Raw genomic sequence first — 57,671 nt, 5'->3', positions numbered from 1 at the left:
ATTATTGGGGTTCCTGTAATAGAACCAAAACTACCAACATTTGTTACAGTATAAGTTCCGTCTTGAATTTCATCTGGTTTTAACTGATTTGCTCTGGCTCTTACCGCTAAATCATTTACAGATTTTGTGATACCAACTAAATTTAATTGATCTGCATTTTTTATAACTGGTACAATTAAATTTCCATCAGGTAAAGCTGCAGCCATCCCTAAATTAATATTTTTCTTTTTAATGATAGAATCTCCATTAACTGCTATATTAATTAGAGGGTACTTTTTTATGGTAGTTGCAATTGCTTGCATAAATATTGGTGTAAAAGTTAATTTTTCTCCTTCTCTTTTAAAGAAAGCATCTTTAACTTTATTTCTCCAGTTTACAATATTAGTAACATCAATCTCTATAAAAGACTGAACATGAGCAGATGTCTGTAAAGAATCTACCATATGTTTGGCAACCAATTTACCCATTCTACTCATTTCTATAACCTCATCTTCTCCATTTACAGAAACAGGAACTGCTTTTACAACAGGTTTTTCTACTTTTTTAGGTGCTTCAGTTTTTGTAGAAGTAACAACTTTTATAGAATTCTTTCTTTTTTCTATATAAGATAGAATATCTTCTTTTGTAACTCTTGCGTCTTTACCAGAACCTGTTATAGAATCTAATTCTTCTTGAGTAACTCCTTCTGTTTGCGCAATATTTCTAACTAGTGGTGAGTAAAACTTTCTCGAATCAGTTTTTTTTGCTATTGGAGCTGAAACTGTATCTACAACTTGCTCTATAGTTTTTTCTAACTCTTTTACTACTTTAGGAATTTCTAAATTGGTTATGGTTTCTGTTTCAATTTCTTCGCCTTCAATTTCTATAACAGCAATTGTTTCTCCAACAGCAACAACATCATCTTTTTCGAATAATATTTCAATTAAGGTACCTTCTACTTCAGATGGTACTTCAGAATCTACTTTATCTGTTGCTATTTCTACAACAGCATCATCTAATTCAATGGTATCTCCAACCTCTTTTAACCAAGAAGTTATGGTTGCTTCTGCAACACTTTCTCCCATTTTTGGTAACTTCAATTCAAATCTTGCCATTTTTATCTGATTTTACAGATTGTAAAAGTACAAAAATTCGTTTATTTTTCACTAATTTTAATTTGTTAAAAAAAATAAAAGGATAAATTTATTTTACATTATTCACAAAAAAACAACCATTAAATACATTTTTAATATATTAAATTTAAAAATTATTAAAAATTAATGATGTTTTATAACTTTAACTATAATAGTCTGTTCTTTTAAATATTAAAATAACATCCATTTATAAAGTATATTTTTATGCTTGTTTTTAAACAAAGCAAACTCTTACAAAAATACTCTCATTTTAAAACTCATTTTACTTTAATAATTGAAAAGCTTTTAGTAGAACTTCATCTTTATTTTCATTTCTTTTTTGATGTACATAATACCAAGGAACAAATTTTTCTCTTGCAACACCATCTACATGAAATAATTTATCTGTAGTAATTCTATAACCATAATTTCTATTTTTAAAATAGTATTGCCTCATAGAACCTGCCAACCTTTCCATTTCAGTACCAATTACTTTTGCTCTTTTCATTCCATCTAAACCAATAGCCAAACCTTCTCCCATGCTTCCTGTCCACCTACTAACTAGTAACAATACGGGTTTATTATATATTTTACCTCTAGGAGAAACAAACTCTACCCAACTTTTTTTAACTATTGGATTATTGCCATATTTTTCTTTAGAAACATGCTTTTGATAAGGCATTTCTGTATTTATTAACCTTCCCATAATACCTCTTGCCACATAAGTATTACCTCCGTCAACTGTATTTCTTAAATCTATAATTAAAGCCTTAGTATTAAATAACATATTTAATTCTTTATCAAATAATTCAATTAAATTATTATTTCCTAATGAATTATTAATTTTAACTACTCCAATATTATTTTTAATATAACTAGAGATAAGTTTACTGTTTTTTTTAAGCTTTATTTCATCTAAATTTAAGGTTATAACTTTATTATTAATAAGCTTTAAAGTTAAAATTCTTGGTTCACTATAACGTCCAGAAATAATTTTATTAGCAATCCATTCTCTTACCACTAAAGAGTTTTTACTACTACAATGTGTTGGAAATTTATTAATTTCTTTCTTAAAATTATTACCATTTATTTGCAAAACTTCTGCACCAATAATATTTGTTTTTGGATTTATAATATTAGAAACCCATATATTTTTTATAATTATTTTGTTATTTTGAATAGAAAGGTAAAGAGGAGAATGTAGTCTAAAAGAATTACTAGTTTTAGTATTTAAGATTAAGTGACTGTCATAAAATTCATCTAATAAATATTCGAAAAAAAGTGTTACTTCTTGTGTTGTATTTAATTGGTCTATTTTTTTTGAATATTTTTTTTTGATACAATCTAAATCTACCTCTTTATCATTAAAATAAATGTAATTAGTAGATAAATCTTTTAAGATTTGATTGTAATCTTCTCTTATTTTATAATTGTTAAATCCATCGTTTTGAGTGTAACAATAATTACTAAAAAAAAATAAGAGTAAATAAATTATGTTTTTCATGGTTTTTCTTATTATTCAAAAATAAAGAAATGTAGATATTATTTATCAATAACATTAATTTTTAATACTCGAAATCAACAAATATTATAATAAAAACAATAAACAAATAAAAAAACAAACAATGAATCAAATTAATAACAAAAAAATATATGATTATTATCATATTGATAAAACAAAAAAACAATGTATATTTGTAGTGTAAAATAAATAAAGTATGAGAAACAACTAGAAATATATATTTGAATTAATTTATAAAAAGCAGAAATAATATTTCTGCTTTTTTATATTTAAACCCAATTTTTAGGTTTCATTAAAATTTGTAAAAGTCTAGCTTCTTCTGAATTTTCTTCTGGATGATGATTATAAACCCATTGTACTGTTGGTGGTAAACTCATGAGAATACTCTCTATTCTACCGTTTGTTTTTAAACCGAATAAAGTACCTCTATCATGTACTAAATTAAACTCTACATAACGACCACGTCTTATTTCTTGCCAATCTTTGTTTTCTTTTGTAAATTTTATGTCTTTTCTTTTTTCAACAATAGGAACATAACTTTCTAAAAAGCTATTTCCTACTTCTGTCACAAAATTAAATCTATCTTCAATCGAGTATTCTTCAGTTTCCTTTTGATAATCAAAAAACAAACCTCCTATTCCACGAGCTTCATTTCTGTGTGCATTCCAAAAATACTCATCACATACTTTTTTAAACCTCGGATAAAACTCCGGATTATGTTTATCACAAGCGGATTTACAAACTGTATGAAAATGAGCAGCATCTTCATCAAATAAATAATAAGGCGTTAAATCTTGTCCGCCACCAAACCATTGAGTTACAATTTCTCCAACTTCATTATACATTTCAAAATAACGCCAATTTGCGTGTACAGTTGGCACAAACGGATTTATTGGATGTAAGACTAAACTCAATCCACAAGCAAAAAAATTGCCTTCTTTCACTTTAAATTGCTTTCTTAACGCTTCTGGTAACTCACCAAATACTTTAGAAATATTTACACCTCCTTTTTCAAAAACAGCTCCATTTTCTATAACACGAGTTCTACCTCCACCACCTTCTTCTCTTTGCCAAAGATCTTCTTGAAATTTTGCACTTCCATCAACTTCTTCTAATTTAGAAGTAATGGCATCTTGTAAATTTTCTATGTATTTATAAAACTGATCTTTCATTTTCTTTGTTTAATAATTCTACTGTTTTTACGGATGCAGCTGTAACTGACAATGGTAAAACAATGATAATCCCTAAAAAAGGTACTAACAAACACAACATAAAAACAATTCCGTTTCCAATAGAATAACCTTTGTTTTTAACTACAAAATTGATACTGTCTTTATAATTTAAATGACGTTCTAACGTATAATCCATATTACCAAAACCTGCATAATAAGATTGCACTAAAAACAATAATATTGTAGAAAATATATTTACAACAGGAATAAACTTTAAAAGTAAAATTGGAATTGTGATTAATAATTCTTTTCCTAAATTTCTAAGACTAATTTTTATTCCTCTTATTAATTGTTCTTGAAAAGATGTTTTTCTATGATTGTGTTGTAAATTTTTATTGATATGAGCTTCTATTTTTTCTGAAACAGGACTCATAAATGGCGCAGATAAAGCGAGTATTATGTGTTTGTATACAATTAAACCAATAACTAAAACAAAAATTCCGCCAATAAAAGATGTTATTGTAGTAAAGGTTTCTTTGCCTGTTTCCCAAACCCAGATTTTGGCTAAAAATTGTCCAATATTATCTGACCAACCATAAGCTGAAAACCCAATTATAGTTGCCGTTAAAACACTAATAATAATTGGAATTGCAAAATATTTCCAGAGTTTTAATTGTGATATTAAACCCAAAGCACCTACATATGCTTTTAATCCTGAAAGTATATTTTTAATCATTAGCGTTGGTTTGCGTTAGCGATTGAAATCGTTCGAATATCTGCTGAGATTCTTAACCTTTTTGTTTTTTCAACAAAAAGATATAATGAAAAGCGCGACTTTATGCTGATTTTTATTCAGCATAAAGTAACGCCCAAATTTATATTTTAAGAAACTTTATATTCTTTTACAGCATCGATAAATGCTTTTGCATTTTCTAACGGAATGTTTGGTAAAATACCATGCCCAAGGTTTACAACTAACTTGTCTTTACCAAATTCATTAATCATTTGATGCACCATTGTTTTGATAACTGCTGGTGGAGAAAACAATCTTGTTGGATCGAAATTACCTTGTAAAGTAATATTTCCGCCAGATAAATAACGTGCATTTCTTGCAGAACATGTCCAATCTACACCTAAAGCTGAAGCGCCAGATTTAGACATTTCGTTTAAGGCAAACCAACATCCTTTACCAAAAGCAATTACAGGTGTAATATCTTTTAAAGCATCTATAATTTGCTGAATATATTGCCATGAGAATTCTTGGTAATCTACAGGAGATAACATTCCGCCCCAAGAATCAAAAACTTGAACAGCATTTACACCAGCCGCTACTTTTGCTTTTAAATAAGCAATGGTTGTATCTGTAATTTTTTGCAATAATGAATGTGCTACAACAGGATTTGTAAAACATAATTCTTTGGCTTTATCAAAGTTTTTAGAACCTTGACCTTGCACACAATAACATAAAATTGTCCAAGGAGAACCTGCAAAACCAATTAATGGCACTTCATCATTTAATTTTTCTTTGGTCGCTTTAATCGCTTCCATTACATAACCTAAAGATTCATGTACATTAGGAACGATTACGCTATCTAAATCTTTTTGAGTACGAATTGGGTTTGGCAAATAAGGTCCGAAATCTGGTTTCATTTGTACCTCAATATTCATTGCTTGAGGAATTACCAAAATATCTGAAAACAAAATTGCAGCATCCATACCATATCTTCTGATTGGTTGCACTGTAATTTCTGATGCTAATTCAGGAGTTTGACAACGTGTAAAGAAATCGTATTTCTTTTTGATTTCTTGAAACTCTGGTAAATAACGTCCTGCTTGACGCATCATCCAAACTGGTGGTCTATCAACAGTTTCACCCTTTAATGCTCTTAAAAATAAATCGTTTTTTATCATAATATTTATAACTCAATAAATTTTATTTTCTTCTTTGTCTTCTTAATTTTTACAATGTGATAAGGCTGTATTATTGCTGTAGTTACCATATCTGTAGGTTTTGGTCCTTTTGATTTTACTTTAATTAAAAAGTTATTTCCTTCTTTTACAACTTCAATAATTTCAACAGAAAATCCTCCTGTATTTCTAACTTTATCAACAGTTACAACAATCATTTCTTTTGAAAAATTAATCGCATTTTCAAACGTTTCAGAAACTTTGTTAGTCCTATCAATTTTTGATAAAAAGGATTTCCATTCTTCTTTAGAAGAAATAACAATATTCTCTTTCTTAAAGCCTTCTGATCCGGCTCCAAATAAATTTCCTTTAGAAAGAGATGTAAAACCTCCTTCTTCATTTTTAGGGCAACCAACTAATAATAGACTAAAAATAATTGTTATAATTGTTTTCATAATTTACATTTTAGAAACAGCAAACATACCTTTATCAATTGCATTTGCAATTTTTTTGATGTCTTTATCATTTAAAGCAGATGATAAAAACCATGCTTCGAACTGACTTGGAGGTAAGAAAACTCCATTTTTAATCATTTCCCAAAAGAAAACTGCAAACTTATCTGTGTCAGATAATTGAGCTTCTACAAAGTTAGTAACGTCTCCTTTTACAAAGAAAGGATTTAACATAGAACCAAATCTATTTACTACTAAATTTACGTTGTATTTTTTAGCAGTTTCTAATAAAATCACTTCTAAAATACTTCCTATTTCTTCGAACTTTTTATACGGATTTTGTTTTTTCAATTCTGTTAAAGTAGCGATTCCTCCTGCCATAGCAATTGGATTTCCACTTAACGTTCCTGCTTGATACATTCCTCCTAAAGGAGCAACTTCTTGCATAATTTCTTTTCTTGCTCCATAAGCTCCTACAGGAAAACCTCCTCCAATTACTTTACCTAAACAGGTAATATCTGCTTCTACACCTAATAATTCTTGCGCTCCACCAAATTTAGAACGGAAACCAGTCATTACTTCATCAGCAATTAATAACGCTCCTTTTGTTTCTAAATATGCTTTTAACTCTACTAAGAAATTATTTTCAGGAATTACAACTCCCATATTACCAGCAATTGGTTCAATAATTACACCAGCAATATCATCATGCTCTTCAAAGTGTTTTTTTACACTCTCTAAATCATTATAATTAGCAATCAATGTATTTTTTACTGCTCCTTCTGGCACCCCTTTAGAACCTGGTAAACTTAATGTAGCCAAACCAGAACCTGCTGCTACTAACAAAGCATCTTGATGCCCATGATAACAGCCAGAAAATTTGATGATTTTATCTTTTCCTGTAAATGCTCTTGCCAAACGAATTCCGCTTAAAACAGCTTCAGTTCCTGAATTTACAAAACGAACTTTATCCATTACTGGAAAAGCATCACAAACTATTTTTGCTAATTTTATTTCATTTTCTGTTGATGCGCCAAAAGAATATCCATTTTGCAAGGCTTTTTCAACTGCTTTTTGCACTTTTTTATGTCTGTGACCTAAAATCATAGGGCCATAAGAAAGCACTAAATCTATATACTTATTACCATCTACATCAGTAATTTTAGTTCCTTTTGCTTTTTTGATAAACAACGGATTTCCACCAACTGAACTAAATGCTCTTACTGGAGAATTTACAGCTCCAACAAGATGTTTTAAACCTTTTTTATATAGTTTTTCTGATTTTTTGAATTTCATTTCTTTGGCTTTTGGCTTTTGGCTTTTGGCTATTCGCAAAATGCTAACAGCTAAAAGCTAAAGGCTATTTTTTTAATAATACTCTTGCTGCTTCCTTAGCAAAATACGTAATAATAATATCTGCTCCTGCTCTTTTCATAGACAGTAAACTTTCCATCATTACTCTTTCTCCATCAATCCAACCTTTTTCTGCAGCAGCTTTTACCATTGCATATTCTCCACTTACATTATAGCAAGCAATGGGTCTATCAAAATTATTTTTTAAATCTCTAATAATATCTAAATAAGACAATGCTGGTTTTACCATTAAAATATCTGCTCCTTCTTGATCATCAAAAGTTGCTTCACGCATTCCTTCATCTCTGTTTGATGGATCCATTTGATACGTTCTTCTGTCTCCAAAAGTTGGTGCAGAATCTGCAGCATCTCTAAAAGGACCGTAAAATGCAGATGCGTATTTTACAGAATATCCCATAATTGGCAAGTTTACAAAACCAGAATTATCTAATGCTTGTCGCATCATATCAATAGTTCCATCCATCATTCCTGAAGGCGCAACCATATCTACCCCCGCTTTTGCGTGAGAAATAGTTTGTTTTGCTAAGTTTACCAAAGTAGCATCATTATCTACATCGTTATTACAAAGTACACCACAATGACCATGAGAAGTGTACTCGCAAAAACAAACATCTGTAATTACATATAAACTTGGATACTTCTTCTTTATAAAACGAATGGCTTGTTGCATAATTCCATTATCATTCCAAGTTTCTGTTCCTTCATCATCTTTTTCTGATGGAATTCCGAATAATAAAACAGCAGGAATTTTTAACTCTACAACTTCATCTAATTCTTTCGAAATTCTATCCAAAGAAAAACGTTTGATTCCTGGCATTGAAACAATTTCTGTTTCGATATTTTCTCCTTCTTCTATAAATAAAGGATATACAAAATCATCTACAGAAAGTCTGGTTTCTTTAACCAATCTTCTAATTCCCTCGTGTTTTCTTAACCTTCTTGTTCTAAACATTTTTTTAGTTTGAAGCGTAATGAATATTAACCTTTTCTAACACGCTATCTACACTAGGTAAATTAGCTACTAGTACATTTTTAAAATGTTTTCTTGCTTCTTTGGCAGTAGTTTCTCCAATACAAAAAGCAACTTTTTCTGTTGAGTTATCTTGCAAATAACTTTCAATTCCTGAAGGACTGTAAAATAAAACCCCAGAAACATCATTAGAAACTTTTACTGAACTTAACATTGTTTTGTAAGCTTCTACTTCATTTACCACAACTTCATGAGCTTTTAAAAATACTGGTAAAACATCTAATCTAACATTACTACAAAAATAGGTTACTTCTTTTACTTTTAAATCTTTTGCTAAATAATCTGCTAGTTTTTTTGCACTTTTTGTAACGTAAGCAACCTTACCTATTCTATTTTCTATTAATTTTTTGGTTCTTCTACCAACACAAAAAATATTTTTGAAATTCATTTCTTCTTTTGTAAAAGAATTTAAAAGTGCTTCTACTCCATTTTGGCTTGTAATTACAACGTTTTCAATTTGATTTTTTACCACCTTTATTGGAATTCTATTAAAACGAATTTTAATAAAATCACTGTCTTCAACACCAATAGTTTTCGATAAATTTTCTTTTTGAACTTTTGAAAGTTTTTTGGTTGAATATATCTTTTGTTTTGGCACATCAATAACTTCATCTTCTGCCATTAATTCTTTGCCACCTCTATTAATTATATAATCTGCACAATCTTTAGCAAGGTATCTATGACGTCCCATAGGTGCAGTTTTTTTAACTGTAATTTTTTTAGAACCATCTTTTTTTAATAAAACTCCTTGAAAATTAATCTCTTCCGTTTTATCATCAACATAAGCTAAAGCACCAATTGGCGCTGTACAACCACCTTCTAAAAGGTTTAAAAACTCTCTTTCTATACCAACACAAACTTTAGTTTCATGATGATTTAATTGCTCGCAAGCATCTTTTACATAATCGTCTTTTTCTAAAGCGGTAACCATTATTGCGCCTTGTGCTGGTGCAGGAAGCATCCAAGTTAAAGGAATTGCACCTTTATCTCTTATTCCTAATCGCTCTAAACCTGCTGCTGCGAAAATAGCTCCATCCCAAGTCTCACTTTCTTCTAATTTTTGTAAACGTGTATTTACATTTCCTCTTAAATCTTCAACTTTATGAGTAGGATATCTATTTAACCACATTGCTTTTCTTCTTAGACTACCAGTAGCAATAACTCCTGCTGGTTGACCAAAAAATTCTTCATTTCCTTTTAAAACTAACAAATCTGTATAATTTGCACGTTTTAAAACTGCTGCTTGAATAATTCCTTCTGGTAAAACTGTAGGTACATCTTTTAGAGAATGTACTGCAATATCTATATCGCCATTTAGCATAGCAATATCTAAATTTTTAGTAAAAACACCAGTTACTCCAAGCTCATACAAAGGCTTATCTAAAACAATGTCTCCCAAAGATTTAATTGGAACTAATTCTGACTCGTAACCTAATTCTGTTAATTCTTTACGCACTTTATTAGCTTGCCAAAGCGCTAATTGGCTATCGCGAGTTCCTATTCTAATTATTTTCTGCATTGGTTGGTGTTTAAGATTGAAAAACCTTATTTATTACTTGTAAGCTTTGGGAAACAGATGTATCTTCATCTTTTAAATGTTTCACAAACTGTGTAGTTATCTTTTGTATAAAACGTGAAGTTAAGATTTCTGCTTGACTTTCATCAAAATCTGTAATTTTTTTCTTCTGAAAATTAATTTCGTCGTTTTTAATATTTTCTAATGATTGCTTTAAAGCAGCAATTGCTGGTGTAAATCTTCTATGGTTTAACCATTCATTAAATTCTGCTTTGTGTGTTTCTATTATAGTTTCTGCAAATGGAACTTCTTGTTGACGAACAGCTAAAGTTTCATCTGTAATTTTAGAAAGTTCATCTACATTCACTAAAGAGATACCTTTAAGATAAGAAACATCTTTTGCCACATTTTCTGGCATAGATAAGTCTAAAATTAATAATTCTTTATTTTTAGAAATTTGCTGTTTTGTAATGGTTGGTTTATCTGAACCTGTAGAAACAATTAAAACATCTGCTTTATTAATTTCTTCAGATAAATTTTCGATTAGAGCTTTTCTTATTGAAGAATGATCTTTTACAAATTCTGTTGTTTTTTCTTCTGTTCTATTAATTAAACAAACCGATTTATTTTGAGTATATTCTGCTAAATTTTTACAAGTATGTTTCCCCATTTTACCTAAACCAAAAACTAAAATATTTTTAGAATTATAATCTGGTAAATTCTTAACTATATATTGCACAGCTGCATAAGAAACAGAGGTGGTACCAGAACTTAATTTGGTGTCATTCTTTACACGTTTACTTGCTTTTAAAACACTATTTAATAATCTTTCTAAATAAGCATTTGTTGTTCTTTGTTCTTTAGCTAATTTAAAAGACTGTCTTAATTGTCCAACAATTTCATAATCTCCTAAAATCTGACTTTCTAAACCTGTACCTATTCTAAATAACTGCTGTATAGCTTCTTGGTTTTTGTAAACATTAGAAACTTTAGCAAATTCTTGAATTGTTCCTTCAGAAAACTCACACAACAACTCTATTAACTGGCAAGGACGCTCTGCAAAACCACTAATTTCTGTTCTATTACAAGTAGATAAAACAAACACACCTTCAAAACCTTTTTGTTTTGCAAGTTGTAACAACGAAGTTTGATTTTCTTTAGATAAAGAAAATTTTCCACGCGTGTTAGCATCCGCTTTTTTGTAACTAACTCCAATATTATAAAAGTGCTCTTGCCTGATTTCTTGCATTTTATTCTATAAAGTTCCACAAAAATAGAAACTTCAATCAAAAAAAAATGTCGCTAGAGGTATTTTTTTTATCGTTAAATGATTTTAAAAAAAAAAATAACCTATAAAACCATGAAAAGCTTTACTTTTGCTAAGGAATATAGGTTTTACAAAACAACAATATAGAATGATTCTAAATAACAAAAGTATTCTAAAAAACAAAAATTATGTTTAAAAATGTCGGAGAAAGTACTTTTGAAGAAATTACATTAGATAAGGGCTTTTATCTATTTCATTTTCAGAACGAAAGCAAAAAAATTCAAGATTTTGAAAGAGAAATTAGCAGCACTTTTATTCAAATTCATTTTTGTTTAAGAGGTAAATCTAAATTTCTTTTTAATAATAGCACTTACTCTTTTGATGTTTTAGATAATAGATCTATTTTACTGTACAACCCTCAAAGAGTTTTACCTATTCATTTAGAAATTCAGCCTAAAACAACCTTAATTTCTTTATTAATATCTATAGAAAAATTTCATTCATTATTTTCTAAAGAATCTGGTTACATACCCTTTTTAAGTGATGAAAATAGTAATAAAAAATACTATGATGACACAGAAATAAAACCTACAGTTTCTATTGTTTTACAACAAATCATCAACTCTAATATAAATAGTTCTATTAGAGATTTATATGTAAAAGGAAAAGTGTATGAGTTATTAAGTTTACATTTTCAAAAAGAAGAAAGCTCAGAAGGAGAATATTGCCCATTTTTAGTTGATGAAGAAAATGTTTTAAAGATAAGAAAAGCCAAAGAAATTATTATTTATAGAATGGCAGAACCACCAACTTTACAAGAATTATCTAATGAAATTGGATTAAATTTAAAGAAACTAAAAGATGGTTTTAAACAAATTTACGGAGATACAGTATATAGTTTTTTGTTTGACTATAAAATGGAACATGCTAGAAAACTTTTGGAAAGTAACCAATTTAATGTAAATGAAGTTGGTATAAAAGTTGGTTACAGCACATCTAGCCATTTTATTGCTGCCTTTAAAAAGAAATTTGGAACAACGCCAAAGAAATATGTAATGAGCCTTAAGCAGTAAGTAAAATTACAAACTTTGAAACTAAAATAAATTGAAACAACTAACACATTACGACATCAAAAATAAACAACAACAGTTTCCTATAACTATAGTTTGCGACACCATTAGAACTCCAGAAAATATAGGAATGTGTTTTCGTATCTCAGAGAGTTTTGGAGTACAAAAAATTTATTTTCATGAGAATTCCCCTTCCATAGAAAATCGTAAAGTCATCAATACTGCAAGAAATACCATCAATCAAATAGCACATGATAATTATAGCGATTTTGATGAATTAATAAATAATTTAAAACAAGAGGAAAACACCATTATTGGTATAGAAATTACTGATAAAAGCATCAATATTCAAAATTTTAATTTTAAAAATCATAAAAAAATCGTATTACTTTTGGGAAGTGAAAGAAACGGAATTAAAAATACCGACTTAATAGATGAAACCATTGCTATACCAATGTATGGTAGAAATTCATCTATAAATGTAATACACAGTTTAGCCATAACTTTGTACGAAATTACAAATCAAATTCTAAAATAATTTAAAAGATACTTAAATAAATTCAGCATAAAATGAAAGGAATTTTATTAAACAATTTAGGATCTCCAGATTCTACTGAAACAAAAGATGTAAAAAAATATTTAGGTGAATTTTTAATGGACGAACGTGTTATTGACATCCCATATTGGAAACGTTGGTTATTAATTAATGGAATCATATTAAATATTAGACCAAAAAAATCTGGAGCAGCCTACAAAAAAATTTGGTGGAAAAAAGGCTCTCCATTAGTAGTAATATCAGAAAGATTTACTAAAAAAGTAATTAACAAAGTAGATATCCCTGTTTCTTTAGCAATGCGTTATGGCTCTATGACCATGGAAAACGGAATTAAAGAACTGATAAACAAAGGTGTAACAGAAATATTTTTAGCACCTTTATATCCTCACTACGCAATGTCTTCTTACGAAACTGTTGTTACAAAAGCAGAAGAAATTTTAGCAGAAAAATATCCACAAGTAAAGTTAGATACCCTACCTCCTTTTTATAAGGAGCCAGATTACATAAAAGTAATGAGTAACAACATTGCAAATCATTTAAAAGGCTTTGATTATGATCATATTTTATTTTCTTACCACGGAATTCCAGAACGTCATATTTTAAAATCAGACCCAACAAAATCTCATTGTAAAATAGATGGTTCTTGTTGCGAACGTAATTCGGTTGCACATTACACATGTTACAGACACCAATGCTTTGAAACCACTAAAGAAATTGTAAAAGAATTAGGTTTAAAAGAAGGAACGTATAGTAATTCTTTTCAATCTCGTTTACTAAAAGATCCTTGGTTAAAACCTTATACTGATTTTGAACTTGAGAAATTCCCTTCAGAAGGAAAGAAAAAACTAGCAGTTATAACACCTGCATTTGTGGCAGATTGCTTAGAAACTTTAGAAGAAATTGCCATGGAAGGAAAAGAAGACTTTTTAAAAGCTGGAGGTACAGATTACAAACACATACCCTGTATGAACGACAATGATGATTGGGTAGATGTTATGGTAAAATGGATTAACGACTGGAAAAACAAGTAGGCAATAGTTAGCAGTTAGCAAAAATAAAAAGCAATATTGATTGTCATTTCTAAATGAGCTTTTTTAAGCGATTCAGAAACCTCATTATAACTAAAATTTAGATTCTTGCTTATTCTTTGTTCAGAATGACATCGATTAAAATAAATAAAAATTAAAAGATTATGGATTTTTTATACATAAAAGCACTACATATTATTTTTATTGTTACTTGGTTTGCTGGCTTGTTTTATATTGTTCGTTTATTTATATATCATGTAGAAGCAGAAAAAAAAGCGGAGCCCGCTAAAGAAATCTTACAAACTCAGTATAAATTAATGAGTAAAAGATTGTGGTATATGATTACTTGGCCTTCTGCAATTTTAGCCAGTATATTTGGTTTTTGGATGCTTTATAAAAATCCGTATTATTTAGAAATGCCTTGGATGCATATAAAACTTTCTTTTGTTTTAGCATTGTATATGTATCATGGATTTTGCCATAAAATATACAAACAATTACAAAATGATATCATAAAATATACTCCTTTAAAATTAAGAATTATAAATGAAGCACCAACTATTATTTTATTTGCTGTAGTCTTTTTAGTAACCTTACAAAGTGCTATAAATTGGATTTGGGGCGTTGTAGGAATCATTCTTTTTGGAGTCTTATTAATGTTAGGAATTAGACTCTACAAAAAAATTAGAGAAAAAAGGTCTTGGGAAAAAGCTGAGAAAGAGGTTTTGGAAAATAAAGACTCGTAATATACCTATATGTAGGTAGAGATAGAGCGTTCATTAATTGTATTTTTGAGAAAATCAATAAATCTTAAAACTATGAAAAAATTACTTTACCTATTTATCGCCTCTACTATTTTATTTTCTTGTACTACTAATGATGATGACGATTCTTCAGATCCCATAATTGGTATATGGCAATTAAGCTCAGAAACTGAAAACGGAACAGACATCTCAACATCTTGCGAACGAAAAAGTACAATTACATTTTTAGAAAATGGAACAACTACTCAAATATATTCTTATGAAGATGGAAATAATTGTTCAACAGAATCAGACTCTGCTACTTGGGAAAATTTAGGCAACTCTAACTATAAATTATATTATGGTGATGGAGATGGAGAAACTAGTAAAATAACATTCTCTCAAAACAATACTGTATTCAGTGTTACTAATACTGATGATTATAATGGCACAACTTACACATATGTTATAACTTACAAGAAAATTTAATTTAAAAAAGCTCACTTTATAAGTGAGCTTTTTTTTAACTTTTTATAGACTGCTCAAAAGGAATTCTATTTACAATAGATCTTCCCAAAGTAATTTCATCTGCATACTCTAATTCATCTCCAACAGAAATTCCTCTTGCAATTGTAGAAGTTGTAATTTCAAATTTCTCTATCTGTTTAAAAATATAAAAATTGGTTGTATCACCTTCCATTGTAGAACTTAGAGCAAAAATTAACTCTTTTACCTCTCCACTTTCCACTTTATGTATCAACGAATCAATTTTTAAGTTTTGTGGACCAATTCCTTCTATTGGAGAAATTTTACCTCCCAAAACATGATACAATCCATTAAATTGAGACGTACTTTCAATTGCCATTACATCTCTAATATCTTCAACAACACATACAATTTCTGGGTTTCTTTTTACATTATTGCAAATACCACATAAAACTGTATCAGAAATATTATGGCATTTTTCACAATTCTTTACATCATTTCTAAGATGCAATAACGCTTCAGACAAAAATTTTGTAGCATCAGAAGGTTGTTTTAATAAATGTAAAACCAAACGCAATGCAGTTCTCTTACCAATTCCTGGTAAACGCGATACTTCGTTTACTGCATTTTCTAAAAGTTTTGACGAAAAATCCATAGTTTGCGAAATTACAAATTATGAATTATGAAATCCTAAAAAGAAAGCAGAAAAACATATATTCGTAAATCATAATTATAGATTTATTTTATACAATGCAACCACTTCATATTTTTTTACTAATAATTACTTATTTTATTGTTTTAATTTCAATATCTTATTTTACTGGAAAAGATGATTCTAACGAAGTTTTCTTTAAAGCTAAAAGAAGTTCTCCATGGTATATAGTTGCATTCGGAATGATTGGTGCTTCGCTTTCAGGGGTTACATTTATTTCGGTTCCAGGAATGATAGAAGGCCAACAATTTGCTTACATGCAAGGTGTTTTTGGGTTCTTTTTTGGGTATCTAATCATCACATTTATATTACTTCCACTCTATTATAAATTAAATATCACGTCAATTTATCAATATTTAGAACAACGATTTGGAAAAATTAGTTATAAAACTGGGGCTTTTTTCTTTCTTCTTTCAAGAATTACTGGTGCGTCATTTAGATTATTTTTAGTGGCTTTAGCAATGCAATATATTGTATTCGAAGAAATTGGAATTCCGTTTGAAGTTACCGTAATCATTTCTATTTTATTAATTTGGATTTATACATTTAGAGGAGGAATTAAAACTATAGTTTGGACAGATACGTTGCAAACTTTGGCAATGTTAGTAGCTGTTGGATTATCAATTTATTTAATCAATCAAAAATTAGATTGGAGTTTTACAGAATTTTTAAATTCTGATGAATTTTCGACTAAAGGTCAAATTTTCTTTTTTGATGATGTAAACTCTACAACCTATTTCTGGAAATATTTTATAGGAGGAATCTTTATAGCAGTTGCTATGACAGGTTTAGATCAAGACATGATGCAAAAAAATCTGACTTGTAAGAACAACAAAGATGCTCAGAAAAACATGATTACGATGGCAACATTATTAATTATAGTTAACTTTTTCTTTTTATCATTAGGAGCACTTTTATTTATATATGCAGATAAAATTGGAGTTTCAATACCAATTGTTGATGGTAAAATAAGAACAGATTTATTGTTTCCAGAAATTGCGATGAATCAAAATTTAGGAACAGGTGTTGCTATCACATTTATAATTGGACTAATTGCAGCTGCATATTCTAGCGCAGATTCTGCTTTAACGTCTTTAACAACCTCTTTTTCTGTCGATTTTTTAAATATTGAAAAAAAAACAATAGAACAACAAAAACCATTTCGAAAAAAAGTACATATTGGTGTCTCTATTTTACTAATATTTGTTGTTATTATATTTAATAATTTAGAAGGTAATGTTGTAGGAAATTTATTCAAATTTGCAACTTACACTTACGGTCCTTTATTAGGATTGTTTGCTTTCGGAATTTTAACAAAACATAAAATTAAAGACAATTATTCTTGGGTAGTAGCCTTACTATCAATCATTATTAGTTTTGTAATTACATCATTACCAGAAAGTATAATAGGAGCCTATAAATTTCATTGGGAAATTTTACCCCTAAATGGTTTTATTACTTTTATGGGATTATATTTAATTAGAAGAAAGTAAACGGAAAATGGTCTGGTTATTACGAATATGGATCAGGGTATTTTTATCCTTTTTTTGGTAGTAGAGTTAATTTTGAAATTATTTTCAATCTAGAGAAGAATGATACTTTTAATGGTCAAATTAAAGAAAAACCTTCTCAGTACCCTGTTCCTGTAGACGTTGAAATTAAAGTTTTTTTTGATGGTGATTTTATATCTTTTGTAAAAAGTTACAAGGTTAGACCAGAAGTTAGTGAAGATGGAAATTCAATTAGCATTAAAGAAGGGATTTTAGAGGTTTCTTTTACAGGTTATATTGATAAAACCAATGAATGTATTTATGTTGCTTGGGATTTAGAATATCCTTTTACAGAAAATGGAGAAACTTTCATAGATTATTTAAGTGGAATTTGGATGATAAAAAAAGATTCTTAAATTTCATAATCATTAAAACAATTGTACTTTTACTCATCATTACAATAAAGATGTCAAAAGACCTAAGTAACTACAGAAAATCATACGAAAAACAAGAACTTTTAGAAAGTAATTGTCCAGAAAACCCAATGGAGTTTTTTCAAACATGGTTTATTAATGCAGATAATTCTAATATGGTAGATGAAAGTAATGCCATGAACATAGCATCTATAGGTATAGATGGTTTTCCTAAAAACAGAGTTGTTCTTTTAAAGAAATATACTTGGGAAGGTTTTATTTTCTACACCAATTACAATTCTGAAAAAGGAAAAGCAATTGCTGCTAACAATAATGTTTGTTTATCTTTTTTTTGGCCTGCATTAGAACAACAAATTATTATAAAAGGAAAAGCAGAGTTATTAGCAGAAAATTTATCTGATGGTTATTTCGAATCTAGACCAGATGGTAGTAAATTAGGTGCTTGGGCTTCAAACCAAAGTTCAGTTATTTCATCTAGAGAAGAACTAGATAATAATTTAAAAGACTTCGAAAATAAATTTAAAAGTAAAGAAATAGAAAGACCAAAATATTGGGGAGGCTACTTAGTGAAACCTATTTCTATTGAATTTTGGCAAGGGAGACCAAACAGAATGCATGATAGAATTAGATATACATTAGAAGAAGATTTTTCTTGGAAAATAGAAAGATTAGCGCCATAAATTTTTATATTTACAATTCAACAATTAAAATTGGATGAAAACTTTATACATAGTTAGGCATGCAAAATCTTCTTGGGAATACTCTGGAATTGAAGATATTGACAGACCTTTAAAAAAACGAGGAATTAAAGACTCACATTTAATGTCTAAATTTTTGTCAAAGAAAATTGACAGACCAGACGTTTTTGTTTCTAGTAGCGCAAATAGAGCACTCCACACAGCTGTAATTTTTTGTGAAAATTTCGAATACCCATTGTCTAATCTTCAAATAAAAAGACAACTTTATAGTTTTAGTGATGGTTATTTAGTAAAAACTGTAAATGCCTTAGATGATGGTTTTAATTCTGCCATTATTTTTAGTCATGATCATGGTATTAATTCATTTGTAAATAAGTTTGGTAATAAACCTATTTCTCATGTAACGACTTGTGGAGTTATTGGAATTAAATTTGATGAAAAACACTGGAAAAATATAAAAAAAGGGAAAACTTTTATGATTGAATTCCCTAAAAATCATAAATAAAATAATTTGTTAGAAATTAAAAAATACGGTGCTATCGATATTGGGTCTAATGCTATAAGACTTTTAATATCTAATGTAATAGTATCAGAAGACAAAGAACCTCAATTTAAAAAATCTTCTTTAGTACGTGTGCCTATACGTTTGGGCGCAGATGCTTTTGTTAAAGGTTCTATTAGCAAAGCAAATACATCTAGAATGATAAATGCTTTAGAAGCGTTTAAATTATTAATGGATGTTCATGGTGTAGAAAGATATAAAGCTTGTGCTACTTCTGCCATGAGAGAAGCAGAAAACGGTAAAGAAGTTGTAGAAAAAATTCTTTCCAAAACAGGTGTTCAAATAGATATTATTGGAGGAAAAGAAGAAGCTGCTATAATTTCTTCTACAGATTTAAATCACTTAATAGAAGGAGATAGCTCTTATTTATATGTTGATGTTGGTGGTGGTAGTACAGAATTTACAGTGTTTTCTAAAGGAAAAATAATTGCTTCTAAATCTTTTAAAATGGGAACTGTACGTTTATTAAATAATAAAAAATCTGTGAATAAAGAAATTTTTGTTAATGTTGAAAAATGGATTAAAAAGAATACCAAAAACTTAAAAAAAATATCCTTAATTGGCTCTGGAGGTAACATTAACAAACTTTTTAAAATGTCTGGTAGAACAGAAGGAAAACCTATTTCTTATATTTATTTAAATGCTCAATATCAGTTTTTAAAACAAATGACCTATAATGAAAGAATTTCTGAACTAAGCTTAAATCCAGATAGAGCAGATGTTATAATTCCTGCTACAAAAATTTATTTATCTGCCATGAAATGGAGTGGAGCAAGAAAAATATTTGTTCCTAAAATTGGTCTTTCAGACGGAATTATTAAAAGCCTGTTTTACAATAAGTTGTAATTTAAATTATATTTTTATTAACATAATTTTAACAAATTTGTTTTTTTTTGTAAATTACATGTGACTTACGAAATAATTGTGTGTCACAATAACGAACTAAAAATCAAAAACAGATTAATTATGAAAAAAATTTTATTTAGCGGAATGCTTTTAATGTTTGGAGCAGTAGCATTTGCTCAAGACTTACCTGAAAATCCAGAACCAGGAAAATGTTATGTACGTTGTAAAACTCCTGAAGTATGGAAAAATGAAGATGTAACAATTGAAATAGCACCTGCTTACAAAAGAATTGTAACACATCCTGCTGAGTATGAAACAGTAACTGAAAGAGTTTTAATTAAAGAAGCTGGACAACGTTTAGTTGTAGTACCTGCAGTTTGGGAAACTAAAACTATTACTTATACAGCTAAAGAAGATGCAAACAAATTAAGAGTTATTGCTGCAACTTTTAGCTCAGATACAGAAACTATTGAAACTAAAGCTGCTTCTGCAAACTGGGAAATGAGTGAAAAAGCTCCTGATTGTGAATCTAGTGACCCAAATGATTGTAGATATTGGTGTTATAAACCAGTACCTGCTAAATTTGTAACTGTACCATTAACTAAATTAGCTAAAGACGCAACAACTGCTTCTAGTGAAGTTCCTGGTTATGAAAAAACTTATACTAAAAGAGTAATGGTAACACCTCCAACTACTAAATCTGTTGAAATTCCTGCAGTTTATGGAAGTATCAAAAAAACAGTTTTAGTAAAAGATGCTTGGCAAGAAGAAGTAACTATTGCTGCTAAATATAAAACAGTAACTAAAGAAATCTTAGTTAATAAAGGTGGTTTAACTACTTGGAAAGAAGTTGAGTGTTCTTTAGTTAACAATACTATTTTACCAATTAACTGGAACTTAGGAAGTGCTACTTTAACTTCTGGTGCTAAAAGAATTATTGACTCTAGATTATTACCAGTATTAAAAGATGGTGTAGCAGTTGCCTTAGAATCTCATACAGATTCAAGAGGGACTAAAGCTTCTAATCAAGATTTATCTGAAAGAAGAGCTCAGGCTGTAACCAATTACTTAATTTCTAAAGGAGTAAACCCTAGCCAATTAACTGGTAACGGTTTTGGAGAATCTAAATTAACTAACAGATGTGCAGATGGAGTTTCTTGTACTGAAGCAGAACATAGAGCAAATAGAAGAACAACTTTTAGAGTTATCAATCAAAAATAATTTATTCTTCTAACAAAGAATCCAAAAAAACCGAAGCTTATGCTTTGGTTTTTTTTTGTTAATAATTTTCAATAACAGACTGTATAAATGGATAATAATATTCTGTTAGAATTAAACCTTTTTTATATCCTATCATTTTTCCTTTATGGTTTACAAAAACTAAGGTTGGAAAAGAATGTATTTTAAATTTTCTTTTTAAATCATTTGTAATTTCTAATTTTTCAGGAGAAACAATATCTTTATTTCTAGGAGTATCTGCTTCATATAAAATTAAATCTTTATCTGCAATAGCTTTAAATTTTTCTGTATGAAACAATTTTTTATCTAAAACTTTACAGGGGCCACACCAATCTGATCCTGTAAAATATATAAGAACTGGTTTTTTTTCTTTTTTAGATTTTTTTAATGCCTTTTTATAATTAGTCTCCCAATTTACAGAAAAAGTATCTGCAAACTCAGTAACCAAATCTTGTGCATTACTGATATCAATTACAAATAAACACAATAATAAACTAAATAATACTTTTTTCATAAGAAGAATTTTCTTCAAAAATATCAAAAATAATACCAAATAAAAAACTTTATAAATTTGAAAAGTATTTTTTTGTTTGAAAAAGAAAAAGATATTTGAAAAATACAAAAGTCGTGATCAAATGATCACGACTTTTTATTCTTGACATTAAAATGCAATAAGTTTAATCCCCCAATTTTTTTTATTACACATGACTTTAATAATCAAGTTCAAATATATATTATCTTAAAACATAATACCATAATAAATGACTACTAATCTACTACAAACAATAAAATAACTAAATATAACTACTATATTTGTACATAAAAAAATAAAGCTACTTAATAATGAAACATTTACGGTTAATTAAAATTATTATTCCCTTTGTTCTTTCTATTTTATCAAATTCATTTATTGCACAAGAAGTTTTAATTAAAAATGAAGATTCTTGGCATTATTACGATCAAGGTTATTTAGAAAATGATTGGATAAATATTAATAATTTTTCTGATTGGAAAAAAGGAAAATCACCACTTGGATATGGAGATGAAATAAATAATACTGAAATTAGTTTTGGTAAAAAAAAAGAAAAAAAACATATTACCAAGTATTTTAAAAAGAAAATCTTTATTAATAACAACTATATTGCTTATGAAATTAGATTGCAAAAAGACGATGGTGCTGTTGTTTATGTAAATGGAAAAGAAATATTTAGAGACAATATGCCTTCTGATATCGAAATTACAAACATAACACTTTCATCAAACACTATTAAAGGAGCTAAAGAAAGCGAATTTAATTTACATTATGTTGATAAAAATATTTTTAACAATGGAAAAAATATTATAAGTGTAGAGGTTCATCAAGCATATAAAGAATCTAGTGATTGTATTTTTAGTTTAGAACTAATTGGACATGAAAACCCTAAAATTTTGCCCTTTATTTTAGATAATAAGAATAAAACCAATAAAGATTTAGAACATCAAATAAAAGATTTAAATAATAAATTTGAATACGAAAAAACCTTGCTTCAAAAAGAAAGTTTAGAGGGGACTAATTATAATTTAAAATTTTTGGTTTCATTGATTTCAATTTTATTTATAATCTCTTTATTTGGGTATTATTTCATTATTGAAAACTCTAAAAAAAAACAATTAATAAAAGAAAAAAAAATTAACAACTTAAATATTGAAAACCTAAAAAAAGATAAAAAAATAATAACATTATCTACCAATTTATTACATAACAAACAATATTTCAAAGAAATAAAAGCAGATATAAAAAGCCTAAAAACAAAAGAAACTACAACATTAAAAAGCATTATAAATCAAATTGATAAAGTTTTAGAAAGTGATGATGAATGGAATACTTTAAAAAAGCATTTTAATGCTGTATATGATAATTTTTATGATAAACTAATATCTAGACACCCTACAATTACAGAAACAGAACTAAGACATTGTATGTTTATAAAACTTCATTTACATACAAAAGAAATAGCAAAAATTTTATTGATTGACCCACGATCTGTACAAACAGGGCGTTATAGAATTAAAAAGAAAATGAATTTAGGAGAAAATGTAGATTTAAGAGATTATCTTTTAAATTTAGATTAAAAAATAAAATTTATTGTTTTAGAACGTTGGATTTTTTTTGTTTTAGTTTCTATAAATTTATTCACAAAATAAATTTCTTTAGGAATTTCAAACTTATGTAAGTTTACATTAGAAAAACTTATTTCTTTAAAATCTCCTTCTACAATTAAAACTAATTTTTCTCCTAGTTTTTCATCAGGAATACCTGCTACAAAAAAACGATTAGAAATAATTACCGATAATTTTTCTTCTATTATTTCTGGATGTAATTTAACTCCACCAGAATTAATAACATTATCAAAACGTCCTAACCATTTAAATTTGTTTTCAGAAATTAAATCAATAATATCATTTGTAAAAACAATTTCATCAGATACATCTAAAGCTTTAACAACCAAACAACCTCTAATGTCTTTGTAAATATTAATTCCAGGTAAAACATTATAAAAATTAGGCATAATTTTTAAATTATTTAATTTCTTAATTGCAATATGTGTTATAGTCTCAGTCATACCATAAGTAGCGTAAACGTTACAAGTAGAGTTTTGCAGCTTCTCTTGTAGCTTTTTAGACACTACACCTCCACCAACAATTAATTTCTTTATAAATTTAATTTTTTCTATTGAATTTTCTAATTGCAAAGGTACCATTGCAGAAAAATCATATTCTTTTTCAATTTCTTTTAATGGAAAAGAATTTGTTTTTATTACATCTAAATGCCACCCTAAAGTTAAGGCTCTTACAAACATCATTTTACCAGCAACATAACCAACAGATAAACATAGTAAAGCAGCTGTTTTTTCTTTTAAATTAAAATAGTTTCCTGTAGTTAGAGCAGAATTTATCATCTGTCTTTTTTGTAATTTAATTTTTTTTGGTTTTCCCGTAGAACCAGAAGTTTGTACTACAATAAAATCTTCTTTAGAAAACCATTTTTTTAAAAAAGAATGAATTTCTTCTGAAAAATTAAAACTATAATTAAGAATCTCATTTACAGACGAAAATGAAATTCCATTTAATTTAAAATCTCTATGAAATCTATCTATTTTCAATCTTCTAAAACTCTATAGTTCTCTTTTAAGTTTAAAGGTTTTTCAATTTTTCCTGTAAGTTTTTCTAACCAATTGGTCCAACCATATTTTTTAGAAAACATAAATAACATTAATGGATATAAAACTAATACAGGAAAAAACATTTCCCAACCAACAGAAGGTTCAGATGTATCTATATACAAAGCATCCGTTTGAAAAACAGTCCAATTTGTAGTTACAAAAAAAGCAGCTACAATGTTATTTATTGCATGCAAACCAAGTGCTAATTCTGTTCCTTCATCCATTAAAGTTGTAATCCCATAAAACAAACCTGTACCAATATAAAAAACCATAGAAATATATCCTAGCTTTTCTACTTCTGGGTTTGCACCATGTAATAAACCAAAACAAACAGATGTTAAAATTAATGGCACCCATCTATTTTTTGCTAAAATACCTAAACCTTGCATAAAATAACCTCTAAAAAGTAATTCTTCAAACGAAGTTTGAAAAGGTAAAAATAAAAAAGATACAGCTACTAAAGTAAAAAACGGTTTTGCTTTAAAATTCCAAATATAATTTTCTGGAGATAAATAAATACCTATTACAATTACCACAGAAGCAATAATACCCCAAGTTAAAAAACCAAACCAAAAACGATTCCAATCTAGAGAATTTCTACTTGTTATTAAAGACTTTATTGTTCTTTTATGTAAATATTTAACTCCAATTATAAGACTAATTAGGCCAAAAATAAACATCAAAATCATAAAGAAAAGAAAAAGATTTTTATCAATCCCTAAGGTCATAAAATTGTCTTGAGCAGCTTTTGTAAATTCTGCTAAATTAGCTGAATATGAATAAGCTAAAGCCATTAAAGGAATGCCTCCTAAAATTTGCCAACCTATAAATACTATAAAAATTGTTAACACCCAATGAAACCATTCATTGTTTCCTTTATATGCTTGTTGTATAAAATTCATTTTTATAAATTAAATTTCCAGTATTTATCTGGATTATATTGTAAAGTTCCCTTTTTAACTTCTAACGGGCTTTCAAAATTATTGGTAAATAAACCTCCAGTTCCTAAACCTTGTGGTAAGCTACTTTTTAAAGTGTGTGTAAATTGAGCAATTGCATTTAAACCAACATTACTTTCTAATGCAGAAGTTATCCACCAATCACATTTATTTTCTTTAGCTAAATTAATCCATTCTAAACTACCTACAAAACCGCCTATTAAACTAGGTTTTAAAATAATATATTGAGGTTTAATTGCTGTTAATAATTTCTTTTTTGCTTCCGAAGAAAATACACCAATTAGTTCTTCATCTAACGCAATTGGCAAAGGTGTTTTTGCACATAATTCTGCCATTTCATTCACCAAACCTTGTTTTATGGGTTGTTCTATCGAATGAATATCTAACTCTGACAATCTTTGTAACTTATCTAAAGCATTCTTAGGAATAAAAGCTCCATTTGCATCTACTCTTAGTTCTATTTCCTTTGATGAAAACTCATTTCTAATTGACTTTAAAAGTTCTATTTCTGCCTCAAAATCAATGGCACCAATTTTCATTTTAATGCATGAAAATCCGGTTTTTAACTTCTCTTTAATCTGCTTTTTCATGAACTCTTTCTCTCCCATCCAGATTAAGCCATTTATAGCAATCGTTTCTTTTCCTTTTGTAAATTCTGAAGGAAACAGCTGAAATTGATCTTTACTTTTTAAAGATAAATAAGCTTGTTCTAATCCAAATTGAATTGATGGAAACTCTAATAATTCATTTAGCAACCACTCAAGTCCTTTTGATATATTACTACAAGTCCAAATTAATTTTTCTTCATAATTAGAAACATCATCTACACTTAAACCTCTAAACAAACCTGTTTCTCCAATACCTGTTTTACCATTTTCTTCTAAAACGATAAACCAAGTTTCTTTAGTTCTTAAAACACCACGTGAAGTTCCACTTGGGTTTTTAAAATCGAGAATGTATTTTTTGTAATTGGCTTTTATCAAAAGAAAGAGTTATTATTTTTCTATATATGCTTTAAAATTATTTAAATAAGATTGATCTTGATCTCTAAAGGTTCCTTTAAAATAAGGAAACATACAAGCCATAACATATGATTCACTTTGGCAACTTGAGTTTAAAGTGATTGTAGTTACACCTTCTTCTGATGTAAAAATATAATCATCTCTTTTTAACATATTTTCTGCATCAAAAAACAATGTCACTTTTTCATTAGGCACAAAAGCAAGCACTTTTTCTGTCATAGTAATCTCTTCACCATTAGCATCTATTACAATTTTATAAATAGACCCTGTTTTACCTGGATTTTCAGAAACAACATCAAAAGATTTAATTTCTGGAATCCAGTTTTTAATATTCTCCGAATTATTAAATGTTTTAAAAACTTCTTCAATAGGTTTATTTACCATAACTTCTGCTGAGTAATCTGTTTTCTTAACAATTAACCCTGTAAGGAAAAAAGCTATTACAAATACAGAAATGATTCCTAAAATTATTTTTATTGTTTTCATTTTATAAACTTAAATTTTCTCCTATTTGTAATAGAATTAGTTCCTTTTCTTTTGATGCAAACTGATTTTTAGCTTCATTTACATCTATTTCTATAGGAGGAAATGTGTTAAAATGACATGCTATAACCTTATTACATTCTACTAAATTACTTGCTAAAATTGCATCTTCTACACCCATTGTAAAAGTATCACCAATAGGTAAAATTACTGCATCTAATTTTACTGACAAAGGAATCAATTTCATATCCATAGTTACAGCTGTATCACCTGCAATATAAATATTTCTATTTTTTGATGAGATAACAAAACCACCAGGTTCTCCTCCATAAGTTCCATCTGCAAAAGAAGAAGTATGAATTGCATTTACATATTTCGCAGAAAAATTATCTGATTTAAAAGTTCCTCCATGATTTAATGCGAATACATTTAAGTCTTTAGCACCATAATACGTGGCAATTTCATAGTTAGAAACAATTATAGCGTTTGTTCTTTCTGCAATCACCTCAACATCTAAAACATGATCTTGATGCGCATGAGTTAACAAAATATAATCTACTTTTAAAGTAGAAATATCAATATGAGAAGCTAATGCATTTCCTGTAATAAATGGATCTATTAAAATATAAATTCCATTAATTTCTATTGAAAAACAAGAATGCCCTAAAAATGTAATATTCATAATTTATTTATTTGATGCTTAAAATTTACAAAAGTTGCCCAATTCCAAAAAGAATTGAAAACAAAAATGTACTTAAAGCTACTTTTTTTAATTCAGAGTCTAACTCAGCAGGATTTTTATTGATAGCTACTGTTTTTACATTTTTAATTAAAGGTACAAATGCAATCAAAAAAACGAATTGATAAATAGTTCTAAAATCTAAAAATGTATAAACCAATGCAGAAACTAAAGCTCCTAATATTAAAAAATAATGATATTTTTTTGCTTTTTTATTTCCTAGTTTTACAACTAATGTATTTTTTTTGTTCTTTTTATCTTCTACCCTATCTCTTAAATTGTTCAAATTTAAAACAGCTGTACTTAACAAACCAATAGAAATTGCTGGCAAAAATATTTGCCAATTTATATGCTTTGTATATAAAAAATAACTTCCAACTACACTTAATAAGCCAAAGAATAGAAATACAAAAACATCTCCAAAACCACTGTAACCATAAGCAGAATTACCAACTGTATATTTTATAGCAGCTGCAATAGATGCAATTCCAAGACCAAAGAATAAAATTGAATACCCAAAATTTTCTTTACCAAATGAAACGTAAATCAATAATAGAGCAACTATTAAAGTAATAATAGTTGTTACTATCATAGCAGATTTCATTTGCTTTGGAGTTATTGCTCCTGATGAAACCATTCTTGCTTCTCCTGTCCTATTTTTATCTGAACCTTTAACTCCATCTCCATAATCATTTGCAAAGTTTGATAATACCTGAAAACCAATTGTGGTTAGAATTGCTAACCAGAAAATTGGAGATTGTAAAATTGAAGGACAACCAAAACAACAACTAAATATCTCAAGGTCTTTCAAATAATCTTGATACCCTATAAAACTTCCAACAATAATACCAGAAACAGATAGAGGCAATGTTCTTAAACGTGCAGCTTTTATATAATTTTTAATCATTTATTAAATAGCACCTAATTTTAAAGCTTCTTTAATATGAATGCGCTTACCATTTTTAATAGGAACAATAAAAGCATCATTACAAACACTTAAAAGCATATTTTTATATTCGACTGCTTCTTTGTAAGTTAAAAACTCTCCTAATCTATATTTATTAAGAGTATCTTCTTTAGTTGTTGTAACATTTGCTAATGTTTCTAAAGTTTTGTTTTCATTTTGATAAGCTCCAATTTGAATTGTAAAAAATAATTCTGAATTTGATTTAATATATTGATCTGGTAAACTTAGAGCGATTACTTTTAAATAGTTAGCCTCTTCTTTAGTTTGAGCTCTTAAACTATTTACACTTAGAAAACATAAAACTGCAAAAAATAAAAAGTTTTTCATTCTTATAAATTGTTTGCTTCAGCAATTAATTCTGCAATATCTTTAACTTCTACTTCCGCTTCTTTTTCTTTAAATTTTATTCCATCTGTCATCATTGTATTACAATAAGGACAACCAGTTGCAATAATATTAGGTTTTGTTTCTAAAGCATCTTCTGTTCTTAAAACATTAATTTCTTTATCTCCTTTTTCTGCATCTTTAAACATTTGGGCACCACCTGCACCACAACATAAAGCTGTTGCTTTGTTGCGTTTCATTTCTGTTAAATTAACTCCTAATCTTTTAATTAATTCTCTAGGAGACTCATAAACATTGTTTGCCCTTCCTAAGTAACAAGGGTCATGAAAGGTTACTTTTTTCCCTTTTAAAGTTGTACTATCTATTTTTAAACGTCCTTCTGAAATCAAATTCTGAATAAATTGAGTGTGATGAAAAACTTCATATTTACCACCTAATGAAGGGTATTCATTTTTAAGTGTATTAAATGAATGTGGATCACAAGTAACAATTTTCTTTACTTCATATCCATTTAATACCTCAATATTCATCATTGCTTGCATTTGAAATAAAAACTCATTTCCTGCTCTTTTTGCTGCATCTCCTGTAGATGATTCTTCTGTTCCTAAAACTGCAAAATCTACATTTGCTTGATGTAATATTTTTACGAATGCTCTTGATATTTTTTTTGCTCTATCATCATAACTTCCTGCTGCGCCAACCCAAAACAACACTTCTGGTTGCTTACCTTGAGCCATTAAATCTGCCATTGTTGGTACGTTCATAATAAAATGTTTAATTGTTTATTCGTTGAAACGTTTAATTGTTAAAAACTTCTCGATACAAATTTATTCGTTCCTCATAAATTCACTCGAAGTGACAGTATATTAGTTACTTCTTCTTAAAATCTAGCTGCTAACTGCTACTGAAAACTGCAAACTATTTACTCTTCGTTTGCCCAATTCAATCTATCTTGTTGATTGTATTGCCAAGGAGCACCATTATTTTCGATGTTTGTCATCATCATATTTAATTCTTGTGGTGCTGCACTTTCTTCCATTACTAAATATCTTCTCATATCCATAATAATAGATAGTGGGTCAATATTTACTGGACATTCTTCTACACAAGCATTACAACTTGTACATGCCCAAAGTTCTTCTGGAGTAATATAATCGTTTAACAACTGCTTACCATCATCTACAAAAGAACCTTTATTTGCATCTATATTTCTACCTACTTCTTCTAAACGATCTCTTGTATCCATCATAATTTTACGAGGAGACAATTGTTTACCAGTTAAATTTGCAGGACAAGAAGATGTACATCTACCACATTCTGTACATGTATATGCATTCATTAATTGAACCCAATTTAAATCTACAACATCTGAAGCTCCAAATTTTTCTGGTACAGTTTCTTCTGCTCCTTCTGCAGGCATTGCATAAGGATCTGCATCAGGATCCATCATTAGTTTTACCTCATTAGTAACAGATTCTAGATTATTGAATTGTCCTTTTGGGTTTAAATTTGCAAAATATGTATTTGGAAAAGCTAATAGTATATGTAAATGTTTAGAATAATATAAATAATTTAAGAAAACTAAAATTCCTAAAATATGAATCCACCAAGCGCTTCTTTCAATTATATGAATTGATTCTGACGAAAAACCATCAAAAAAAGGCACAATAAATTGACTTATTATATTACCAACACCTGCTTGTTGAAATATTGTATCTGTTGCATTCATCACCAAAAACAAGGTCATTAAAACCATTTCGAAATAAAGAATATAATTACCATCATTTTTAGGCCATCCTTTCATTTCTTTACTTAAAAATCTTTTTATGTTTGATACATTTCTACGCAACCAAAAAACAACAACAGCCACAAAAACTAAGGTTGCTAAAATTTCAAATGTTCCAATTAAGAAACCATAAAAACCTTTACCTAAAACACCTAGAAACACTCTATGAGTACCAAATAAACCATCTATAATAATTTCTAAAACTTCTATATTAATAATAATAAAACCCACATAAACAATAATGTGTAAAACCCCAGACAAAGGTCTTTTTACCATTTTAGATTGCCCTAGAGCAATCATTATCATATTCTTTAATCTTTCTGACTTTTTATCTGACCTATCTATATCTTTACCTAATTTAATGTTTCTTGAAATTTTACGAATATTCATCGTAAAAAAACCAACACCTAATACTAAAGCGATGGCAAATAATATATTTGGTAAGTATTGCATTATATTGAAAATTAAATGATTAAAATACTACTTATTCTGTTTCTTTTTTGGGTGAGTAAGATTTTGCTCTTTTACCAAACAATGAGAAATGTACAAAACGTTTTGGGTTTAATTTCATTTCTCTAAGCAAGTTTTCTAATTCTTTAGACATCGTTGTAATATTATTGTACAGTTTATCATCTGTAACTAATAAGCCTAAAGTTCCTTTACCTGAATGGATTCCTTCTAATAATAAATTTGCAGAAGTAAGTGTTACCTCTGCTTTTCTCATAATTTCTCCAATATTAGCATTTGCTAAAGTATCTGAAACTCTAGAGAAATTATCTGTAATCAATTTTGTGTTTTTAATACTTTCTTTTAAATTTACTGACGTAGAATCAATTAAACCATTAACAGATAACATTGTTTTTTTTACTTCATTTAAAGTAAACTCTAGTGATTTAACAGAATTTTTTAAACTTTTTTGAGTTTTAATATCTAAAATATTATTTACATTTTTAAATAATGAATCTGCACTTACAATTACGTGTTCTAACTTTGCTTGAATCGGGTCTAACCTTTCTCCAATTGAAGTAAATAAACTTGACTCTATTTCTCCTTTTAATACATCTCCTGAAACAGCATTTTCTCCTTCATATTCTGGAATAATAGCCAAATTAGATCCACCTAAAGGACTTGGTGAATAAATTTTAACAATACTTTTTTTAGAAAAAGAAAAATCATTATCTAAAATAAAACTTACAACTAAGTGCCCTTTTTTTGTAATATTTTTATTAAATTCTATACTGGTAACTTTACCTACTTTTAAACCATTAATTGTAACAAGACTAGATGTACTTAAACCTGCAATATTACTATACTCCACTTGAAAATTGCGTGTATTTGTATCAAACAAATTTTGCCCTTTTAAAAAATTATATCCCCATATAAATATAGCAATTACAATTACGGCAACAATACCTGTTTTTATTTCTTTAGACATGAATTAAAAATTTTAATAACAATATTACTAATTATTTTTGGTTGAAACCGTTAAATCTATTGCATTTTAATAGCTTGGGTTACAGATATTTTTTCTCCGTTCTTAAAAGCAACAATAAAAGCTGAAGTAAAACCTTTGGTCTTAGCTATTTTTAAAGATCTTTTTACTTGATTATAATCTGAATTATTACCATAATAATACTTAAAATATTTACCTACAGCAACTCTTTCAATTTCTTTTAAACCCTTAAAATTATAAGGATTTGTAGGTATTTTATTTTTACCTGATGCAATTTGAACCTTATACTCAACAGTGTTTTCTATAGTACTTTCTGAGGTAATTGTATTTAATTTTAAATTATTTACATATTTTAACACAGCATCTGTTATTGCTCTTCCCATTTGTTCTTGCCCTTTTTTAGAGTTTAAGAACCTTCCTTCTTTTTTATTTGTTAAAAAACCTAATTCTACCAAAACACTTGGCATTATTGTTTCTCTTAATACCTGAAAATTATCTTGTTTTACTTTTCTATCGTTTCTTTTTAACTTAAATGCAAAATTATTCTGAATTAAACTTGCTATGGCCAAACTCTTATCTAAATTTTCTTCTTGTAAAAGCGATAATCCTATAACAGATTCTGCAGAATTTTTATCAAAACCTTTATATCTATCTTTAAAATTATCTTCTAAAAAAATAGCCGCATTTTCTCTTTTAGCAATTTCTAAGTTCTTTTTATTACCTCTTAAACCCAAAACAAATGTACCTGCTCCGTAAGCATTTGATGTATGAGAATCACAATGAATAGACACAAATAAATCTGCTTTTGCATTATTGGCAATATCTCCTCTTTTCCATAAATCTACAAAAACATCTTTTTTTCTTGTAAAAAGAACTTTTATTTCTTTATTTTTAGATAGAGCTTTACCAACTTCTAAAGCAACTTTTAAGGCAATATTCTTCTCTCTATATCCGTTTCCTAAATTACCAGGATCTTTACCACCATGACCTGCATCAAGAACTATTACGTATTTTTTTTGAGCAAGCATTGATGATGAAGCCATCAAAAAAGAGACTGCAAAAAATAAAATAAAAATAATTTTTGCTTTGATATTAATTTTGTTGTTTTCTTGAATTTGCATCAATAAAATTTAACTAATTTTGGCATCTTAAATTTGGTGCTTCAAATATTGAGCCATATTTTTAACATTTATACAAAAATAGTATTTAAAGCATTGCAAACAAACCTATCATACATACTTTTATTCTGTAGTTTATTTTTTATAGAAATAGGCCTTTCTCAAGACAATAAGTCTAAAAAGAGCACTATTAAAAAAGATACTACAATTATGAAACAAATAGACACTCTTTTTAAAAGTAAAAAAGATTCTTTGATTTCAAACAAAAAAGATTCGCTTTTATTAGATTCTATTAAACCAAAAGAAACAATAGAAGATATTATTGTACACGTAGCTAAAGATTATACAATACAAAATGCAAAAGATAAAACCGTAACTTTATATAATGAAGCAAATATAACATATACAGATATTGATTTAAAAGCAGGGGTAATAATTATTGATTATAAGAAAAATACACTTTTTGCTAAAGGTATTATAGATAGTACTGGTTATGTTCAACGTCCTGTTTTTAAACAAGGGAATCAAGAATCTGAACAAGATTCTATGGTTTATAATTTTAAAAGTAAACGTGCCTTAATTTATGGTTTAAAAACGAAACAAGGTGAAATGTTTACTTATGGAGAAAAAACGAAACGTGTTAACGATTCTACTATTTACATTAGGAAAATAAAATTTACAACGTCAGAAAAAGAAATACCAGATTACTATATTGCAACTGACAAAGCAAAACTTGTACCCGGTAAAAAAATTATTGTTGGTACAAGTAATCTAGTATTAGCTGATATACCTACACCTATTTTTATTCCTTTTGCCTATTTTCCTATAACAGAAACTAGTGTTTCTGGCTTTTTAATTCCTTCGTTTGACACTGGTAGTAGTTCTAGAGGTATTGGTTTTCAAAATGGTGGATATTACTTTGCAATTAATGATTATATGGATTTAACGGTACAGGGTGATGCATATTCTAACGGAAGTTGGGGAACAAGAATATCATCCAACTATAGAAAAAGGTATAAATATAGTGGTTCTTTTAATTTTAATTTTGAAAATAATATTAGTGGCATTAGAGGTTTTGATGATTATTCTAAATCAAACAATTTTAATATTACATGGTCACATAGTCCTGACTCTAAAGCGAGCCCAAATTCTAGATTCTCTGCATCAGTAAGAATGGGTAGTAGTAAGTTTTTTAGAGAATCACAAAATCAATATAATGTTTCTCAAACACAAACTAATACATTTAATTCTTCTGTAAATTACAGTAAAACTTTTGTTGGTACTCCCTTTAATATGAACTTAACAGCTTCACATCAACAGAACACAAACACAGAAGAAATTACGATGACATTGCCATCGTTAACTGTAAATATGAATAGAGTATATCCATTTGCAGGTAAAGGCGGAGTTCAAAAAACACCTATTCAAAAAATGGGGTTTAATTACACCATGCAAGGTCAATATTTAATAAACACTACAGATGATGAGTTTTTTACAGGTAAAATGTTTGAAACAGCTAGATCTGGAATGCAGCATAAAACAGGAACTAACACAAATCTTAAAGCTTTTAAATATTTCACATTATCTCCAAGTGTAAATTATGAAGAAACTTGGCAGTTTGATTATATTCAAAAGGATTATGATGTTACAGAAAATGTTGTGGTTACTGATACTTTAAGAGGATTTAAAAGCTATAGAGAATATAATGCAGGTTTAAGTTTATCTACTAATATTTATGGTACTTTTAATTTTAAAAAAGGACGATTAAAAACGATTAGACATACTTTTAGACCTTCTATTTCTTATTCTTATAGACCAGATTTTAAAGACAAATATATTAAACAGGTACAACAAAGTGCAGATGCAACAGATTTAGACGAATACACTGTATTTGACGAAGGTATTTATGGAGCTCCATCTTCTGGTTTAAGTAATTCTATTGGTATTACATTAAACAATGTTTTAGAGGCAAAAATTGCTCCTAAAGATCCTGATAGTGATGAAGAAGATGAAAAAATTACAATTTTAAACAATTTAAACTTTAGTAGTTCTTACAATATTGCTGCTGATAGTTTACGTTGGTCTCCTGTTAGCTTTTCTACAGGAACAAGATTATTTAAAGACAAACTAGCTGTAAACTTAAGTGGATCTATGGATCCATACAAAGTAAATAGTTCTGGTGTAAGAATAAATGAATTTAATGCCAATATTTTAAGATTAACAAACGCTAGTTTAACTGCAAATTATTCCATTTCTAGTAAAGATTTTGGAAAAGACAAAGAAAAAGAAAAAAATAAAAATGGAAACGGATCACAAGCACCACCAGATGTTATTGGTGCAGATATAAACCCTACAGATAGTTTTGGTCAAAAAAATGGTATAAATACGAATAAGGAAGATAAGAACAAAAAAGCCCAATTATACAATTCTGATATACCATGGTCTATAAACTTAGCTTATTCTGCTAGTTATACCAACAATGGTATAGACCCAGGAACTGTTGGTATACATAGTATAATGTTTAGTGGAAATTTAGAACTTTCTCCTAAATGGAAAATGGGCTATTCTTCTGGTTATGATGTTAAAGGTGGGGCTTTTACTTTTTCTAGATTTAATTTTACTAGAGATTTAGATAGTTGGCAATTCAATTTTAATTGGGTTCCTTTTGGCACAAACTCTTCTTATACATTTTTTATTGGTGTTAAATCTTCTATGTTATCTGATTTAAAATGGGATAAAAATAAACCACCAGATAGAGTTTTGTTTTAACCCTTATATACTACATAATTTATTAATAGCATTTTTTTATATTTATTTTCAAACTTTAAATTTATCATCAAATGAAAAAAATAATAACTACAACAAAAGCTCCTGCTCCTATAGGACCATACAATCAGGCTGTATTAAGCGGTAATACCTTATATACATCTGGTCAAATTGCGATAAACCCAGAAAACGGAGAACTTGTTTTAGGTTCTATTAAAGAAGAAACTAAACAAGTAATGCAAAACCTAAAAGAAGTTTTAACGGCTGCAGAAATGACTTTTGAAAACGTAATTAAGACATCAATTTTCATTTCTGACATGAACAACTTTGCCGAAATAAACGCTGTTTACGGAGAATATTTTAATGAAGAAACTGCTCCTGCAAGAGAAACAGTAGAAGTTGCCAATTTACCTAAGTTTGTTAATGTAGAAATTAGTGCAATCGCTATTAAATAGCTCGCATTAATAAATCTGCTGTAGCAGGGTTTGTTGCTAACGGCACATTATGAACATCACAAATTCTTAATAACATTATAATATCTGGTTCATGTGGGTGTTTTTCATGTGGGTCTCTAAAAAACAAAACCATATTACATTTACCTTCTGCTACTCTTGCTGCAATTTGAGCATCTCCACCAATTGGACCAGATAAAAATCTTGTTACTACAAAACCAGCTTTTTCGGCTTTAGAGCCTGTTGTTCCTGTAGAAATTAATTTAATATTCTTTCTAAGCAAAACTTCTTTATGCTCATTTAAAAACTGAACCATTTCTGCTTTTTTGCCATCATGTGCAATAATTGCTATTTCCATATATATTCTTTTTTATAATAAGTTAAAAATAAATAAAGCCTGATAATGTATAAACTATCAGGCTTTATTATTATGTTAAGTATAATTGTGTTCTACAAAGAAGCAGAATACTCAATTAAATCTACAATCTTAGTTGAATAACCCATTTCGTTATCATACCAAGAAACAACTTTTACGAAGTTATCATTTAAAGCGATTCCTGCACCAGCATCAAAGATAGAAGTACGAGTATCTCCAACAAAATCTTGAGAAACCACCATGTCTTCAGTATATCCTAAAACACCTTTCATAGCTCCACTTTCTGAAGCAGCTTTCATTGCAGCACAAATTTCTGCATATGTAGCTGGCTTATCTAACTTTACAGTTAAATCTACAACAGAAACATCCATAGTAGGAATTCTAAATGCCATACCAGTTAATTTCCCGTTTAAAGCTGGAATTACTTTTCCAACAGCTTTTGCAGCTCCTGTAGAAGAAGGAATTACGTTTCCGATAGCAGAACGTCCACCTCTCCAGTCTTTCATAGAAGGACCATCAACAGTTTTTTGAGTTGCAGTTGCAGCGTGTACAGTTGTCATTAAACCTTCTGAGATTCCCCAGTTGTCATTTAATACTTTTGCAATAGGAGATAAACAGTTAGTAGTACAAGATGCATTAGAAAAAATCTTCTGATCTGCTTTTAATTCTGTATTATTTACACCCATTACAAACATAGGAGTATGATCTTTAGAAGGAGCAGATAAAACTACTTTTTTAGCACCAGCTTGTAAGTGTAATCCTGCAGTTTCTTCTGTTAAGAAAAATCCTGTAGACTCAATTACGTATTCTGCACCAACTTCATCCCATTTTAAATCTGCTGGGTTTCTTTCTGCTGTAATTCTAATTTCGTTTCCGTTTACAATTAATTTACCATCTTTTACATCTACAGTACCGTCAAATGCACCATGAACTGAATCATATTTTAACATGTAAGCTAAATAATCTACATCTAATAAATCATTAATTGCTACTACTTGTACATCTTTTCTATTTACTGTAGATCTGAATGCTAATCTTCCAATTCTTCCAAATCCGTTAATTCCTACTTTAATCATTTTACTAATCTTTAATTGTTTATTGTTTATGTTGTTATAATATCAGAAACTCTAAGAAGTTCATAATTTATTGAATGACCTCCAGAAATTGCTTCTTTAATATCTGTACTAATTACTATATTATCTTTTAAACCTACCATTAGGTTTGTTTTACCATCTAAAAGTAACTCTACTGCTTTTACACCTAATCTACTTGCTAAAACTCTATCGAAACAAGAAGGAGAACCTCCTCTTTGCATATGACCTAAAATACTAACTCTTACATCATATTCTGGTAAGTTTTCTTCTACGTATTCTGCTAATTGGTATACATTTTTACCAGATTTATCACCTTCTGCTACTACAACAATACTAGATGATTTACCTGCTCTTCTACTTCTTTCTAAAGATTCTAGCATTCTATTTAACCCTAAATCTTCTTCTGGAATTAAGATTTCTTCTGCTCCTGCTCCTACTCCTGCATTTAATGCTATAAAACCTGCATCACGCCCCATAACTTCTACAAAAAACAGTCTATTATGAGAAGATGCTGTATCTCTAATTTTATCTATAGCTTCTACTGCTGTATTAAGAGCTGTATCATAACCTAAAGTATGTGATGTACCAAAGATATCATTATCTATAGTTCCTGGAATACCGATTACAGGAAAACCAAACTCTTCATTAAAAATAACTGCACCAGTAAAAGATCCATCTCCTCCAATTACAACTAAAGCATCAACTTCACGTTCTATCAAATTGTCGTAAGCTTTTTGTCTTCCTTCTTTTGTTCTAAACTCTGTAGATCTAGCTGATTTTAAAACTGTACCTCCTTTGTTAATTATGTTATGTACGCTTCTAGCGCTTAAATCTACAAGATCATTTTCTATAAGACCTTCATAACCTCTATATATACCTACACAACCTAAACTATAATAGGCACAAGACCTAACTACAGCTCTAATTGCGGCATTCATTCCAGGGGCATCTCCCCCAGAAGTCATAACTGCTATTTTTTTTATTTCTTTCATATTATTGTGATGTAAAATTACTGCTTTATAACCATTTAAAATAATAAAACTACGAAATCGTTTTAGGCTAATTTACACCACTATAAGTGGAAAAATGAAATAATTATTATTATCAAATTGTATGTTTTTCATTATTAATTTATTATTAATTAAAAGCAAAATTAACAATGGAATTCTAAGTAGTAAATGATAATAATCAGATTTAGAATGATAAAAAATCTGTCTTAATTTCCTTCAAAATTAATTAAATTATTTTTAGGTGTAATTATGGTATCTTTTTTAATAGTAGACTTCTTATTCTTCCTTCTGCTTCTAACTTTCTTTAATAATTCTGCAAGTGTATTAAAATTTACTTGATATGAAAGACCAACTCCTTGTGTATAACCTTCTTCTTCTGTAGAATATTGAATTTCATTTTGTCTATTAAATATAGTACCTCTAAAATTACCTTCTTTGTTTAATAAAACTTCTACTTTAACTTCTCCTACTACACTAGATTGTGTTTGAGCACCAACAGGAACTCCTACTTTTCCGTTAATGATTACTCTATCACTAACCTGTGTACTTACAGAAACATCTACTTGGTTATCTATATTTAAACTCTCTATGTCATTACCACTATTTCCTTGTTGATAATCTACACCTAGTTGAAATTTACCTTCAGGATTGTTTAATAAACTAGAAAACGCAGCAGCTACAGCACTTGAGGCTGTATTAGATATGGTTTCTCCTGCATTAAAATCTACTTTATCTGGGTTTGCAAAATTACCAAAGGCAAGTAAAGAAATAAATTGTGTGGTTTTTTCATTTACATTATTATCATTTAAAATAAACTCTAACTCACTTGCAATTGCAGGGTCTACATTTGTTAATTGAATATCTAAATCTTGTTTAGAACTAAATAGGCCTCCTGTTATTTTTGTCACTAAATCTATTTCAATTTTTCTATTAGAATTAAAATTTTCTAGTAAAACACCTGGATTTGCTTTTGCTTTATAAATTGCAGTTACATCTAAATTAGCTTCATAAGGATCTCCATTCCAAGAAACTGTTCCTCCTTTTTGTATTAAAAATGGTTTGTTTACAATACCTCCATATTTAAAATCATATACTCCATTATCTATGGTATAATCTCCATACATGTTAAACATACCTCTAGTATTTATTTCTACTCTAAGGTTTCCAGAACCACGACCTGTTAACTGACTTCCATAAACCTCATCTATTACTACTTGCGCTGTTGCATCTTTTGTAACTTCTAAATTAATAGTTAAAGACAAACCTTTAATTGCTTCTAATGCAATTTCTTCTTGTTTTTCTTTAACTTTAGTTTCTTTAGATTTAAAATGAATTAAGCTATAACTATCTACAGTTTCTATATCTTTTAGAGGAACAACAAATATGGTTCCTGGCTTTGTTTTAGCGTTTATTTCTATATCTAATTGTTCTGTAAGACCAGTTATACTTGCACTACCATCTATAAAAGCAGAACCATAATATAATGCTTCATCTGAATCTTTTGTATCTAAAACCAACACATTATCTCCATCAAGTTTAATGTTTAAAAACCATTTCTCGAAATTTAAATGCGTAATATTTCCTATTAATTTACCTCTTGTTTTATGTTTTGTATCTATTAAAGAAACTTCTTCGAAAATAAATGACTGGTCTTGAAGTGTTATTATTGATTCTCCTTCAAAATCATAATCTACATTTAAATAAGGAAACTTTAGTCCTGCATTTTTAAGAGTTAAAACTCCTTCCATTTCTGGATTTCCTATAAAACCTCTCAAAGAAAAATCTCCAGAAGCAACTCCTCTTATAGATGACAAAACATCTTGTCCTAAAGGACTAAAAGCACTTAAGCCAAATTCTTCTAAATAAACTTCTAAATCTATTAATGGTCTTTTTTCTGAAAAATCTAAAGAACCAGAGGCTGCAATACTTTTTACTTTTTCATTTTTGATAGATAAATCTACTTTATATTTTTCGTAAGAATTGTCTCCTTTTACATTTAAAACTAAATCTCCTTGTTTAAAATTATTTACTTCAAACTCTTTAATAGACATTAAAGCTTCTGGACTATAAACACCATCTTTTTGTACAAAATCTAAGTTTCCAGAAAGTGTTCCTTTTAATGCCAAACTATCTATTATAGGTAAAAAACTTTGCAATTTTACTTTGGTAAAATCTGCTAAAAGAATTTTTTCTTTTTCACCTACTAAACTACCTGAAAACTCTATTTTTTGTTCACCTGAAACTAATTTAAATTGACTAAAGTTAAATTCATTTTCTTTTAAATCGAAAGTAACTTTATTTGTTTTTGATTGATCTGGATTTATTTCCCAAAGGTTTTCTTTAAATTTAAATGATGATTTTTCTAAACCTACTACAGATTTTCCTTCTGGATTAAAAGTGTAGAAAAAATCGAGGTTAAAATCTTCATTTTTTTTCTTTCCTCCTTTAAAAACAGATTTAAAATACAAAGTGTCTTTCTGATTTAAACTTAACAGATTTAATTTAGAAACTTTATAATACTTTGTATTTACTTCTGATGCCGTTAAATGTGAGTTATAAAGTGGATTTTGGTTATCTGTTCTTAATAACACATCTTTTATTTCATTGCCATAAGCATCAATTCTAGGTGAAGAAACTGTAAGCCTTAATTGGTTTTTATCCGCTTTAATTTTTCCTTTTATTTTTGTTTTATCATCAATAGAAATTTCTGGAAAAAAAACATTTACAATTTGATTGTAAATAGTAAAGTTAAAATCTAAAAACTGACTTGGTGCTACCTTAAAAGGAGTATAATTTGTATAAATACTACCTAGAGCGTTTTGAGCAACAGGCAACAACTCCGAGAATGAAAATTTACCTGAAAGATAACCATTTGCAATATCTTTAGAAGCTACCTCTATTTTTTTAATACTATCTTTTACAGAAGATTTTATATTAAATTCTTTAAAATTAAATTCTTTTTTATGATTGGTATATAAAATATTCTTAAACAATGCTTCACCAGTAATATCATCAAACGTATTTCCTTCTACATCTAATTCTATATTTCCTTTTAAAACAGAAACACTATCTCTTTTAAAAAGTTTTGTTTCTTTTAAATTTAGGTACTCAATATCCGTTTTAAAATCGAACTTATTAGTTTCAGAAGATAAATCTGCTAATCCATTAAACTTCATTTTAAAATTTTCATCTTCTATCTTTAAATCTCCATCAAACTTGTTATTTTGATATTGTCCGTTAGCATTAATATTCTTGTAATTATAGCCATTAAACTCAAAATCTGAAACTTTACCTAAAAAAGAAGTATTAATATTTTCTAATTTAAAACCATTACCAATTACATCTCCATTTAAAGAAATTTTACCAAAATTTGCATTATTAAAAAATATACCGAGATTAAATTTATTCAATTCTAACTTACCAACATAACGTGCATAATCTATATCGTCTATATTAGAAATTTGTAAATCTGAGATTACCCCACCAATCTGAGATTTTAAATTTAATGTAGCTGCAATGTCTTGGGGTGTTAAATTTACTTTTCCTTTAACACTAAAGTTTCCAAATTTTCTAAACTCTGTAGGTAATTTCTTGCCTAAAACATTTGGTAAAATATTTTTTAGTTCTAGATAGGTAGCTGTTAAATTTTTAAAATCTGCTTTAAACCTAAAACCTCTATCAAAATTAACCGAGTTTATAAAGTCTAAATCACCAATTATTTTAAGCCCGTTTTTAGAATTTAAATTAAGGTTGTTTAATGAAAAGTTATTTAACTTTCCATTAAAGATTCCTGTAAGGTTAATTACATCTTTACCATTTAATTCTTTGTAATAATTTTTTAAATCTGGTACATAAATATAACTTTTATCAAATATTGCTTTTATGTTTACTTTGTCGTTAAAAAAAGGTAAATCTTCTGGCTTATAGGTAAAATTTATATTTGCTTTAATACTAGAATTGAGTGTTTGCAATGTTGTATTTTTAAAACTCATTGCAGTATTTTTATAAGAAAAATCTGTTGTTAAATTTGTAACTTCTAAACCTTTATTGTCTGTAAAGTATAAACCTCTTATTTTAGAAGAAAACTCTGCTCCATACACGAACATATCTTGTAAATTTCCTCCTATATTTTTAGCTGAAAAATATACAGAATCTTTTTTATTAGCATTAATTAACCTATAGTTTAGATTCGTTGCATACACATTAGATGCTCTTAATATAAACGTTTTTGCTAAAGAATCTTTTGGTGAACCATCATTAAAACTACCATAAAATTTAGACATATTATCACTAGTTTCTCCTTTATAGGTTTTTGTGTAATAATAAACGTCTTCTAAAGAAACACTACCTAAATTTATTTCGCTATCTAATACTTTTCTTGCACTTAATATAGAAGTGCTTAACTTGTTTACAAATATTAAAGTATCTTGATGATGATCTTTAATTTTAATTCCTTTTAATTTTACAGTTCCTAAGAAAGATAAATCTATTTTATCTATAGAAATATTAGTATTAAAATCTTTATTTAGAGTTTTTGTTGCGTAGTTACCCAATTTAGATTGAATGGTAGGAATAGAAAGTAAAATACTAACCAACAACAAAAAGAGCACAAAGTACCCTAGCCATTTTAGTATTTTTTTTCCTACTTTTTTGATAACCTTTTCTATTTAAAATAAATGTAACATTATGGGCATATATTAATCAAAAATATTGCCAATAACTACAAAGAACGTGCAAATTTTACAAAGAATTAAATTTCTATTCTTAAAAAAGGATGACAACATAAAATTATCCTTAATTTTGTTCTAAATTAATATTTTTTAATGAAACAACCAGTTTATATATTAGGAATAGAATCTTCTTGTGATGATACAAGTGCTTCTGTTATTTGCAACGCTAAAGTGTTAAGTAATGTTGTTGCAAACCAAGAAATACATTCTAAATATGGAGGAGTTGTTCCAGAATTAGCATCAAGAGCACATCAACAAAACATTGTACCTGTTGTTCAACAAGCTATAATACAAGCAAAAATTAAAAAAGAAGATTTGACTGCAGTAGCATTTACAAGGGGCCCAGGTTTAATGGGGTCTTTATTAGTAGGTACTTCTTTTGCAAAATCTTTAGCATTAGGTTTACAAATTCCTTTAATAGATGTTAACCATATGCAAGCCCATATTCTATCGCATTTTATAGAAGAAGAATCTAGCAAAACACCTCCTTTTCCTTTTATTTGTTTAACTATAAGTGGTGGTCATACACAAATTGTAAAAGTTACCAATCATTTTGAAATGGAAATTTTAGGTGAAACTATAGATGATGCAGTGGGTGAAGCTTTTGATAAATCTGCAAAAATTTTGGGCTTACCTTATCCTGGTGGACCACTCATAGACAAATATGCAAAATTAGGAAACCCAAAAGCCTATCAATTTACTAAACCAAAAGTTGGTGATTTAGATTTTAGCTTTAGTGGTTTAAAAACCGGAATTTTATACTTTATTCAAAAACAAGTAAAATTAAACTCTAATTTTATAGAAGAGAATTTAAATGATATTTGTGCTTCAATACAATATACAATTGTAGAAATTTTAATGACTAAATTAAAAAACGCAGTTAAACAAACAGATATAAAACACATTGCAATTGCTGGTGGTGTTTCTGCCAATTCTGAAATTAGAAACCGCTTACAATTAGCAGAGAAACATTTTGGCTGGACAACATACATTCCTAAATTTGAATATACTACAGATAATGCTGCAATGATTGCAATTACAGGTTATTTAAAATATTTAGACAACAATTATTCTGATGTTTCTATTTCTGCAAAAGCACGTTTAAAAGTTACTGAATAAAACTATGAAAACTTTTATAATTCGAATTTTATTCAACGTTTACTATTTCCTTTTATGGGTTGGTTACTTTGTTTTTGCGCGTTTATTTTTTTTACTTTTTAATTTTGAAAAAACTAAAGAATTAGGCTTTATAACTTCTATTAAAACTTTTTTATATGGAATTCAACTAGACTTTGCTTTTGCTGCTTATTTATGTTTTATCCCTTTTTTATTAATTCTTTTTACAGTTTTTTTAAAATCAAAAAACATTGAAAAGATTATTAAAGGTTATTCTTTTTTTATAATCGTTTTTATTAATTTTTTATTATTAATAGATGCTGGTTTATATGAGGCTTGGGGGGTACGCTTAGACACTAGTATTCTTCCATATCTAAACACGCCAAAATTAATGATTGCTTCAGTTTCTAGTTTTCAACTAATTTCTGGAATCATTTTTTTTCTTTTAATATCCTTTACATTTATTCATATTTTTAATAAAGTAATTCATAGTAATATAAATAAAATAATAACTAGCAACTGGCTACAAGTTCCTATTTTTTTAATAATAACAGCATCTTTAATAATACCTATTAGAGGAGGGTTTCAAACAATACCAGTTAACCAAAGTAATGTTTATTTTTCAAGTAAAATGTATGCAAATCATGCTGCAATAAATTTTATTTGGAACTTTTTTAACACTCTTACTCATAAAACCGATGGTAAAAATCCTTACAAATATTTTGATGATGAGATCGCAATAAAAACCATCAAATCAACTCGAAAAAATCTTTTAAATGCAAATACAGATAGTATTTTAAATATTAAAAAACCAAATGTAATTCTAATAATTTGGGAAGGTTTAACAGCTAAAGTTGTGGGCGCTTTAGACGGAGAACCTTTAGTAACACCAAACCTTAATAGACTTTCTAAAGAAAGTATTTTGTTTACCAATTTTTATGCAAATGGAGACAGAACAGATAAAGGTTTACCCGCTATTTTAAGTGGCTATTACCCTCCTCCAGTAAAAAGAATTATGAGAATGCCTAATAAAACAAGAAGCTTACCAATGTTGCCTCAAAAAATGATTAATTTGGGATACAATTCTTCTTTTTATTATGGAGGTGATCTAAATTTCGGTAATATGAATACCTATTTAAGAAATGCTGGTATTACTAATTTTATTGATGGAAGTGAATTTAATAAAGATGACTGGAACTCTAAATGGGGGGCACATGACCATGTTCTTTTAGAACGTTTTGCAAAAGATTTAAAAGGAAACCAAAAAGCCCCATTTTTTAAAATTGCTCTTACACTAAGTAGTCATGAGCCATTTCAATTTCCTGATGAATATAAGTTTGGTAAAGATTCTGAAGATAACAAGTTTAGGAGCTCTCACTCGTATACAGACAAATCTATTGGTAAATTTATTGATTTTGCAAAAAAACAACCTTGGTACAAAAACACTCTAATTGTTATTATTGCAGATCATGGTCATAGCGCTCCAAAGCACAAAGGTCCTTTTAATGATCCTAAAAGATTTAGAATCCCTATGTTATGGTTAGGTGGAGCAATTAATAAACCTGGTTTAAAGATTCATAATTTTTCTAGTCAGATTGATTTTCCTTATACTTTATTGAATTTAATTGATGGAAATAATGAAGATTTTATTTTTAGTAAAAATATTTTTAATCCATCAGAAACTCAATATGCTCATTACTTATTTAACAAAGGTTTTGGAACCATTAACAAAAATGGACTTTTTTTATATGACTATGTAAGTAATAAACCCATTTTAATTAAAGGTAAAAACACTTCTAAATTAGATTCTTTAGGAAAAGCAATTTCTCAAAATGCATTTCAAGATTTTTTAGATAGAAAATAACAGAACCTATATACAAATTATTTTAACTATTTTTATTTATGCATATATCTTATATTTGCTTCAAATTTTAAGAATACAAAATGAAAAAATTAAGTTTAGCATTATTTGGATTATTAATGATTGCTTCTTGCTCTAAAGAACATTCTAAAGAATATGTTTCTTTATCTGGTAAATTAGAAAACAATAAAGATTCTATTATTTCTATTTCTGGTAGAAAAGGAGTTTTTAAAACAATTGCAATTAACAAAGATGGTTCTTTTAAAGATACTTTAAAAGTACCTAAAGTTGATATCTATACTTTTCAAACAAGTAGAGAAAAAAGAGCTCCATTATATTTAAAAAATGGATTCGATATTACTATTAAAGGTGATGCAGAAAAATTTATGACAAGTTTTGAATATTCAGGTTCTGGATCTAATAATACTAACTTTATTGTTGCTCAAAGTAAAATTTTAGGAAACCCTGCTGATATTTTAGCTTTAGAAGAAGAAGCTTTTGCTGCTAAAATGAGTTTATTAAAAAAAGAATACGATAGTATTTTATTTTCTTATAAAAGCTTAGATAGTTCTTTAGTAGATATGGCTACTAAACAAAACGAACAAATGTTTGCTTATTTTCATAAAACTTATGAAAATAATAAGAAAATGGGAAAAGGAAAACCTTCTCCTAAATTTGAAGGTTATGTAGATATTAAAGGAGGAAAAAAATCTTTAGACTCTTTTAAAGGTAAATATGTTTATATAGATGTATGGGCAACTTGGTGTGGACCTTGTATTAGAGAAATTCCTTCTTTAAAAAATATAGAAAAAGAATATCACAATAAAAATATTGAGTTTGTTAGTATTTCTACAGATGAATCTAGAAGAAGTGGTGGTTCTTGGGAAGCTGCAGAAAAAAAATGGAGAGATTTTGTAAAAGAAAAACAAATGACTGGAGTACAATTATGGTCTGGACAAGATTTTAGTTTTCAACAAGCATATCAAATTGCAGGTATACCTAGGTTTATTTTAATCGACCCAAAAGGAAATATTGTAGATGCGAATGCACCAAGACCTTCTGACCCAAGATTAAAAACATTATTAAACTCTTTATTGTAAATTCTTTACAATACAAAAAAAAGCGAAATCTAAATTTAGATTTCGCTTTTTTTATATCATTAAGTTTAAAATATTACTCTTTATAAACTCCCATATCTGCATATTTGTCCATTCTTTTAGAAACTAAGTCAGTTTCATTTAAATCTTTTAATTCTTCAAAAGCAGCAACAATTTGCTCTTGCACAGCTTTAAAAGCGTCTTCTCTATTAGAATGTGCTCCTCCAACTGGTTCTTTTATAATTCCGTCAATTAACTTTAACCTTTTCATATCTGCTCCAGTTAATTTTAATGCAGAAGCAGCTTGTTCTTTAAACTCCCAACTTCTCCATAAAATAGAAGAACATGATTCTGGAGAAATTACTGTATACCATGTGTTTTCCATCATATACACTCTATCTCCTACACCTATTCCTAAAGCACCTCCTGAAGCGCCTTCTCCAATAACAACAGTAATAATTGGTGTTTTTAAACGAGTCATTTCTAGAATATTTCTAGCAATTGCTTCTCCTTGCCCACGTTCTTCTGCTTCTAAACCTGGGTAAGCCCCTGGAGTGTCTAATAGAGTTACAACAGGAATTCCAAATTTTTCAGCCATTTTCATTAAACGTAAGGCTTTTCTATACCCTTCTGGGTTAGCCATACCAAAATTTCTGTATTGACGAGTTTTGGTATTATGCCCCTTTTGTTGTCCAATAAACATATAAGATTGATCTCCAATTTTACCTAAACCACCAATCATAGCTTTATCATCTTTTACACTTCTGTCTCCATGAAGCTCCATAAAAGTATCTCCACAAATTGCTTTAATATAATCTAATGTATAAGGCCTATTAGGATGTCTAGATAATTGAACTCTTTGCCAAGGCGTTAGGTTCTTATAAATATCTTTTCTAGCTTTCTCTAGCTTTTTTTCAATCTTTTTACAAGTAGCACTAACATCTACTTCACTTTCTTTACCAATAATTTCGCACTTATCTAATTGATCTAAAAGCTCTTTAATTGGCATTTCAAAATCTAAATATTCCATATTCTAGTTATTTGATTTTAGTTGTTTGGTAAGACAAACATACTATAAAATTAATTGTTTATTAAAAAAGATTTTACTTTTTTCTAACAGTTTTTTCTATAATTTTATTTTTTATTACAGTTCTATTTTTAATAACTCCGTTTAATAAAACTACAAATAATACTATAAATGCGCCTAAATAAAAGGCAGGATTCATTTTTTCTTTATCCCCAAAAATAAAAAGTGCTAAAATAATAGCATAAATGGGTTCTAAATTTATAGTTAGCATAACTGTATAAGGAGATAAATATTTCATCACTTTTACAGATGCAATAAAAGCATAAGCTGTACAAACACTGCTTAAAATTAAAAGATATAACCAATCTAATTTTTGAATTTGAAAAAAAGAATCTGAAAAACCATTACTAAATAAAAGATAAATTGTTATAAAAATAACCCCAAAAAACAATTGATATAAAGATATGGTATCTGCTGGATATTTTTTTATAAAAAGACCATTAAACACAGAAAACAAAGCACTTAAGAAAGAAGAAATTAATGCATATATAATACCTAATTTATATTGATTTTCAAAATTAAAAATAATATAAAGTCCTAAAATAACAATTAAACCTAAAACAATTTCTAATGTTTTAATTTTTCTTTTAAAAAAAACAGGCTCTATTAAAGACACAAAAAATGCGCCAGTGCTCATGGTTACTAAAGCAACAGAAACAGTTGAAACTTTAATTGCTTTAAAGAAAAATATCCAATGTAGTGCAATTATAATTCCTGTAACTATAAATTTAAATAGACCTCTTATATCAACTTTAAAAGATTTCTTTTTTATTATAAAATAGATAACGATAAAAATTACTGCTAGCAACATTCTATACCATACTAATGGTATTGCTTCTAAAGTTATTAAAGCTCCTAAAATAGCTGTAAAACCCCAAATAAAAACTATAAAATGTAATCGTAAATAGTTCTTTAACTTACTTTCTTGCATTTAAATAAAGATAAAACGCTAAACCTCCAAAAATTAAATTGGGAATCCAAACGTAAACAAGAGAGTTTACACCTGCAACCCCACCTAGAACTTCAGATATTTTCATTAAGAAAACATAAATAAACATTACACCTATACCTATTGCTAAATTAACTCCTGTACCTCCTCTTCTCTTTCTAAAAGCTAAAGCAACAGCAATAATTGTTAATATGTAAGAAGCTATGGGTAAACTTGTTCTTTTATGAAACTCTACTAAATATGCATTTAAATTTTTTACACCTCTTTTTTTAGAAATTTCTATAAAGTTATTTAATTCTCCAGAAGGCATTTCTTGTGACAAAGCAGATTTATAAATTAAATCTTTAGAAGTAAAACTAAATACTGTATCTAACTTTGTACCAGAATAAATACTGTCTTTATTTTTAAATAGTTTACGCATTTTCCAAGTTGTAAGTGTAAAAATAGAGTCTTTATCATTGTATTTTATTCTACTTGCAACTAATTTTGATTTTAGTTTGATACCATCATATACTTCTGATGAAAAATCGTGCCCAGATTTTGTTTCTGTATTAAAGCTTCTTATATAAATATATGTGCTATCTGTTAATTGCAAACTAAAATTTGAAACTCTTTTTAATTCGTTTTTTTGTCTAGCATTATTAAGATATTCTCTTTCAAACTTTTTTCTTTCTTTACTACTACTTGGAACCACAAAATGGTTCATAACTAAAGAGACAATAGTTATTAAGGTTGCTCCAATAAAATATGGATATAAAAAACGGGTAAAAGAAACCTTAGCATTAGTTATTGCAATAATTTCTGTATTGTTAGATAATTTAGAAGTAAATAAAATTACAGCAATAAATAATGCCAAAGGCATAAAAGTATTGGCATAATAGATAATAAAATTTTTATAATACTCATCTACAATTTGGTAAAAACTTAAATCTGCATGTTCTAGAAAATTATCTATCTTCTCAGATATATCTATGGCTATAGCAATAGGAATTAAGATTAATAAGGTAAACAAAAATGTTACCAAAAACCTTTTTAATATGTACCAATCAATTATCTTCACTTAAAGTATTTAATCTTGTAATTGTTTATTTGTGTAACTGTTTACTGCCAACTGAAAACTGATTACTTCTATAATCTTTTATCCATTTGTTTAACCATTTTATCTTTCCATTCTCTAAAATCACCTGCTAAAATGTGTTTTCTTGCCTCACGTGTTAACCAAACATAAAAACCTAAGTTATGTATTGAGGCTATTTGTTTACCTAACATTTCTTTTGCAGCAAAAAGATGACGCAAATAGGCTTTTGAGTACATGGTATCTACCCAAGTAATTCCCATATCATCTATAGGAGAAAAATCTTCTGCCCATTTTTTATTTTTAATATTAATAGAACCATGTGCTGTAAACAACATACCATTTCTTGCATTTCTAGTTGGCATTACACAATCGAACATGTCTATACCTAAAGCAATGTTTTCTAAAATATTAATTGGAGTACCCACTCCCATTAAATATCTGGGCTTGTCTTCTGGCAAAATATCTGTTACAACTTCTGTCATTGCATACATTTCTTCTGCAGGCTCACCTACAGAAAGACCTCCAATTGCATTTGCTTGTTGACCAGAATTTGCAATATATTCTGCAGATTGTTTTCGTAAATCTTTATAAGTACTTCCTTGAACAATTGGCATAAATGTTTGTTCAAATCCGTATTTATAAGGTAATTTTTCTAAATGATTTATACATCTATCTAACCATCTATGTGTCATATGCATAGATCTTTTTGCATAATTGTAATCACATGGGTAAGGTGTGCACTCATCAAAAGCCATAATTATATCTGCACCAATTGTACGTTGTGTTTCCATAACGTTTTCTGGTGTAAAATGATGCATAGAACCATCTATATGACTTTTAAATTTTACGCCTTCTTCTTTAATTTTTCTTCTTCCAGAAAGTGAATATACTTGGTAACCACCAGAATCTGTTAAGATATTTCTATCCCAATTCATAAACTTGTGTAAACCTCCAGCTTTTTCTAAAATATCTAAACCTGGACGTAAGTATAAATGATAGGTGTTTCCTAATATAATATCAGGATTTATTTCGTTTTTTAATTCTGATTGATGAACTCCTTTTACGGTTCCAACAGTTCCAACAGGCATAAATATAGGAGTTTCAATTTCTCCATGATCTGTAGTTATTACTCCTGCTCTTGCCTGACTCTTTGGGTCAGTTAATTTTAAGTCGAATTTCATTGATGGCAAAGATAGTATTATTTAAGAATTGTGTAAACTTTAGATTCTTAATTAAAAATTAAATTATTAGCTGCTTTTTGTGGGCAAAAATGTGCGTTAAGGATTGAACGGCTTGTTTGAGCTCTTTTTGTTTTTACAAAAAAGCGAGTAGTGAAAGCCTGACCTGTAAGGGAACGCCCAAAAATTAATTACCATCGTTTCTTTTTGGATGAAAAACCTGATTTTTTCTTTTTATTTTTTGGAGATGATTTTCTAAATGAAGCACTTTTTTTATTGAAATCGTTTTTAGTTGGTGCTTGTTTTCTCTTTGGTTTTTGCGCTTTTGGTTTTTCTTTAACTACAGAAGCTTCTTCGGTTTTAGAGGAAGTAGAAATCATTTTATTAATTTCTTTCATTTCTTCTTCTGTTAATTCGCGCCAATCTCCTGCTTGTAAATACCCCAACTCTACATTCATAATTCGTGTACGTTTTAACTTAGTTACTTCGTAATCTAAGTATTCGCACATTCTTCGAATTTGACGGTTTAAACCTTGTGTAAGAACAATTTTAAAGATTTTGTCACTAACTTTTTCTACCAAACAGTTTTTTGTAACAGTACCTAAAATAGGAATTCCATTTCCCATTTTTTGAATAAAACTATCTGTAATAGATTTGTTTACGGTTACAAAATATTCTTTTTCGTGATTGTTTCCTGCTCGTAAAATTTTGTTTACAATATCTCCATCATTTGTTAAGAAAATTAAGCCTTCTGATGGTTTGTCTAAACGTCCTATAGGAAATAATCTTTCTGGATAATTTACATGTTTTACAATATTTTTTGGTTCTCTTTCATCGGTTGTAGAAACAATACCTACAGGCTTATTAAGAGCAATATATAAAGTTGAATTCTTAGGTTTTACTAATCTACCATCTAACTTTACAACATCTTTTTTACTTACTCTATTGCCTAATTGAGTTGGTTTACCATTAATGGTAACTCTACCTTCGTTAATAAATTTTTCTGCTTCTCTGCGCGAGCAAATACCAGAAGAACTGATGTATTTATTAAGGTTTATAGATTGTTGATTATTTTTATCCAAAGAAAAATATTTTGAACAAAAGTAAGTATAAGATTATAATTTTATTAATCTATTTTCTTTTTATTAAACCATTTGCCAACAAAGTTTAAATTTAAAGTTATCTTATGAAAGTTATCTTCTATTAATCTATTTTCTAAAGTACCTTCTTTACCATAAGAATAAGAAATATTAAAATAATCGTTACTATATTTTCTCATTGGTAATCCTAAACCAAATGACACAAAATAACTATCTATTTGTTGATTGGATATTTTTAAAAAACCTGTATTATAATTAAACCCAAGTCTATATTTTATATTAGATGTATATTTAAATTTGTCTTTTGCAGATGTATATTCTACCCCAAAGGCATAAATAGATTGGTTTGCATAACTCTCGTTATTTTGGTTTTGATTTGTTTCTCCCCAAAGTAGTTTTCTAAAGTCTAAACTGGTTGTTATTTTTTTATTTATAACTGATGTTATTCCTAAACCATATGAAAATGGAAGTTCGAAATTATCTAACTCATTTTCAATCTCATTTTCTATAGTTAAAGATGCACCACTTGAGGTTGTTTTATAAGATGATCTTGTTTGTGTTCCGTTTAAAGAAGAAGGTAATTCTAATGTACCACCAATTGTAGTTTTAAAATTTTCTAAGTTTAAAACATCATACTGAAAACCTGTTTTTAGTTTTGCTCCAGAATAATGATTTTTATCACTAATTGAAACATAAGAACTTGTATAAACTTGCTTTTCTTGGTTTATAGACCCAAAAAGAAAAGAAATGTCTATACCTAATGAAAAGTTTTTAAATAGTTTGTAACCAGAAGAAATATAGAATTTATTTAACCCTCCTTCTCCTGTAATTCTTGTAATATAGGTATCTGTAGATCCTTCTATAGCATTTTCTATATCTATATTATAACCTGTTTTTGTGTAGGGTAATAGACCAATACTCATTCCTAAATTTTGTTTTATTGGAAAAGCAACTGCAATGTGAGATATGTTACCATTTGTATTGTTTTCTGTAATTGTATTTGTTTTTAAGGTTGAAAAGGTTCCATTTAAACCAAACTCATACAAAAAAGATTTCTGTAAAATATTTCCCAAACTTGCTGGGTTATATATGTTTATTTGAAATGGATTTGATTGTGCAATACCTGTATTTCCTAGACCTGTTAAACCACCTGTTGCTGTTTTATTTTCTACCCCCAAGCCAAATAAAGAGTAAGGTGAATTTGTATTACTTTGACTAAATATATAGTTTGTAAAAACTACAAATACTATTAATACTATTTTCTTTTGCATCTTAATAGTTTAAATATTCTACTGATAATTTTACTTCGTTATTGGTATTCTCATTATGTTCTATAACAACACTATTTACATTGTTAAAATTTTCTTGATACTGAATCATAAGAGCATAATTTAAATCTTGTTCTGAATAGAGAATCAATTCAACAAAATTGCTTAAATCTACTGTGTAGTAAGTATTTTCATCAAACTCATCATCTTCTTTAATTAATACTGCATAAGCAGCATTTCCGTCTTCATCTGTTAGTTGTTGAATTATTCTGTTTTTATTATCTACTATAAAAACCGATAACGTCTCTGGTAATGGATTATCTTCTGAATAACTTCCTTTTAATGGCTTAAAAGTTAAATCTGCACTTAAAGTAGTTGCGTTTTCTGCAAGTTCTGAGAGTTTTTTAATTGAAGGAATGTCTATTCTTGCAGAAATTCCTGTTCCAGATTGTGTAAAGATTAAATTATCTGTTTCTGTGCTTAATTTAATTTCTTCTTCGTCTACAAAACTTTTTAATGTTGTTGAGGATAAATCTGAACTAATTTGATTGAACTGTTTTGAAGCTCCTGATATTACAAAATCTATAAAATAGTTATTATCTTCATTATCATCATCTTTAATTGTATAATACAAACGCATACTAGAATTGCCAATTGTACTTTCTGCTGTTTGTGCATTAAAGCCTAAAATATGGTTGCTCTGATTTGTTTCTGGTATAATAGCTAATCCTTTAAAATATTGTAAAAAATCATCTGAATTATTAATATCATTATCATCTATCTTATCAAAAATCTCTTGTCCTAAAGCATCATCCATTTTTATAAAAAGAGAATCTGTTGCTTTGTTTGGATTTGGTGTAAAAGATATTTGTCCTAAAATATCAGAATCATATTTTAAAGAAGATGTGTTGTAAAAAGAAACCCCTTCTTTTGGTTCTACAGTTTCTGTTATTCTATGTAATTTATACGTTTGTATTTTAGTAGTATCTCCATAATAATAATTATCATAGTTTAAAATCATACCTATAGAATCGTAAATTGCATCAGAACCTAAAGTGTAAGTAGAAGTTATTAATTGCATATAAGATTTCGATGAAAAAGTTCCTAATTTATCATCTATAACATTACCTAACAAAATTCTGTTTGTGTTAGAAGTTATTAAAGAATCTAATTTATAAGTTCCTGCTTTTATAGAAAAAGTATCTATAACTCTTACCTGAATTTCACTTTCAATAAAATCTCCACCAACTTCATAAATTTTTTCATCTGTATTGCAAGAAACTAGAAAAAACAAACTTAAAACACCAATAATATAATACTTCATTTTACTTTTTAGAGCAAAACTATTAGAGTAGATATCACAAAAAATCACAAAATATACAAACGTACTTTTTTTATAGACTTACTACCAAAAAACACCTCTAAACACAAGAATTAACAGCTTTTAAGAAAATTAACATTTGGTTTACATGTTTGTCTATAAAATCTTAGAGTTTGTCTATTTTATAGTTATTTAAATTAAATAGCTTTTACGTTTGTTCTATAATTAAGAAAATGAATAAATTAAAACTAATGAAAAAAACAAATTTAATACAAAGAAGTAGTGTGCTATTTTTTGCTGCATTTTTAACTCTATTTTTTGTGAGTTGTAGTGATGATGATGATGATGATGATGAATACGGAAACTGGGTTGAGAGTTCTACATTTGACGGAAACTCAAGAGCAAACTCTGTAAGTTTTACTATTGGATCTAAAGGATATTTGGTAACAGGTTATGATGGTGATGATTATTTAACAGATACTTGGGAGTATAATTCTGAAGGTGATTACTGGGTAGAAAAAGCGCCATTCCCAGGAGAAGCAAGAAGTAGCGCTGTTGGTTTTGCTATTGACGGAAAAGGCTATTTAGGTACTGGTTTTAATGGTGATAATGAATTAAAAGATTTTTGGGAATATGACCCAACTACAGATTCGTGGACACAAAAAGCAGATTTTGGAGGTACAGCAAGATATGGAGCAATAGGATTTGCTATTGGAAATGATGGATATATTGGTACAGGTTATGATGGAAGTGAGCAAAAAGATTTCTGGAAATATGATATTGCAACAGATTCTTGGGAACAGTCTGTTGGTTTTGGCGGACAAAAACGTAAAGACGCATCTGTTTTTATCATAGATGATATTGCCTACATTGGTTTAGGAATTCATAATGGTGCTTATGAAGAAGATTTTTATTCTTTTGACGGAACTAATTGGACTCGTTTAACAGATTTAGATGACGATGATGATGATGATGATGATTACGAGATTTTACTAAACAGTGGTGCAGCATTTTCTTTAAACGGAATGGGGTATATAACTACAGGAATTTCTGGATCAATAACTACAGAAAGTTGGTCTTATGATCCTGCAACAGATACTTGGGAAGAATTACCAGTATTTGAAGGTTCTGCAAGACAAAATGCTTCTACATTTACTTTTAGCGATAAAGCTTTTGTTTTAATGGGACGAAGTGGTAGTTACTATTTTGATGATGTTTGGGAATTTAGACCAGACGAATTAGAAAACGAAGATGATTAATCTACATCTAAATTAATATTTATTAGTTAAAGACTAAAATACTAACAAGTATTTTAGTCTTTAACTTTTTCTTTTTTATGAAAAATACAACAGTCTTTTGTGAGTTTTTTAAGAACCTAACCTTATAATTTTGTAACATTCTAAACAATGATAGATTTGAACATTTATAAAAAAAAATCATCAATAATAATTATTCATATTTTACTTTGGATAATTCTTTTTGCTATTAGTGCCTCTCAAATTTATATGAGAATAGGTATAATTCCTTATGATTTTTATTTTAAGTTTACTCTATTTTTTATTGCATTTTATTTAAATTACCACATTTTTGTACCTAAATTATTACTTAAAAAAGAGTTTCTTTATTACACAGCAACCGTATTAATTTTTAGCATAATTTTTATATTTATAATACAATATGTTGTTCCAAAGCCTATAAATTTTGGTCCAGCAAATAGAATTCCTAGAAATTTACCTCCAGACATAAAAAAAGACCTTTTCTTTTTTAGATCTTTCCCTACATTGGTGTCTCTTTTGTTATTTTTTACATTAAGTACAAGTATTAAATTAGGAATTGAATGGTATAAAACAGAAAAAGAAAAAGTAGTAATTGAAGCTCAAAAAGTTAGCTCAGAAC

Annotated in this window: 52 protein-coding genes (1 of these 52 running past the window's edge); 18 read left to right on the top strand and 34 right to left on the bottom strand. The window is 28.2% G+C overall.

Annotation, left to right across the window (positions count from 1 at the left end):
- The 10 genes from ABJG40_RS10120 to hemA all read right to left on the bottom strand — a co-directional run.
- A protein-coding gene (locus ABJG40_RS10120) for a dihydrolipoamide acetyltransferase family protein (RefSeq protein WP_348024458.1) crosses the window boundary here: on the bottom strand, positions 1–1,094 show its 5' portion. 214 nt of this gene lie to the left of the window's left edge; only the first 1,094 of its 1,308 coding nucleotides appear in the window; it begins with the start codon at positions 1,092–1,094; the stop codon falls past the left edge of the window.
- Positions 1,095–1,395: 301 nt separating this feature from the next.
- The gene (locus ABJG40_RS10115; protein WP_348024457.1) at positions 1,396–2,616 is read right to left on the bottom strand and encodes a S41 family peptidase; all 1,221 of its coding nucleotides are present in this window, start codon (positions 2,614–2,616) and stop codon (positions 1,396–1,398) included.
- 287 nt (positions 2,617–2,903) lie between these two features.
- Positions 2,904–3,806, bottom strand: coding sequence for an oxygen-dependent coproporphyrinogen oxidase (hemF, locus tag ABJG40_RS10110; RefSeq protein WP_348024456.1), 903 nt, complete (start codon positions 3,804–3,806; stop codon positions 2,904–2,906).
- A complete protein-coding gene (locus tag ABJG40_RS10105) occupies positions 3,787–4,542 on the bottom strand; it encodes an EI24 domain-containing protein (protein ID WP_348024455.1) in 756 nt (251 codons plus the stop codon). Before ABJG40_RS10105 ends, hemF begins: the two co-directional genes overlap by 20 nt.
- 146 nt (positions 4,543–4,688) lie before the next feature.
- Complete coding sequence (gene hemE / locus ABJG40_RS10100) at positions 4,689–5,717, bottom strand: uroporphyrinogen decarboxylase (protein WP_348024454.1); 1,029 nt, start codon at positions 5,715–5,717, stop codon at positions 4,689–4,691.
- 5 nt (positions 5,718–5,722) lie between these two features.
- Entirely contained in the window at positions 5,723–6,169 is a 447-nt protein-coding gene (locus ABJG40_RS10095) for a protease complex subunit PrcB family protein (RefSeq protein ID WP_348024453.1), read from the bottom strand.
- Between the two features lie 3 nt (positions 6,170–6,172).
- The gene (gene hemL / locus ABJG40_RS10090; protein ID WP_348024452.1) at positions 6,173–7,462 is read right to left on the bottom strand and encodes a glutamate-1-semialdehyde 2,1-aminomutase; all 1,290 of its coding nucleotides are present in this window, start codon (positions 7,460–7,462) and stop codon (positions 6,173–6,175) included.
- Between the two features lie 64 nt (positions 7,463–7,526).
- Positions 7,527–8,492 (bottom strand): porphobilinogen synthase, encoded by a 966-nt coding sequence (gene hemB, locus ABJG40_RS10085; protein WP_348024451.1) that lies wholly within the window; start codon positions 8,490–8,492, stop codon positions 7,527–7,529.
- Positions 8,493–8,496: 4 nt separating this feature from the next.
- Positions 8,497–10,089, bottom strand: coding sequence for a hydroxymethylbilane synthase (gene hemC / locus ABJG40_RS10080; protein WP_348024450.1), 1,593 nt, complete (start codon positions 10,087–10,089; stop codon positions 8,497–8,499).
- A 10-nt stretch (positions 10,090–10,099) separates the two neighbouring features.
- Complete coding sequence (gene hemA, locus ABJG40_RS10075) at positions 10,100–11,335, bottom strand: glutamyl-tRNA reductase (RefSeq protein WP_348024449.1); 1,236 nt, start codon at positions 11,333–11,335, stop codon at positions 10,100–10,102.
- Positions 11,336–11,541: 206 nt separating this feature from the next.
- Between hemA and ABJG40_RS10070 the strand changes: the two genes are divergently transcribed.
- The 5 genes from ABJG40_RS10070 (at position 11,542) to ABJG40_RS10050 (ending at position 15,239) form a co-directional block, all read left to right on the top strand.
- Positions 11,542–12,426 (top strand): AraC family transcriptional regulator, encoded by an 885-nt coding sequence (locus ABJG40_RS10070; RefSeq protein WP_348024448.1) that lies wholly within the window; start codon positions 11,542–11,544, stop codon positions 12,424–12,426.
- Positions 12,427–12,457: 31 nt separating this feature from the next.
- Positions 12,458–12,961, top strand: coding sequence for a TrmH family RNA methyltransferase (locus ABJG40_RS10065; protein ID WP_348024447.1), 504 nt, complete (start codon positions 12,458–12,460; stop codon positions 12,959–12,961).
- A gap of 32 nt (positions 12,962–12,993) precedes the next feature.
- Positions 12,994–14,010: a ferrochelatase gene (gene hemH, locus ABJG40_RS10060; protein ID WP_348024446.1), complete on the top strand. Its 1,017-nt coding sequence runs from the start codon at positions 12,994–12,996 to the stop codon at positions 14,008–14,010.
- A gap of 161 nt (positions 14,011–14,171) precedes the next feature.
- A complete protein-coding gene (locus ABJG40_RS10055; protein ID WP_348024445.1) occupies positions 14,172–14,753 on the top strand; it encodes a CopD family protein in 582 nt (193 codons plus the stop codon).
- 72 nt (positions 14,754–14,825) lie between these two features.
- Entirely contained in the window at positions 14,826–15,239 is a 414-nt protein-coding gene (locus ABJG40_RS10050) for a lipocalin family protein (protein WP_348024444.1), read from the top strand.
- 34 nt (positions 15,240–15,273) lie between these two features.
- Here ABJG40_RS10050 and recR read toward each other — a convergent pair whose 3' ends face one another.
- On the bottom strand, positions 15,274–15,891 hold the full coding sequence (gene recR, locus ABJG40_RS10045; protein WP_348024443.1) for a recombination mediator RecR: 618 nt from the start codon (positions 15,889–15,891) through the stop codon (positions 15,274–15,276).
- 95 nt (positions 15,892–15,986) lie between these two features.
- Here recR and ABJG40_RS10040 point away from each other — a divergent pair, with 95 nt between their 5' ends.
- From ABJG40_RS10040 to ABJG40_RS10020, 5 genes are all read left to right on the top strand, one after another.
- Complete coding sequence (locus tag ABJG40_RS10040; protein WP_348024442.1) at positions 15,987–17,441, top strand: sodium:solute symporter; 1,455 nt, start codon at positions 15,987–15,989, stop codon at positions 17,439–17,441.
- Between the two features lie 463 nt (positions 17,442–17,904).
- Positions 17,905–18,552, top strand: coding sequence for a pyridoxamine 5'-phosphate oxidase (pdxH, locus tag ABJG40_RS10035; protein ID WP_348024441.1), 648 nt, complete (start codon positions 17,905–17,907; stop codon positions 18,550–18,552).
- Positions 18,553–18,586: 34 nt separating this feature from the next.
- Positions 18,587–19,075: a histidine phosphatase family protein gene (locus ABJG40_RS10030; protein WP_348024440.1), complete on the top strand. Its 489-nt coding sequence runs from the start codon at positions 18,587–18,589 to the stop codon at positions 19,073–19,075.
- A gap of 6 nt (positions 19,076–19,081) precedes the next feature.
- Positions 19,082–19,978, top strand: a complete 897-nt coding sequence (locus ABJG40_RS10025; protein WP_348024439.1) for an exopolyphosphatase — start codon at positions 19,082–19,084, stop codon at positions 19,976–19,978.
- 120 nt (positions 19,979–20,098) lie between these two features.
- Positions 20,099–21,199, top strand: coding sequence for an OmpA family protein (locus tag ABJG40_RS10020; RefSeq protein WP_348024438.1), 1,101 nt, complete (start codon positions 20,099–20,101; stop codon positions 21,197–21,199).
- Between the two features lie 58 nt (positions 21,200–21,257).
- On the opposite strand, the gene ABJG40_RS10015 is transcribed toward ABJG40_RS10020, so the two are convergent.
- Entirely contained in the window at positions 21,258–21,731 is a 474-nt protein-coding gene (locus ABJG40_RS10015) for a thioredoxin family protein (RefSeq protein ID WP_348024437.1), read from the bottom strand.
- 329 nt (positions 21,732–22,060) lie between these two features.
- Between ABJG40_RS10015 and ABJG40_RS10010 the strand changes: the two genes are divergently transcribed.
- Positions 22,061–23,329, top strand: a complete 1,269-nt coding sequence (locus ABJG40_RS10010) for a hypothetical protein (protein ID WP_348024436.1) — start codon at positions 22,061–22,063, stop codon at positions 23,327–23,329.
- On the opposite strand, the gene ABJG40_RS10005 is transcribed toward ABJG40_RS10010, so the two are convergent.
- From ABJG40_RS10005 to ABJG40_RS09955, 11 genes are all read right to left on the bottom strand, one after another.
- A complete protein-coding gene (locus ABJG40_RS10005) occupies positions 23,326–24,360 on the bottom strand; it encodes an AMP-binding protein (RefSeq protein ID WP_348024435.1) in 1,035 nt (344 codons plus the stop codon). The two genes, ABJG40_RS10010 and ABJG40_RS10005, sit on opposite strands and share 4 nt — an antisense overlap.
- Positions 24,357–25,322: a lysostaphin resistance A-like protein gene (locus ABJG40_RS10000; RefSeq protein WP_348024434.1), complete on the bottom strand. Its 966-nt coding sequence runs from the start codon at positions 25,320–25,322 to the stop codon at positions 24,357–24,359. The genes ABJG40_RS10005 and ABJG40_RS10000 overlap by 4 nt, the downstream gene beginning before the upstream one ends.
- Before the next feature lie 2 nt (positions 25,323–25,324).
- The gene (locus tag ABJG40_RS09995; RefSeq protein WP_348024433.1) at positions 25,325–26,362 is read right to left on the bottom strand and encodes an o-succinylbenzoate synthase; all 1,038 of its coding nucleotides are present in this window, start codon (positions 26,360–26,362) and stop codon (positions 25,325–25,327) included.
- A gap of 12 nt (positions 26,363–26,374) precedes the next feature.
- The gene (locus ABJG40_RS09990; RefSeq protein WP_348024432.1) at positions 26,375–26,887 is read right to left on the bottom strand and encodes an SRPBCC family protein; all 513 of its coding nucleotides are present in this window, start codon (positions 26,885–26,887) and stop codon (positions 26,375–26,377) included.
- Between the two features lies 1 nt (position 26,888).
- On the bottom strand, positions 26,889–27,566 hold the full coding sequence (locus ABJG40_RS09985; protein WP_348024431.1) for a metal-dependent hydrolase: 678 nt from the start codon (positions 27,564–27,566) through the stop codon (positions 26,889–26,891).
- Between the two features lie 25 nt (positions 27,567–27,591).
- A complete protein-coding gene (gene menA / locus ABJG40_RS09980) occupies positions 27,592–28,530 on the bottom strand; it encodes a 1,4-dihydroxy-2-naphthoate octaprenyltransferase (protein ID WP_348024430.1) in 939 nt (312 codons plus the stop codon).
- 3 nt (positions 28,531–28,533) lie between these two features.
- Positions 28,534–28,917 carry a hypothetical protein gene (locus ABJG40_RS09975; protein ID WP_348024429.1) on the bottom strand — a complete coding sequence of 128 codons (384 nt, stop codon included), beginning with the start codon at positions 28,915–28,917 and terminating at the stop codon, positions 28,534–28,536.
- Between the two features lie 2 nt (positions 28,918–28,919).
- Positions 28,920–29,699: a (Fe-S)-binding protein gene (locus ABJG40_RS09970; protein ID WP_348024428.1), complete on the bottom strand. Its 780-nt coding sequence runs from the start codon at positions 29,697–29,699 to the stop codon at positions 28,920–28,922.
- 158 nt (positions 29,700–29,857) lie between these two features.
- Complete coding sequence (locus ABJG40_RS09965; protein ID WP_348024427.1) at positions 29,858–31,174, bottom strand: (Fe-S)-binding protein; 1,317 nt, start codon at positions 31,172–31,174, stop codon at positions 29,858–29,860.
- A gap of 31 nt (positions 31,175–31,205) precedes the next feature.
- Positions 31,206–32,156: an MlaD family protein gene (locus ABJG40_RS09960; protein ID WP_348024426.1), complete on the bottom strand. Its 951-nt coding sequence runs from the start codon at positions 32,154–32,156 to the stop codon at positions 31,206–31,208.
- 56 nt (positions 32,157–32,212) lie between these two features.
- Entirely contained in the window at positions 32,213–33,295 is a 1,083-nt protein-coding gene (locus ABJG40_RS09955; protein WP_348024425.1) for an N-acetylmuramoyl-L-alanine amidase, read from the bottom strand.
- A gap of 207 nt (positions 33,296–33,502) precedes the next feature.
- Here ABJG40_RS09955 and ABJG40_RS09950 point away from each other — a divergent pair, with 207 nt between their 5' ends.
- Positions 33,503–36,061 (top strand): putative LPS assembly protein LptD, encoded by a 2,559-nt coding sequence (locus ABJG40_RS09950; protein WP_348024424.1) that lies wholly within the window; start codon positions 33,503–33,505, stop codon positions 36,059–36,061.
- A 71-nt stretch (positions 36,062–36,132) separates the two neighbouring features.
- Positions 36,133–36,513 carry a RidA family protein gene (locus ABJG40_RS09945; RefSeq protein ID WP_348024423.1) on the top strand — a complete coding sequence of 127 codons (381 nt, stop codon included), beginning with the start codon at positions 36,133–36,135 and terminating at the stop codon, positions 36,511–36,513.
- Here the strand turns inward: ABJG40_RS09945 and ABJG40_RS09940 are convergent.
- The 4 genes from ABJG40_RS09940 to ABJG40_RS09925 all read right to left on the bottom strand — a co-directional run bounded on the left by ABJG40_RS09940 (position 36,506) and on the right by ABJG40_RS09925 (position 43,585).
- Positions 36,506–36,868 (bottom strand): methylglyoxal synthase, encoded by a 363-nt coding sequence (locus ABJG40_RS09940; RefSeq protein ID WP_348024422.1) that lies wholly within the window; start codon positions 36,866–36,868, stop codon positions 36,506–36,508. The two genes, ABJG40_RS09945 and ABJG40_RS09940, sit on opposite strands and share 8 nt — an antisense overlap.
- Before the next feature lie 92 nt (positions 36,869–36,960).
- The gene (gene gap / locus ABJG40_RS09935; RefSeq protein ID WP_348024421.1) at positions 36,961–37,962 is read right to left on the bottom strand and encodes a type I glyceraldehyde-3-phosphate dehydrogenase; all 1,002 of its coding nucleotides are present in this window, start codon (positions 37,960–37,962) and stop codon (positions 36,961–36,963) included.
- A 26-nt stretch (positions 37,963–37,988) separates the two neighbouring features.
- Positions 37,989–38,972 carry a 6-phosphofructokinase gene (pfkA, locus tag ABJG40_RS09930; protein WP_348024420.1) on the bottom strand — a complete coding sequence of 328 codons (984 nt, stop codon included), beginning with the start codon at positions 38,970–38,972 and terminating at the stop codon, positions 37,989–37,991.
- A 224-nt stretch (positions 38,973–39,196) separates the two neighbouring features.
- Complete coding sequence (locus ABJG40_RS09925; RefSeq protein ID WP_348024419.1) at positions 39,197–43,585, bottom strand: translocation/assembly module TamB domain-containing protein; 4,389 nt, start codon at positions 43,583–43,585, stop codon at positions 39,197–39,199.
- A gap of 228 nt (positions 43,586–43,813) precedes the next feature.
- Between ABJG40_RS09925 and tsaD the strand changes: the two genes are divergently transcribed.
- The 3 genes from tsaD (at position 43,814) to ABJG40_RS09910 (ending at position 47,797) form a co-directional block, all read left to right on the top strand.
- The gene (gene tsaD, locus ABJG40_RS09920) at positions 43,814–44,839 is read left to right on the top strand and encodes a tRNA (adenosine(37)-N6)-threonylcarbamoyltransferase complex transferase subunit TsaD (protein WP_348024418.1); all 1,026 of its coding nucleotides are present in this window, start codon (positions 43,814–43,816) and stop codon (positions 44,837–44,839) included.
- A 4-nt stretch (positions 44,840–44,843) separates the two neighbouring features.
- The gene (locus tag ABJG40_RS09915; protein WP_348024417.1) at positions 44,844–46,700 is read left to right on the top strand and encodes a sulfatase-like hydrolase/transferase; all 1,857 of its coding nucleotides are present in this window, start codon (positions 44,844–44,846) and stop codon (positions 46,698–46,700) included.
- Positions 46,701–46,780: 80 nt separating this feature from the next.
- Positions 46,781–47,797, top strand: a complete 1,017-nt coding sequence (locus ABJG40_RS09910) for a TlpA disulfide reductase family protein (protein WP_348024416.1) — start codon at positions 46,781–46,783, stop codon at positions 47,795–47,797.
- Between the two features lie 73 nt (positions 47,798–47,870).
- On the opposite strand, the gene ABJG40_RS09905 is transcribed toward ABJG40_RS09910, so the two are convergent.
- The 7 genes from ABJG40_RS09905 to ABJG40_RS09875 form a co-directional block, all read right to left on the bottom strand.
- Positions 47,871–48,824 (bottom strand): acetyl-CoA carboxylase carboxyltransferase subunit alpha, encoded by a 954-nt coding sequence (locus tag ABJG40_RS09905; RefSeq protein WP_348024415.1) that lies wholly within the window; start codon positions 48,822–48,824, stop codon positions 47,871–47,873.
- A 73-nt stretch (positions 48,825–48,897) separates the two neighbouring features.
- A complete protein-coding gene (locus ABJG40_RS09900) occupies positions 48,898–49,812 on the bottom strand; it encodes an EamA family transporter (RefSeq protein ID WP_348024414.1) in 915 nt (304 codons plus the stop codon).
- Positions 49,799–50,890 (bottom strand): LptF/LptG family permease, encoded by a 1,092-nt coding sequence (locus tag ABJG40_RS09895; RefSeq protein WP_348024413.1) that lies wholly within the window; start codon positions 50,888–50,890, stop codon positions 49,799–49,801. Before ABJG40_RS09895 ends, ABJG40_RS09900 begins: the two co-directional genes overlap by 14 nt.
- Positions 50,891–50,958: 68 nt before the next feature.
- The gene (gene tgt / locus ABJG40_RS09890) at positions 50,959–52,089 is read right to left on the bottom strand and encodes a tRNA guanosine(34) transglycosylase Tgt (RefSeq protein ID WP_348024412.1); all 1,131 of its coding nucleotides are present in this window, start codon (positions 52,087–52,089) and stop codon (positions 50,959–50,961) included.
- Positions 52,090–52,277: 188 nt separating this feature from the next.
- Positions 52,278–53,168, bottom strand: a complete 891-nt coding sequence (gene rluF / locus ABJG40_RS09885) for a 23S rRNA pseudouridine(2604) synthase RluF (RefSeq protein ID WP_348024411.1) — start codon at positions 53,166–53,168, stop codon at positions 52,278–52,280.
- Between the two features lie 44 nt (positions 53,169–53,212).
- Positions 53,213–54,457: a hypothetical protein gene (locus tag ABJG40_RS09880; protein WP_348024410.1), complete on the bottom strand. Its 1,245-nt coding sequence runs from the start codon at positions 54,455–54,457 to the stop codon at positions 53,213–53,215.
- Between the two features lies 1 nt (position 54,458).
- Positions 54,459–55,778, bottom strand: coding sequence for a DUF4270 family protein (locus tag ABJG40_RS09875; protein ID WP_348024409.1), 1,320 nt, complete (start codon positions 55,776–55,778; stop codon positions 54,459–54,461).
- Between the two features lie 248 nt (positions 55,779–56,026).
- Between ABJG40_RS09875 and ABJG40_RS09870 the strand changes: the two genes are divergently transcribed.
- Both ABJG40_RS09870 and ABJG40_RS09865 read left to right on the top strand, forming a co-directional pair.
- Complete coding sequence (locus tag ABJG40_RS09870; protein WP_348024408.1) at positions 56,027–57,034, top strand: galactose oxidase; 1,008 nt, start codon at positions 56,027–56,029, stop codon at positions 57,032–57,034.
- 147 nt (positions 57,035–57,181) lie between these two features.
- Positions 57,182–57,671 (top strand): hypothetical protein (locus tag ABJG40_RS09865; protein WP_348024407.1); only part of this gene is annotated, 490 nt, incomplete at its 3' end.

This window comes from Polaribacter sp. (assembly GCF_039939415.1).
Classification (GTDB): Bacteria; Bacteroidota; Bacteroidia; order Flavobacteriales; family Flavobacteriaceae; genus Polaribacter.
Note: the sequence above shows the minus strand (reverse complement) of the source record. Positions and strands in the feature narration are given on the sequence as shown.

Coding starts and splice junctions, on each gene's coding strand:
- ABJG40_RS10115 (WP_348024457.1), bottom strand. CDS start 2,616: ATGAAAAACATAATTTATTTACTCTTATTTTTTTTTAGTAATTATTGT.
- hemF (WP_348024456.1), bottom strand. CDS start 3,806: ATGAAAGATCAGTTTTATAAATACATAGAAAATTTACAAGATGCCATT.
- ABJG40_RS10105 (WP_348024455.1), bottom strand. CDS start 4,542: ATGATTAAAAATATACTTTCAGGATTAAAAGCATATGTAGGTGCTTTG.
- hemE (WP_348024454.1), bottom strand. CDS start 5,717: ATGATAAAAAACGATTTATTTTTAAGAGCATTAAAGGGTGAAACTGTT.
- ABJG40_RS10095 (WP_348024453.1), bottom strand. CDS start 6,169: ATGAAAACAATTATAACAATTATTTTTAGTCTATTATTAGTTGGTTGC.
- hemL (WP_348024452.1), bottom strand. CDS start 7,462: ATGAAATTCAAAAAATCAGAAAAACTATATAAAAAAGGTTTAAAACAT.
- hemB (WP_348024451.1), bottom strand. CDS start 8,492: ATGTTTAGAACAAGAAGGTTAAGAAAACACGAGGGAATTAGAAGATTG.
- hemC (WP_348024450.1), bottom strand. CDS start 10,089: ATGCAGAAAATAATTAGAATAGGAACTCGCGATAGCCAATTAGCGCTT.
- hemA (WP_348024449.1), bottom strand. CDS start 11,335: ATGCAAGAAATCAGGCAAGAGCACTTTTATAATATTGGAGTTAGTTAC.
- ABJG40_RS10070 (WP_348024448.1), top strand. CDS start 11,542: ATGTTTAAAAATGTCGGAGAAAGTACTTTTGAAGAAATTACATTAGAT.
- hemH (WP_348024446.1), top strand. CDS start 12,994: ATGAAAGGAATTTTATTAAACAATTTAGGATCTCCAGATTCTACTGAA.
- ABJG40_RS10055 (WP_348024445.1), top strand. CDS start 14,172: ATGGATTTTTTATACATAAAAGCACTACATATTATTTTTATTGTTACT.
- ABJG40_RS10050 (WP_348024444.1), top strand. CDS start 14,826: ATGAAAAAATTACTTTACCTATTTATCGCCTCTACTATTTTATTTTCT.
- recR (WP_348024443.1), bottom strand. CDS start 15,891: ATGGATTTTTCGTCAAAACTTTTAGAAAATGCAGTAAACGAAGTATCG.
- ABJG40_RS10040 (WP_348024442.1), top strand. CDS start 15,987: ATGCAACCACTTCATATTTTTTTACTAATAATTACTTATTTTATTGTT.
- pdxH (WP_348024441.1), top strand. CDS start 17,905: ATGTCAAAAGACCTAAGTAACTACAGAAAATCATACGAAAAACAAGAA.
- ABJG40_RS10030 (WP_348024440.1), top strand. CDS start 18,587: ATGAAAACTTTATACATAGTTAGGCATGCAAAATCTTCTTGGGAATAC.
- ABJG40_RS10020 (WP_348024438.1), top strand. CDS start 20,099: ATGAAAAAAATTTTATTTAGCGGAATGCTTTTAATGTTTGGAGCAGTA.
- ABJG40_RS10015 (WP_348024437.1), bottom strand. CDS start 21,731: ATGAAAAAAGTATTATTTAGTTTATTATTGTGTTTATTTGTAATTGAT.
- ABJG40_RS10010 (WP_348024436.1), top strand. CDS start 22,061: ATGAAACATTTACGGTTAATTAAAATTATTATTCCCTTTGTTCTTTCT.
- ABJG40_RS10000 (WP_348024434.1), bottom strand. CDS start 25,322: ATGAATTTTATACAACAAGCATATAAAGGAAACAATGAATGGTTTCAT.
- ABJG40_RS09990 (WP_348024432.1), bottom strand. CDS start 26,887: ATGAAAACAATAAAAATAATTTTAGGAATCATTTCTGTATTTGTAATA.
- ABJG40_RS09985 (WP_348024431.1), bottom strand. CDS start 27,566: ATGAATATTACATTTTTAGGGCATTCTTGTTTTTCAATAGAAATTAAT.
- menA (WP_348024430.1), bottom strand. CDS start 28,530: ATGATTAAAAATTATATAAAAGCTGCACGTTTAAGAACATTGCCTCTA.
- ABJG40_RS09975 (WP_348024429.1), bottom strand. CDS start 28,917: ATGAAAAACTTTTTATTTTTTGCAGTTTTATGTTTTCTAAGTGTAAAT.
- ABJG40_RS09970 (WP_348024428.1), bottom strand. CDS start 29,699: ATGAACGTACCAACAATGGCAGATTTAATGGCTCAAGGTAAGCAACCA.
- ABJG40_RS09965 (WP_348024427.1), bottom strand. CDS start 31,174: ATGCAATACTTACCAAATATATTATTTGCCATCGCTTTAGTATTAGGT.
- ABJG40_RS09960 (WP_348024426.1), bottom strand. CDS start 32,156: ATGTCTAAAGAAATAAAAACAGGTATTGTTGCCGTAATTGTAATTGCT.
- ABJG40_RS09955 (WP_348024425.1), bottom strand. CDS start 33,295: ATGCAAATTCAAGAAAACAACAAAATTAATATCAAAGCAAAAATTATT.
- ABJG40_RS09950 (WP_348024424.1), top strand. CDS start 33,503: ATGAAACAAATAGACACTCTTTTTAAAAGTAAAAAAGATTCTTTGATT.
- ABJG40_RS09945 (WP_348024423.1), top strand. CDS start 36,133: ATGAAAAAAATAATAACTACAACAAAAGCTCCTGCTCCTATAGGACCA.
- ABJG40_RS09940 (WP_348024422.1), bottom strand. CDS start 36,868: ATGGAAATAGCAATTATTGCACATGATGGCAAAAAAGCAGAAATGGTT.
- gap (WP_348024421.1), bottom strand. CDS start 37,962: ATGATTAAAGTAGGAATTAACGGATTTGGAAGAATTGGAAGATTAGCA.
- pfkA (WP_348024420.1), bottom strand. CDS start 38,972: ATGAAAGAAATAAAAAAAATAGCAGTTATGACTTCTGGGGGAGATGCC.
- tsaD (WP_348024418.1), top strand. CDS start 43,814: ATGAAACAACCAGTTTATATATTAGGAATAGAATCTTCTTGTGATGAT.
- ABJG40_RS09915 (WP_348024417.1), top strand. CDS start 44,844: ATGAAAACTTTTATAATTCGAATTTTATTCAACGTTTACTATTTCCTT.
- ABJG40_RS09910 (WP_348024416.1), top strand. CDS start 46,781: ATGAAAAAATTAAGTTTAGCATTATTTGGATTATTAATGATTGCTTCT.
- ABJG40_RS09905 (WP_348024415.1), bottom strand. CDS start 48,824: ATGGAATATTTAGATTTTGAAATGCCAATTAAAGAGCTTTTAGATCAA.
- ABJG40_RS09900 (WP_348024414.1), bottom strand. CDS start 49,812: ATGCAAGAAAGTAAGTTAAAGAACTATTTACGATTACATTTTATAGTT.
- tgt (WP_348024412.1), bottom strand. CDS start 52,089: ATGAAATTCGACTTAAAATTAACTGACCCAAAGAGTCAGGCAAGAGCA.
- ABJG40_RS09880 (WP_348024410.1), bottom strand. CDS start 54,457: ATGCAAAAGAAAATAGTATTAATAGTATTTGTAGTTTTTACAAACTAT.
- ABJG40_RS09875 (WP_348024409.1), bottom strand. CDS start 55,778: ATGAAGTATTATATTATTGGTGTTTTAAGTTTGTTTTTTCTAGTTTCT.
- ABJG40_RS09870 (WP_348024408.1), top strand. CDS start 56,027: ATGAAAAAAACAAATTTAATACAAAGAAGTAGTGTGCTATTTTTTGCT.